40 protein-coding genes, 1 pseudogene and 1 other annotated feature (1 of these 42 running past the window's edge) are annotated in these 44,183 nt (G+C 37.7%); of the genes and pseudogenes, 36 read left to right on the top strand and 5 right to left on the bottom strand.

Annotated features, from left to right (window positions below; translation table 11 throughout):
• Nucleotides 1-93 precede the first annotated feature (93 nt).
• The 9 genes and pseudogenes from recJ to aspS all read left to right on the top strand — a co-directional run.
• Nucleotides 94-2,157, top strand: a pseudogene (recJ, locus tag ACIQ7L_RS08500) (single-stranded-DNA-specific exonuclease RecJ); the annotation flags it as partial.
• A gap of 47 nt (nucleotides 2,158-2,204) precedes the next feature.
• Nucleotides 2,205-2,717 (top strand): adenine phosphoribosyltransferase, encoded by a 513-nt coding sequence (locus ACIQ7L_RS08495; RefSeq protein ID WP_400568165.1) that lies wholly within the window; start codon nucleotides 2,205-2,207, stop codon nucleotides 2,715-2,717.
• 214 nt (nucleotides 2,718-2,931) lie between these two features.
• The gene (gene relA / locus ACIQ7L_RS08490) at nucleotides 2,932-5,118 is read left to right on the top strand and encodes a GTP diphosphokinase (protein ID WP_097897033.1); all 2,187 of its coding nucleotides are present in this window, start codon (nucleotides 2,932-2,934) and stop codon (nucleotides 5,116-5,118) included.
• Between the two features lie 17 nt (nucleotides 5,119-5,135).
• Nucleotides 5,136-5,576, top strand: a complete 441-nt coding sequence (gene dtd, locus ACIQ7L_RS08485; RefSeq protein ID WP_400568163.1) for a D-aminoacyl-tRNA deacylase — start codon at nucleotides 5,136-5,138, stop codon at nucleotides 5,574-5,576.
• A gap of 127 nt (nucleotides 5,577-5,703) precedes the next feature.
• Nucleotides 5,704-6,399, top strand: coding sequence for an alpha/beta fold hydrolase (locus tag ACIQ7L_RS08480; protein WP_400568161.1), 696 nt, complete (start codon nucleotides 5,704-5,706; stop codon nucleotides 6,397-6,399).
• A 56-nt stretch (nucleotides 6,400-6,455) separates the two neighbouring features.
• On the top strand, nucleotides 6,456-6,788 hold the full coding sequence (locus ACIQ7L_RS08475; RefSeq protein ID WP_400568159.1) for a YrdB family protein: 333 nt from the start codon (nucleotides 6,456-6,458) through the stop codon (nucleotides 6,786-6,788).
• An 89-nt stretch (nucleotides 6,789-6,877) separates the two neighbouring features.
• A complete protein-coding gene (locus ACIQ7L_RS08470) occupies nucleotides 6,878-7,054 on the top strand; it encodes a hypothetical protein (RefSeq protein ID WP_400568157.1) in 177 nt (58 codons plus the stop codon).
• Between the two features lie 54 nt (nucleotides 7,055-7,108).
• Nucleotides 7,109-7,341, top strand: a binding site (T-box leader).
• 69 nt (nucleotides 7,342-7,410) lie between these two features.
• Nucleotides 7,411-8,682, top strand: coding sequence for a histidine--tRNA ligase (hisS, locus tag ACIQ7L_RS08465; protein WP_400568155.1), 1,272 nt, complete (start codon nucleotides 7,411-7,413; stop codon nucleotides 8,680-8,682).
• Between the two features lie 12 nt (nucleotides 8,683-8,694).
• Nucleotides 8,695-10,470, top strand: a complete 1,776-nt coding sequence (gene aspS, locus ACIQ7L_RS08460) for an aspartate--tRNA ligase (protein ID WP_400568153.1) — start codon at nucleotides 8,695-8,697, stop codon at nucleotides 10,468-10,470.
• Between the two features lie 146 nt (nucleotides 10,471-10,616).
• Here aspS and ACIQ7L_RS08455 read toward each other — a convergent pair whose 3' ends face one another.
• Nucleotides 10,617-12,110 carry a peptide MFS transporter gene (locus tag ACIQ7L_RS08455; RefSeq protein WP_400568151.1) on the bottom strand — a complete coding sequence of 498 codons (1,494 nt, stop codon included), beginning with the start codon at nucleotides 12,108-12,110 and terminating at the stop codon, nucleotides 10,617-10,619.
• Between the two features lie 227 nt (nucleotides 12,111-12,337).
• Between ACIQ7L_RS08455 and ACIQ7L_RS08450 the strand changes: the two genes are divergently transcribed.
• Nucleotides 12,338-13,105: a tRNA threonylcarbamoyladenosine dehydratase gene (locus ACIQ7L_RS08450; RefSeq protein ID WP_400568149.1), complete on the top strand. Its 768-nt coding sequence runs from the start codon at nucleotides 12,338-12,340 to the stop codon at nucleotides 13,103-13,105.
• 192 nt (nucleotides 13,106-13,297) lie between these two features.
• Here ACIQ7L_RS08450 and ACIQ7L_RS08445 read toward each other — a convergent pair whose 3' ends face one another.
• Entirely contained in the window at nucleotides 13,298-13,948 is a 651-nt protein-coding gene (locus ACIQ7L_RS08445; RefSeq protein WP_400568147.1) for an RsfA family transcriptional regulator, read from the bottom strand.
• A gap of 37 nt (nucleotides 13,949-13,985) precedes the next feature.
• Entirely contained in the window at nucleotides 13,986-15,272 is a 1,287-nt protein-coding gene (locus ACIQ7L_RS08440) for a replication-associated recombination protein A (protein ID WP_400568146.1), read from the bottom strand.
• Between the two features lie 248 nt (nucleotides 15,273-15,520).
• On the opposite strand from ACIQ7L_RS08440, the gene ACIQ7L_RS08435 reads away from it, so the two are divergent.
• The 8 genes from ACIQ7L_RS08435 to ACIQ7L_RS08400 all read left to right on the top strand — a co-directional run bounded on the left by ACIQ7L_RS08435 (nucleotide 15,521) and on the right by ACIQ7L_RS08400 (nucleotide 24,037).
• Nucleotides 15,521-16,972, top strand: a complete 1,452-nt coding sequence (locus tag ACIQ7L_RS08435; protein WP_400568144.1) for an RNA-guided endonuclease InsQ/TnpB family protein — start codon at nucleotides 15,521-15,523, stop codon at nucleotides 16,970-16,972.
• 405 nt (nucleotides 16,973-17,377) lie between these two features.
• Entirely contained in the window at nucleotides 17,378-17,794 is a 417-nt protein-coding gene (cymR, locus tag ACIQ7L_RS08430) for a cysteine metabolism transcriptional regulator CymR (RefSeq protein WP_097897023.1), read from the top strand.
• 35 nt (nucleotides 17,795-17,829) lie between these two features.
• On the top strand, nucleotides 17,830-18,975 hold the full coding sequence (locus tag ACIQ7L_RS08425; RefSeq protein WP_400568141.1) for a cysteine desulfurase family protein: 1,146 nt from the start codon (nucleotides 17,830-17,832) through the stop codon (nucleotides 18,973-18,975).
• A gap of 16 nt (nucleotides 18,976-18,991) precedes the next feature.
• On the top strand, nucleotides 18,992-20,107 hold the full coding sequence (gene mnmA / locus ACIQ7L_RS08420) for a tRNA 2-thiouridine(34) synthase MnmA (protein ID WP_400568139.1): 1,116 nt from the start codon (nucleotides 18,992-18,994) through the stop codon (nucleotides 20,105-20,107).
• A gap of 353 nt (nucleotides 20,108-20,460) precedes the next feature.
• Nucleotides 20,461-21,120: a tetratricopeptide repeat protein gene (locus ACIQ7L_RS08415; RefSeq protein ID WP_400568137.1), complete on the top strand. Its 660-nt coding sequence runs from the start codon at nucleotides 20,461-20,463 to the stop codon at nucleotides 21,118-21,120.
• Between the two features lie 102 nt (nucleotides 21,121-21,222).
• Nucleotides 21,223-23,559: an SF1B family DNA helicase RecD2 gene (gene recD2 / locus ACIQ7L_RS08410; protein ID WP_400568135.1), complete on the top strand. Its 2,337-nt coding sequence runs from the start codon at nucleotides 21,223-21,225 to the stop codon at nucleotides 23,557-23,559.
• Nucleotides 23,560-23,701: 142 nt separating this feature from the next.
• Nucleotides 23,702-23,890, top strand: coding sequence for a hypothetical protein (locus tag ACIQ7L_RS08405; RefSeq protein WP_000490499.1), 189 nt, complete (start codon nucleotides 23,702-23,704; stop codon nucleotides 23,888-23,890).
• A gap of 18 nt (nucleotides 23,891-23,908) precedes the next feature.
• Nucleotides 23,909-24,037: a YrzQ family protein gene (locus tag ACIQ7L_RS08400; RefSeq protein WP_400568133.1), complete on the top strand. Its 129-nt coding sequence runs from the start codon at nucleotides 23,909-23,911 to the stop codon at nucleotides 24,035-24,037.
• A 41-nt stretch (nucleotides 24,038-24,078) separates the two neighbouring features.
• Here ACIQ7L_RS08400 and ACIQ7L_RS08395 read toward each other — a convergent pair whose 3' ends face one another.
• A complete protein-coding gene (locus tag ACIQ7L_RS08395; RefSeq protein ID WP_400568131.1) occupies nucleotides 24,079-24,291 on the bottom strand; it encodes a hypothetical protein in 213 nt (70 codons plus the stop codon).
• Nucleotides 24,292-24,465: 174 nt separating this feature from the next.
• Here ACIQ7L_RS08395 and ACIQ7L_RS08390 point away from each other — a divergent pair, with 174 nt between their 5' ends.
• From ACIQ7L_RS08390 to ACIQ7L_RS08330, 13 genes are all read left to right on the top strand, one after another.
• Complete coding sequence (locus ACIQ7L_RS08390; protein WP_400568129.1) at nucleotides 24,466-25,542, top strand: AI-2E family transporter; 1,077 nt, start codon at nucleotides 24,466-24,468, stop codon at nucleotides 25,540-25,542.
• Nucleotides 25,543-26,019: 477 nt separating this feature from the next.
• A complete protein-coding gene (gene alaS, locus ACIQ7L_RS08385) occupies nucleotides 26,020-28,662 on the top strand; it encodes an alanine--tRNA ligase (protein ID WP_400568127.1) in 2,643 nt (880 codons plus the stop codon).
• 78 nt (nucleotides 28,663-28,740) lie between these two features.
• A complete protein-coding gene (locus ACIQ7L_RS08380; RefSeq protein ID WP_097897014.1) occupies nucleotides 28,741-29,007 on the top strand; it encodes an IreB family regulatory phosphoprotein in 267 nt (88 codons plus the stop codon).
• A gap of 3 nt (nucleotides 29,008-29,010) precedes the next feature.
• On the top strand, nucleotides 29,011-29,424 hold the full coding sequence (ruvX, locus tag ACIQ7L_RS08375) for a Holliday junction resolvase RuvX (RefSeq protein WP_400568125.1): 414 nt from the start codon (nucleotides 29,011-29,013) through the stop codon (nucleotides 29,422-29,424).
• A gap of 12 nt (nucleotides 29,425-29,436) precedes the next feature.
• Nucleotides 29,437-29,721, top strand: coding sequence for a DUF1292 domain-containing protein (locus tag ACIQ7L_RS08370; protein ID WP_400568123.1), 285 nt, complete (start codon nucleotides 29,437-29,439; stop codon nucleotides 29,719-29,721).
• 212 nt (nucleotides 29,722-29,933) lie between these two features.
• Nucleotides 29,934-31,004, top strand: coding sequence for an endolytic transglycosylase MltG (gene mltG / locus ACIQ7L_RS08365; protein WP_400568121.1), 1,071 nt, complete (start codon nucleotides 29,934-29,936; stop codon nucleotides 31,002-31,004).
• Between the two features lie 215 nt (nucleotides 31,005-31,219).
• Nucleotides 31,220-31,861: an O-methyltransferase gene (locus tag ACIQ7L_RS08360; protein ID WP_400568119.1), complete on the top strand. Its 642-nt coding sequence runs from the start codon at nucleotides 31,220-31,222 to the stop codon at nucleotides 31,859-31,861.
• A 6-nt stretch (nucleotides 31,862-31,867) separates the two neighbouring features.
• Nucleotides 31,868-32,797 carry a peptidase U32 family protein gene (locus ACIQ7L_RS08355; RefSeq protein ID WP_400568117.1) on the top strand — a complete coding sequence of 310 codons (930 nt, stop codon included), beginning with the start codon at nucleotides 31,868-31,870 and terminating at the stop codon, nucleotides 32,795-32,797.
• 17 nt (nucleotides 32,798-32,814) lie between these two features.
• Nucleotides 32,815-34,095, top strand: coding sequence for a peptidase U32 family protein (locus ACIQ7L_RS08350; RefSeq protein WP_400568115.1), 1,281 nt, complete (start codon nucleotides 32,815-32,817; stop codon nucleotides 34,093-34,095).
• 17 nt (nucleotides 34,096-34,112) lie between these two features.
• Entirely contained in the window at nucleotides 34,113-34,751 is a 639-nt protein-coding gene (udk, locus tag ACIQ7L_RS08345) for a uridine kinase (RefSeq protein ID WP_097897007.1), read from the top strand.
• A 278-nt stretch (nucleotides 34,752-35,029) separates the two neighbouring features.
• On the top strand, nucleotides 35,030-35,506 hold the full coding sequence (greA, locus tag ACIQ7L_RS08340) for a transcription elongation factor GreA (protein ID WP_097897006.1): 477 nt from the start codon (nucleotides 35,030-35,032) through the stop codon (nucleotides 35,504-35,506).
• 241 nt (nucleotides 35,507-35,747) lie between these two features.
• Entirely contained in the window at nucleotides 35,748-37,496 is a 1,749-nt protein-coding gene (locus ACIQ7L_RS08335; protein WP_400568113.1) for a peptidoglycan D,D-transpeptidase FtsI family protein, read from the top strand.
• A 123-nt stretch (nucleotides 37,497-37,619) separates the two neighbouring features.
• A complete protein-coding gene (locus ACIQ7L_RS08330) occupies nucleotides 37,620-38,246 on the top strand; it encodes a YrrS family protein (RefSeq protein WP_097897004.1) in 627 nt (208 codons plus the stop codon).
• A 34-nt stretch (nucleotides 38,247-38,280) separates the two neighbouring features.
• Here ACIQ7L_RS08330 and ACIQ7L_RS08325 read toward each other — a convergent pair whose 3' ends face one another.
• Nucleotides 38,281-38,496, bottom strand: coding sequence for a YrzA family protein (locus ACIQ7L_RS08325; protein ID WP_400568110.1), 216 nt, complete (start codon nucleotides 38,494-38,496; stop codon nucleotides 38,281-38,283).
• Between the two features lie 136 nt (nucleotides 38,497-38,632).
• On the opposite strand from ACIQ7L_RS08325, the gene ACIQ7L_RS08320 reads away from it, so the two are divergent.
• From ACIQ7L_RS08320 to adhE, 5 genes are all read left to right on the top strand, one after another.
• The gene (locus ACIQ7L_RS08320; protein WP_400568108.1) at nucleotides 38,633-39,271 is read left to right on the top strand and encodes a class I SAM-dependent DNA methyltransferase; all 639 of its coding nucleotides are present in this window, start codon (nucleotides 38,633-38,635) and stop codon (nucleotides 39,269-39,271) included.
• Between the two features lie 14 nt (nucleotides 39,272-39,285).
• Nucleotides 39,286-39,981, top strand: a complete 696-nt coding sequence (mtnN, locus tag ACIQ7L_RS08315; RefSeq protein WP_400568107.1) for a 5'-methylthioadenosine/S-adenosylhomocysteine nucleosidase — start codon at nucleotides 39,286-39,288, stop codon at nucleotides 39,979-39,981.
• Between the two features lie 80 nt (nucleotides 39,982-40,061).
• Nucleotides 40,062-40,985 (top strand): O-acetylserine dependent cystathionine beta-synthase, encoded by a 924-nt coding sequence (locus tag ACIQ7L_RS08310; RefSeq protein WP_400568105.1) that lies wholly within the window; start codon nucleotides 40,062-40,064, stop codon nucleotides 40,983-40,985.
• 2 nt (nucleotides 40,986-40,987) lie between these two features.
• On the top strand, nucleotides 40,988-42,121 hold the full coding sequence (locus ACIQ7L_RS08305) for a bifunctional cystathionine gamma-lyase/homocysteine desulfhydrase (protein ID WP_400568103.1): 1,134 nt from the start codon (nucleotides 40,988-40,990) through the stop codon (nucleotides 42,119-42,121).
• A 258-nt stretch (nucleotides 42,122-42,379) separates the two neighbouring features.
• Nucleotides 42,380-44,183, top strand: the 5' portion of a protein-coding gene (adhE, locus tag ACIQ7L_RS08300) for a bifunctional acetaldehyde-CoA/alcohol dehydrogenase (RefSeq protein WP_400568101.1). It continues 800 nt past the right edge of the window; the window shows 1,804 of its 2,604 coding nt (coding positions 1-1,804); the start codon lies at nucleotides 42,380-42,382; the stop codon falls past the right edge of the window.

The following is a 44,183-nucleotide window of genomic DNA, read 5'->3' as shown; positions in this document are numbered from 1 at the left end:
CCGATGGAACGCCGTGTGAGGTGAAAATCTCACGCACGGTGTGAAGTGGGGGAAAAGCCAGAGATAACATCAAAAGCTTACCTATCACTATACGGAGTAAGTAGTACGACTGTGTTATTCCTTGCTCTTCAAGAATTAGGTGCAGATGTAGAGTTTTATATTCCAAACCGCTTTACGGAAGGATATGGACCAAATGAAGAGGCCTTTCGCTGGGCGCACCGCGCAGGTTTCTCGTTAATTATTACGGTCGATACAGGTATTGCAGCGGTGCATGAAGCACAGGTGGCAAAGGAACTTGGAATGGATCTTATTATTACAGATCACCATGAGCCACCACCAGAACTTCCAGAAGCACTTGCGATTATTCATCCGAAGTTAGAAGGCGGTGTTTATCCGTTTCATTATTTAGCGGGTGTTGGTGTTGCGTTTAAAGTAGCGCATGCACTACTTGGACGTGTACCAGAGCATTTATTAGAAATTGCAGTGATTGGTACGGTAGCTGATTTAGTATCACTTCATGGTGAGAATAGATTGCTTGTGCAACGTGGACTGAAACAAATGCGAATGACAAAAAATATTGGCTTAAAGGCGTTGTTTAAAGTAGCTAACGTTTCACAAAGTGAAATTACAGAAGAAAGCATTGGTTTCTCTATAGCACCCCGTATTAATGCGATTGGACGCTTAGAAGATGCAGCGCCGGCAGTTCATCTTTTATTATCGGAGGATCCAGAAGAAGCGAAAGAGCTTGCTGAAGAAATTGATGAACTTAATAAACTTCGAAAAGATATTGTAAAGCAAATTACAGAAGAGGCTATTGCTGAAGTAGAAAATAATTTCCCACCAGAGGAAAATAAAGTGTTAGTCCTTGCGAAAGAAGGATGGAATCCAGGAGTAATTGGTATTGTGGCCTCTAAATTAGTAGAGCGTTTTTACCGTCCAACAATCGTATTATGCATTGATCCTGAGAAGCAAACAGCAAAAGGATCTGCTCGTAGTATTGCGGGATTTGACTTGTTTGCAAATTTATCGGATTGTAGAGAATTGTTACCTCATTTTGGGGGGCATCCGATGGCGGCAGGGATGACGCTTCATATGAATGATGTGGATGAACTGCGCCGCCGTTTAAATGAACAGGCAGAGGCTATTTTAACGGCAGAAGACTTTATTCCGATTACAACGGTTGATGCGATTTGTAAGGTCGAAGATGTAACGCTTGCAGCAATTGAAGAAATGCAAAAGCTAGCGCCGTTTGGTGTTGGAAATCCTAAGCCGCGTATCGCAGTGAGAGATGCAGAGTTAGAAAGTATTCGTGCAATCGGATCTGATAGCTCTCATTTGAAAATGGCACTTCGTGACGGACAGGCAACGCTAGATACGATTGGATTTGGTTTCGGTGCCTATGCGAAAGAGATTTCTCCACTTGCTACCGTTTCTGTTGTAGGGGAAGCATCGATTAATGAATGGAATAATTTCAAAAAACCGCAATTGATGATTCAAGATATTGCAGTAGAGGCATGGCAATTATTTGATTGGCGCAGCATGCGTAATGTGGAAGCAAACCTAGCAGAGCTTCCAAAAGAGAAAGTAACAATGGTATATTTTTCTGAAGAGGTATTGAATAAATTTTCTTTAGAAGTGTATAAAGAACAATTGGTGCATGCATCAGAAGTAACGAATCTAGCTGATCAGTATATTGTTTTATTGGATTTACCAACGGGAACAGAGGAATTACGCGAGTTATTTAAGGCGGGATTCCCGGTACGAATTTATACGCTGTTTTACCAAGAAAATAATCATTTATTTAGTACGGTCCCAACAAGAGACCACTTTAAATGGTATTATTCCTTTTTACATCAAAAAGCGCCATTTTCTTTAAGACAATATGGAGAACAACTATGTCGTCATAAAGGTTGGTCAAAAGATACAGTAAATTTTATGACACAGGTGTTTTTTGAGTTAGAATTTGTTACAATAAAAGACGGTGTCATTTTTATGGCAGAGAAAATGCAAAAGCGTGATTTAATTGAATCGAACACATATCGTGAGAAAATGAACCACTTGCAAATAGAAAAAGAATTGGTTTATAGCACATATCAACAACTATATACATGGTTTGAAACGATTCGTAATCATAAAGAAGTAGAGCAGTTAAGGTAAAGGATTTGTATTTACAGACCTTTTATATCTGAGGAGGATTCAGAAATATGGATTTCAAGCAACATATCGCAATTGTACCAGATTATCCAAAAGAAGGTATTGTGTTTAAAGATATCACACCTTTAATGAACGATGGGAAAGCATACAAAGCAGCAACAGATGAAATCGTTGCTTATGCAAAAGAAAGAAACATCGACCTTGTAGTAGGACCAGAAGCACGTGGTTTTATTATTGGTTGCCCAGTTTCTTATGCGTTAGAAGTAGGATTTGCGCCAGTTCGTAAATTAGGTAAATTACCACGTGAAGTAATTAAGGTAGACTATGGTAAAGAGTATGGAAAAGACGTTTTAACAATCCATAAAGATGCAATTAAACCAGGTCAACGTGTACTAATTACAGATGATTTATTAGCTACAGGTGGAACAATTGAAGCGACAATTAAGCTAGTTGAAGAACTTGGCGGAGTTGTAGCAGGGATTGCATTCTTAGTGGAACTTACTTACTTAGACGGTCGTAAAGTGTTAGACAGTTACGATGTATTAGTACTAGAACAATATTAATTATTATATAGGTAAAACTACGGTGATAGAAAAAGTACCCGTGAATCTCTTAGAGAGGAGCGGGTACTTTTGTATAATTGTATGAAAAATCATGGTGAAATATCTGTAAAATCTTTTCCTTTTCACAATTCACAATCATTAGGTTATAATGATAGAATAAAAATTATTCTAATTAATAAGGAAACAGTATTAATTTTTAATAAAAGGTGATTCGATGGCAAATGAGCAAGTACTAACAGCTGAACAGGTACTCGAGAAAGCGGGACAATATTTAGCGGATGATGATATTGAGTTGGTGGCACGTGCTTATGAATATGCACGTGATGCACATAGTGAACAGTATAGAAAATCGGGCGAACCATATATTATTCATCCGATTCAAGTTGCAGGTATTTTAGTTGATTTACACATGGATCCATCTACAGTGTCAGCAGGTTTTTTGCATGATGTAGTAGAAGATACCGAAGTTACACTAGAAGATATTGAACGGGAATTTAATAAAGAAATTGCTATGCTTGTTGATGGGGTTACAAAGCTTGGGAAAATTAAATACAAGTCTCATGAACAGCAGCAAGCAGAAAACCATCGCAAAATGTTTATTGCAATGGCTCAGGATATTCGGGTTATTTTAATTAAACTAGCCGATCGTCTGCATAACATGCGTACGCTTAAGCATTTGCCTCAAGAAAAGCAGCGTCGTATTGCAAATGAAACGTTAGAGATTTTTGCGCCTTTAGCTCATAGACTCGGAATTAATACTATTAAATGGGAGCTAGAGGATACATCACTTCGTTATTTAAATCCGCAGCAATATTATCGCATTGTTAATTTAATGAAGCGAAAACGTGCGGAGCGTGAAGAATATTTAGACGAAGTAATGACGGGCATTCGTGAGAAATTAAAAGAAGTGTCCATTCAACCTGATATTTCAGGAAGACCGAAACATATTTATAGTATTTATCGTAAAATGGCGCTTCAAAATAAACAATTTAATGAAATTTATGATTTGTTAGCTGTGCGTGTTGTTGTGAATAGCATTAAAGATTGTTATGCGGTGTTAGGAATTATTCATACGTGCTGGAAACCAATGCCAGGTCGTTTTAAAGATTATATTGCGATGCCAAAAGCAAATCTATATCAATCGCTTCATACAACAGTAATTGGGCCAAAGGGCGATCCGCTTGAAGTACAAATTCGTACGAAAGAAATGCACGAAATCGCCGAATTCGGGATTGCAGCGCACTGGGCTTATAAAGAAGGAAAAGCAGCAGAAACAACAGGTACATTAGAGAAGAAGTTAACATGGTTCCGTCAAATATTAGAATGGCAAAATGAAGCTTCTAATGCGGAAGAATTTATGGAGTCATTAAAAATTGATTTATTCTCTGATATGGTATTTGTCTTTACGCCAAAAGGGGATGTCATGGAATTACCACTTGGTTCGGTACCGATTGATTTTGCATACCGCGTCCATTCGGAAATTGGAAACAAAACGATTGGTGCAAAAGTGAATGGCAAAATGGTGACGCTTGATTACAAATTAAAAACAGGTGATATCATTGAGATTTTAACATCTAAACATTCATACGGACCAAGTCAGGACTGGGTAAAACTTGCTCAAACCTCTCATGCAAAGAATAAAATTCGTCAATTTTTCAAAAAGCAACGCCGAGATGAGAATATTGAAAAAGGCCGTGAACTTGTTGAGAAAGAAGTGCGAAGTTTAGAATATGAGATGAAGGAAGTATTAGCAACTGATAATTTAAAACGAGTGGCTGAGAAATACAATTTTGCAAACGAAGAAGATATGTTTGCCGCAGTTGGATATAACGGTATTACGGCTGCACAAATTGTAACGCGTCTAACGGACAAGTTCCGCAAGCAGCGTGAAGAAGAACAAGATATTGTAGAAGTGAAAGAAGTTCGTAAACCAATGAAAATCCGGAAATGGGACTCTGGTGTAAAAGTGAGCGGTGCTGATAATTTGTTAATTCGCTTATCAAAATGCTGTAACCCAGTTCCAGGTGATGATATTATTGGATACATTACGAAAGGACGCGGTGTATCTATTCACCGTCGTGACTGCGTCAATGTGCATACAGAAGAAGCTAAGGAGCGTTTATTAGAAGTAGAGTGGGAAGGTAGCACAGAAAAAGAGATTGAATACAATGTTGATATTGAAATCTCTGGATACGATCGCCGTGGTTTATTGAATGAAGTTCTGCAAGCTGTTACAGAAACGAAAACGTATATTTCAGCTGTTTCAGGTAGAAGTGACCGCAATAAAATGGCGACGATTAATATGTCTATCTCCATTCGTAATTTACACCATTTGAAGAAAGTGGTAGAACGCATTAAGCGAGTTCCAGAAATTTATGCCGTACGCCGCATGATGCATTAATAGGGAGTGTATAAGATATGAGAGTTGTCTTGCAACGATCAAAGGAAGCGTCTGTTACAATAGATGGTGAGATTGTAGGGCAAATTCCGTTCGGTTTAACATTGCTAGTTGGCATTACGCATGAAGATACAGAAAAAGATGCAACGTACATTGCTGAAAAAGTTGCAAATTTACGTATTTTTGAAGATGAGAATGGAAAGATGAACCATTCTGTACTGGATATGAAGGGACAAGTTCTTTCTATTTCGCAATTTACATTATATGGAGATTGTCGTAAAGGGAGACGCCCGAACTTTATGGATGCTGCGAAACCAGACTATGCAGAGCGTTTGTATGATTTCTTCAATGAAGAACTTCGTAAACAAGGACTGCATGTAGAAACAGGACAATTCGGAGCGATGATGGATGTTTCTTTAATTAATGATGGTCCGGTGACCTTAATTTTAGAAAGTAAATAATAGTGGCGGAAGAGAGGATTATGTGATCCTCTCTTTTTTTATAAGTCTTATAAAAGGTATATTTTGTTAATTTGTAATATAATTGTACTGAAAATATAAAAAGGGAACTGAAGGGAAGGGACATGTTATGGCAACGTTTGTATTCGTTCACGGAGCATGGGAAGGTGGATATGTTTGGAAAGAAGTGGCCACACGTTTAAGAAAAGATGGACATGAAGTATACACACCTACATTAACAGGACTTGGAGAAAGAACACACCTTGCAAATTCTAGTGTAGGATTGAAAACATATATTCAAGATATTGTTAATGTCATTCAATATGAGCAGTTACAAGATGTAATTTTAGTAGGTCATAGTTATTCGGGCATGGTGATAACGGGTGTAGCGGAAATGATTCCTGAATCTATTAAAAATCTCGTGTATGTTGATGCGATGCTTCCAAATGACGGTGATTCTGTTATGGATATTTCTGGACCAGAAATGGCAGCTCATTTTATAGAAGAAGTGAAATTGCATGGAGAGGGATGGCGAGTTCTTCCTAGAGATACAGCAGATCAAAGAAAATCAGCTATGCCTTTATTAGCTTTTACGCAAGCAATTGAAATAAAGAACCCTAAAGTTAATGAGATACCTCATACATATGTAGAAGTACTAGACAATCCAGAGCATTGGCCGATGACGCATATTTTTCAAAAATCTGCTGAAAAAGCAAGAAAAAGAACATGGGATATTTTTTCTGTGCAAACAGGTGGGCATTGGGTAATGGAGACAAATCCAGAAGTATTAGTTCGTATATTAAGCCAGTGTGGTGAATTGGTTTAATATAAATTTAGCTGGCCATGGAAGAAGGGGGATCTGAAATAGGAGGCCGATTTATTATGTTTCAAGAATTAAATATAGCCCTGCGTTTCGTATTAGAGTTATGTATTCTTGCAATTATTGGTTACTGGGGATTTCGTGTAGGAAAAATACCGGCTATGAAGATTACACTTGCCATCACACTTCCAGTTATTATTGCTGTTATATGGGGGTTATTCGGAGCGCCTAATGCAGAATGGGAGGTACAAGGAACCTTACATGTATTGTTAGAAATTATCATTTTTGGATCAGGTGTTCTGGCGTTATACCATTTAAGACACTATGCTCTTGCAAGTGTATTAGCAGTTGTTATTATTATGAACCGTATTCTTATGTTCATTTGGAACCAGTAGTTTTCTAGCCTTGTATCTGTGTATAACTACCTTATCAGTATGGAACAATAGAAGTAAAAACATCCATATTGAATGTGAGGGATATACGTATGCGCATGAACGAAAAAGGGCACTCTGTTATGAACGGTGCCAATCAATTATTTAATGTGAATTTTCATGAGTTTATTGCAAAAGAACAAGACAATACTTCGATGGAGCTTGCTTCTGAATTTGGTATTTCATTACAAGATGTAAAACGCTTAAAGAAGCAGATTGAACGCTCCTAGGGCACTTGACAATCGCTGTGAACAAACGTATAGTAATTTTATATTTACATATGAAGAGAACCGATGATAGAGAAGAGTAAATGAGACACACATGGAAAGAGAAGAAATGTCTAAGGCTGAAAACATTTCTACATGATGACTGATTGAAGGACACTCTGTAGGTTTCAACTTGAAAGGCTTATATGCTTAGTAGAGATTGAACGCAAATTTAAGCGTTATTAAAAAAGTGGAAGCATACGTGCTTCAAATTAGGGTGGCACCACGGGTATAATACTCTCGTCCCTACTGGATAATCAGTAGAGGCGGGAGTTTTTTTATTTTTATTAAGATTAAAATAATTTGAGGAGGAACTGAATATGTCTATTCAAATTCCACGCGGAACGCAAGATATTCTTCCAGGTAGTGTTGAGTTATGGCAGTATATTGAGGGGCAAGCACGCGAAATTTGCCGTCGTTACAACTATAAAGAAATTCGTACACCAATTTTTGAACACACAGAGCTATTTTTACGCGGTGTTGGTGATACAACGGATATCGTTCAAAAAGAAATGTACTCATTCCAAGATCGTGGTGAGCGTAACTTAACACTGCGTCCAGAAGGTACAGCACCTGTTGTACGTTCTTATGTTGAAAATAAAATGTTCGGTGATGCAACGCAACCGACGAAACTATACTATATCGGTCAAATGTTCCGTTACGAAAGACCACAAGCAGGTCGTTATCGTCAGTTTGTGCAATTCGGTATTGAAGCGATCGGTAGTAATGATCCAGCAATTGATGCAGAAGTAATTGCACTTGCTGTAGAATTTTACCGTGGCATGGGCTTAAAAAATATTAAAGTTGTACTGAACAGCTTAGGTGATGCAGCGAGCCGTCAAGCGCATCGTGATGCACTAATCGCTCACTTTGAGCCTCGCATTGGCGAGTTCTGCTCTGACTGTCAATCTCGTTTAGAAAAGAACCCACTTCGTATTTTAGACTGTAAAAAAGATCGTGACCATGAATTAATGAGCACAGCACCATCTATTACAGGGTACTTAAACGAAGAATCAGCAGCATACTACGAAAAAGTACAAGAGTTACTAACGATGATGGGCGTTCCATTTGAAAAAGATCCAAATCTAGTACGTGGTTTAGACTACTACCAGCACACTGTTTTTGAAATTATGAGTGAAGCAGAAGGTTTCGGCGCAATCACAACATTAAGTGGTGGCGGTCGTTATAACGGACTTGTACAAGAAATCGGTGGTCCAGAAATGCCTGGTATCGGTTTTGCCATGAGTATCGAGCGTTTAATCATGGCGCTAAAAGCTGAAAATATTGAGTTACCAATTGAACATAGCATTGATTGCTATGTTGTAGCACTTGGTGACAAAGCGAAAGATCATGCTGCAAAAGTTGCGTTTGACCTTCGCAAAGCTGGATTATCAGTTGAAAAAGATTATTTAGATCGCAAAATGAAAGCACAATTTAAATCCGCAGATCGTCTAAAGGCAAAATATGTAGCTGTATTAGGTGAAGATGAGTTAGATAAAGGCATCATTAACTTAAAAGATATGGCAACAGGTGAGCAAGAGGAAGTAGCATTAGATGTATTTGCTTCATATGTAGCAGAGAAATTAATATAGGGGGAACTAACAATGGCTGAAAGAACACATGCGTGTGGAAAAGTAACAGTAGAAACAGCTGGACAAACAGTTCAATTAAAAGGTTGGGTACAAAAACGCCGTGACTTAGGTGGACTAATTTTCATCGATTTACGTGACCGTACAGGTATCGTGCAAGTTGTATTTAACCCAGAAACATCAAAAGAAGCACTAGAAGTAGCAGAAACAATTCGTAGTGAATATGTATTACACGTAGAAGGTACAGTTGTTGAACGTGCAGAAGGTGCGATTAACGATAATATGGCAACTGGCCGCATTGAAGTACAGGCAACGAAAGTAAATGTATTAAATGCAGCGAAAACAACGCCAATTATTATTGCTGATGATACAGATGCATCAGAAGATGTTCGTTTAAAATATCGTTATTTAGATTTACGTCGTCCTGTTATGTACAACACATTTAAAATGCGTCACGACGTAACAAAAACAATTCGTAACTTCTTAGATTCAGAAGAGTTCTTAGAGGTTGAAACACCAATTTTAACGAAGAGCACACCAGAAGGCGCACGTGACTATTTAGTACCAAGCCGTGTGCACGACGGTGAATTTTATGCATTGCCTCAATCCCCGCAGCTATTTAAACAGCTTCTTATGGTCGGTGGATTTGAGCGTTACTATCAAGTAGCACGTTGTTTCCGTGATGAAGATTTACGTGCAGACCGTCAACCAGAATTCACACAAATCGACATTGAGGCTTCATTCTTAACACAAGAAGAAATTTTAGATATGATGGAGCGCATGATGACGAAAGTTATGAAGGATGCGAAAGGTGTAGAAATTAACGCACCATTCCCCCGTATGACATACGCTGATGCAATGGCTCGCTACGGTTCTGATAAGCCAGATACGCGCTTTGCAATGGAACTTACAGATCTATCTGAATTCGCAGCAGGATGTGGATTCAAAGTATTTACAAGCGCTGTAGAGAGCGGTGGACAAGTAAAAGCAATTAATGCAAAAGGTGCGGCAGGTAAATATTCTCGTAAAGACATCGATGCATTAACTGAGTTCGTAAAAGTATACGGAGCAAAAGGTTTGGCTTGGTTAAAAGTTGAAGAAGATGGCTTAAAAGGACCGATTGCGAAATTCTTCGGCGAAGAAGATGCAAATGTACTAATGAATACATTAGAAGCGACTGCTGGAGACTTATTACTATTCGTTGCGGATAAAAAGAGTGTCGTTGCAGATAGCTTAGGTGCACTTCGTTTACGATTAGGGAAAGAGCTTGAATTAATTGATGAAAGCAAATTTAACTTCTTATGGGTAACTGACTGGCCACTTCTTGAGTACGATGAAGATGCTGATCGTTACTTCGCAGCGCACCATCCATTCACAATGCCGTTCCGTGAAGATGTTGAGTTATTAGAAACAGCACCAGAAAAAGCGCGTGCACAAGCATACGATCTTGTATTAAACGGTTATGAGCTTGGCGGTGGCTCACTTCGTATTTATGAGCGTGATGTACAAGAAAAAATGTTCAAAGCACTTGGGTTCTCACAAGAAGAAGCACAAGAGCAATTCGGATTCTTATTAGAAGCGTTCGAATATGGTACACCACCACACGGCGGAATTGCGTTAGGTTTAGACCGTCTTGTAATGTTACTTGCAGGTCGTACAAACCTTCGCGATACAATCGCATTTCCTAAAACGGCAAGTGCAAGCTGTTTATTAACAGATGCGCCAAGCCCAGTTGCAGGAGCGCAGCTTGAAGAGCTTAACTTGCAGTTAAACGTGAAAGAAGAGAAGTAAGAACGGAGCCTAGATGGTTATACTAAAGCCATCTAGGCTTCTTTTTTAGGGTAGTGTTTTTAAATCTCATGGTATATAGTAAGTTTACAAAGGTAAAAATAAAAAAGCTGGTGCAATACCAGCTTTTCGTTTTAATCAAATGAATATTAGTGAAGCCCTTTCATGAAGCTTTGAATTTTTGTTGATAGCATAAATAATATTATACTTAATACGATAGATATAGCTCCAATAACTCCAAAGTAAATAATTTCTGTTGCAGGGTTGTATAATTTTACAACCTGTGCATTTATAGCTTGTGCGGATGCAGTAGATAAAAACCATAAACTTATTGTTTGTGCTGAAAACGCAGCTGGAGCTAATTTTGTTGTTATTGATAATCCTGCAGGTGATAAACAAACTTCCCCAATTACTATTAACAAAAAGCTAAGAACTAACCAGATAGGACTTACTAGAGAATCTGTACCGTTAATATAAGCAGGAATAATCATAATCAAGAATGATAATCCAGCAAAAAGTAATCCGATAGCAAATTTATTTGTAGTAGAAGGTTGGCGTGTATTAAGTTTTACCCAAACCCATGCAAATAATGGTGCTAGTATTACTATAAATATAGGACTTAATGATTGAAACCATGCAGATTGTATTTTGAATCCAGCAAATTGTAACTGGGTCCGTTGATCAGCATAGGTAGCTAAAATAATTGCACCTTGCTCTTGTATAGCCCAAAACATTGTAGCTGCAATAAATAACGGTATATAAGCAAGAAGGCGAGAGCGTTCAACCTGTGTAGTTTTTGGACTACGGTACATATAAATGAAGTAGCAAGTAGGAATAATAATTCCTAAGATACTTATTAAAAAAGTAAAACGATTAATAGTTAATAACCCAGTGGGTATTGTAACAGCACATAAGAATACTATAACAAGTATGCTTATGCCAAATTGTTTAAGTGTTTTCTTTCGTTCAATACTTGTTAAAGGATTTGGTATTTGTGTACCAGCTAAACCAAGAGTCTTCTTTTTCGTAAACACAAATATTGATAAGCCTACCATCATACCAACTGCCGCAATTCCAAAACCAAGATGGAAATTATATTGTTGACCTAATGTACCAACAACAAGAGGAGCTACAAGAGCACCTAGATTAATGCCCATATAGAAAACACTAAACCCGGAGTCTCGACGTGTGTCTGATTCACTATATAAATTTCCAACAATACTAGAGATGTTTGGTTTTAATAATCCTGTTCCAAGTATTAAAAATACCATCGATATAAATAAAGTAGTAATACTACCTGGCAGTGATAGAATAAGGTGACCAACCATAATTAAAATGCCGCCCCAAAAAACAGTTTTACTTGAACCAAGTAGACGATCAGAGACCCAACCACCAATAATACTGGACATATATAATAGGGATCCATAAATCGCCATAATTGAGGTGGCAGTAGCTTGATCAATCCCTAATCCGCCTTTTGCAATGGAATAATACATATAGTAAAGTAATATAGCCCTCATTCCATAATAAGAAAATCTTTCCCAAAATTCCGTAAAGAATAAAGTAAATAAACCTTTAGGATGTCCAAAAAAACCTTTTTGTGGAATACTCTCAATAATTTCGTTTTTTTCTTTCCGATCCATAATGTTATCTCCTTAATATATTTAGATATTATTTCAGTATAACTTAAGGGTTTTGATTTTAAAACAAATTTTTAAGTTTACTTCATCTAGTCATAGAACGATTCGGATTCCTTTCTTATGCTTTTGGAATATTTATTTTTAGGAATTCTACAACTTTTTCTATACAAATAGTCGGAAAAACGCTAGAATACATGGTAGACCATTTTTGTAATAGGAGTGTAGAACGCATGTTACATCAATTTTCGCGTAATGAATTAGCCTTCGGAAAAGAAGGTCTTGAAATATTGAAAAATAGTACAGTTGGTATTTTAGGAATTGGCGGCGTAGGCTCATTTGCAGCAGAAGCATTAGCACGTTCTGGTGTAGGACGCCTTGTATTAGTTGATAAAGACGTTGTCGATATTACAAACGTGAACCGTCAAATCCATGCATTACTTTCTACTGTAGGTCGTTCAAAAGTAGAACTAATGAAAGAGCGTATTGCTGATATTAATCCAGACTGCGAAGTTATCGCATTAGAAATGTTTTATACAGATGAAACATACGAAGAGTTCTTTAAGTATGGTTTAGATTTCGTAGTGGATGCATCTGATACAATTACATTCAAAATTCATTTAATTAAACAATGTTTACGACGTAAAATCAAAATTATCTCAAGTATGGGTGCAGCAAATAAAATGGATCCAACTCGTTTCCGTATTGCGGATATTTCTAAAACGCACACAGACCCAATTGCGAAAGTGATTCGTACGAAGCTTCGTAAAGAAGGTATTAAAAAAGGTGTGAAAGTTGTTTTCTCTGATGAAAACCCAATCGTAATTCGTGAAGAGGTTCGTAAAGAAATCGTGCCAGACGAAAATGCAAAAATTCGTAAAGCGAAATTACCACCTTCCTCAAATGCATTCGTACCATCTGTGGCCGGCTTAATTATGGCAAGTCATGTTGTACGTGAACGTATAAAGAATGTAGAAGTGAAGCGTGTGGGGCAAGAATAAGGAAACAAAAAAGCGTATGTTCCGTGGGGATATACGCTTTTTAATTTGTATGAGTGATTTCTTTTTAAGTTTCTAATTGCAAAGAATCCTACAATTAATACGAGAACCCTGAGTGGGATTTTGAAAATTGTCAATGAAAGAAAAGATAATCTCTCCTTTCAGATCGTATCTTTTTGCTAAGTAGGGCGTATTTCAATTCTCAGCCGTATAAATAATATCTAAATTTCCGTTCTGATCTGTTTTGAAAATAGGTGCAATTTGTTCTTCTTGATGATTTACTAAAACAAGCTTCCGTGCACGGTCCATAATTCTAACAAGCATTGCATAATCTTCTTCGATTGTTTGCTGCTTTTTCGTTAACGTTGCTAATTTTGTTTCTAGTTCATCATTCGTCTTTTGTAATGAAGTGAGTTTAACTTGCAATGCTTTATTTTCAGTTTGTAAATTTGTTAGATGGGAACTATGCTGATTTAAGTTTTGTAAGAATGAGATGACATCTTGCATTGTAAGAGAGTGTTTACTAGAAATAAGTTCTTCGGAAAATTCAGCATCAATTACGATTTTCTCTTTTTGTTTCGACTTTAATAGTTGTTCTTTTTCTATATTTGCTTCAGAACGTTTTAACTCTTTTCTTTGCTTCTTAGCAAGCTGTACAGTATCCTCGTAATTTGGTCTTACTTCGGCATTCCAGCGGAACCCACAGGCGGCAGAAGTGCGGTTTAATTTGTCGCCAACTTCCTCAAATGCTTTCAGCTGAGTACTGCCGCTGCGAATATGCCGTAAAACGGTTTCTGCTAAAAGGAGATCGTCTTCTCTTGTCCATGCATCTTGGCGTGTTTTCATAAGCGAAACCTCCATTATCATGTCGTTTTCGCTTAGATTACCCTTTTGGTTTGCTTTTATGCGAACTTTGCAATCTTTCATATACAGTTGAGAGTGCCTGCTCGAATTTCCCGGTCGTTTTCGGTTTATAATATTGCTTGTTTTTTATTTTATCTGGTAAGTATTGTTGCTGTACCCAGCCATTTGGATAATCGTGTGGATATAAGTATTCGGTGCCTCTACCTAATGATTCAGCCCCTTTATAGTGACTATCTTTCAAATGACTTGGGACATCGCCTGTTTGTCCGTTCCGTAAGTCGTGAAGTGCTGCATCAAGCGCCTTGTACGCTGAATTTGATTTTGGAGAGAGACAAAGTTCGATAACTGCATTGGCAAGCGGAATGCGAGCTTCTGGGAATCCGACGCGTTCCGCTGATTCAATCGCAGCGAGTGTACGTGGTCCAGCTTGCGGACTAGCAAGCCCAATATCTTCATATGCCATAATAAGAAGTCGTCTCCCAATACTTTGTAAGTCACCAGCTTCAATAAGGCGGGCTAAATAATGAAGTGCAGCGTTTACATCGCTTCCGCGTACTGATTTTTGAAAGGCAGATAGTACGTCATAATGCGCATCACCGCCTTTATCGTGAACGAAGCTTTTTTTCTGCAAACATTCTTCTGCAATGTCTAATGTGATTTCCGCTTCCTGATCGTCTGTTGTAAAGCTAGATAAAACAGCAAGTTCAAGCGCGTTATAAGCAGAACGCATATCTCCGCCAGAGGCATTTGCAAAGTGGTGTAGTGCTTCATCTGTAACAGTTACATGATACTCTCCAAGACCTTTTTCTTTATCTAGAAGGGCTCGTTTTAAGCCAATTAAAATGTCATCTTCTGTTAGTGCATATAGTTCAAAGATTTGGCATCGACTACGAATGGCAGAGTTAATCGCATGGAATGGATTGCTCGTTGTTGCGCCAATTAAGGTAAGAAGGCCGCTTTCTAAATGTGGTAAGAGGAAGTCTTGCTTTGCTTTATCTAAGCGATGGACTTCATCTAAAATTAAAACAAGGTGGCGGTGCATCTTCGCTTCTTGCACGACCACTTCCATATCTTTTTTATTATGCGTAACGGCATTTAATAGGCGAAATGGCGTCCCTGTACTGCCAGCAATTGCACTAGCAATCGATGTTTTTCCTGTACCTGGGGGACCGTATAAAATCATCGATTGGAAATGGTTGGCTTGGACCATTCGCCATAAAATTTTCCCTTCACCAACTAAATGCTGTTGTCCAATGATTTCTTGAATAGTTGTTGGACGCATTCGATGTGCGAGTGGTTGTTTCATTTTGACCGTCTCCCTTAATATATAATCTCAGTCTATCGTATCATTTTTTTCATAGAAAATTGAAATATGATGCTGTTTTATCGAAAAATTGGCAAGAAGACTCCATCTTCAAAACGCGCAGGGCATAGCCTAGTTTAAGGTGGAGATGAATTGCCATCGAATTTGTAAAAATATTTTTGTAGCGCATCGAATATATGTTCCTTTTGGCTATTTTGTAGTATCATGAAGAAAAGAAGGTGGTGAATAGGATGACAAAAGAAAAAGAATATGCAACCTATCAAATTTGGATTAAGAAAGGGCATAAATTGTACGCCTACTTCATGGAAATGTGTCAAAACGCAAAAAATCTCTACAATACAACAAACTTTTACATTCGCCAAGTGTATACGGCTTTGCGTGCAGAAAAACCATTACAGCCACCTCAACAAGAAGTTCTCCATACATTACAAACGTATATTGAAATTATGAATGAAAATCAACTTCGTGCGTATCAAAAACGTGTACAAAAGCAGAAAGAAAAGCCGGCAGAAGAACGGAAAGAAATCAAGTGTAACCTGTTTACGTTACCGACAAAAAAGAAATCATTCCTCTCCTATAACTTCCTAGATTGTTTGTTTAAAACAATGAAGCAACAAGACTATATAACCCTACCATCACAAGTGAATCAAGCAGTTATGAAGAGATTATATCAAAATTGGAAATCATTCTTTGCTTCCATGAAAGCATATCAGAAACATCATTCCACTTTTACGGGCAGACCTCGCATTCCAAAATATATCAAATCATCTATGAAAGAAATTGTATTCACGAATCAAGTATGTAAACTCCAAGATAAGTACATTCGTTTTCCAAAAACAAGCATAAATTTAAATATAGGTAAATTGTTTGGACGGATTGGTAATCTCAAAGAGGTACGTGTTTCTCCTGCTTATGGGAAGTTTAAGATTGAAATTGTGACAGAACAATCTGAGCTAGCACTTAAGCATGTGGACAATAACCGTTATATGAGTATTGATTTAGGGATTCATAACATTGCAACTATCACAACGAATACAGGAACCATACCTGTGTTAGTAAAGGGCAATGTCATCAAAAGTATTAATCAGTACTACAACAAACAAAAGGCGCATTTACTGAGTGTTCTTCGACATGGAAAAGAACCTAAAGAAGGACCACATACATCAAAGCGTTTAGAGAGGCTTCATGAAAAACGGTTTCTCAAAATAAAAGACCTCTTTCACAAAATGAGTTACCATATTGTTCATTTCGCAGTTCAACATGAGATCTCTATGATTGTCATTGGGAAAAATACATCATGGAAACAAAACAGTAATATAGGAAAAAGGCAGAATCAATCCTTCTGCCATATCCCGCATAATCTACTCATTGAAATGATCACATATAAGGCGCATCGACAGGGTATTACTGTACAAGTGGTGGAAGAATCGTATACAAGCAAGGCATCCTTTCTAGACAATGATGCGATTCCTACTTACGGTGAGAAAGACATTCCTGTATTCAGTGGAAAACGTATCAAACGTGGCTTGTATCGTACGAAAGAGAACAGACTATTGAACGCTGATGTGAATGGTTCCTATAATATCTTAAAAAAAGCAGTTCCAAAGGCATTTGCCAATGGAATAGAGGGGTTGTGCCATGAGGCAGCTGTGTCAACTCCACTCGTATTAAGCATCTCTTGAAGATGATACACGAGAAACCCCCACTTCAAGATCCGAAGGAGATAAGTGGCGGGAGTTTTCATTTTTCTCTTAAGTGTAATAATTCCCGAGTGTTTCAATGTGATTTTACCCCGCATTAACGGGCAGTAATATTCCAACCTTAAACCTCAGGGAAAGCTAAGAAATTAGTTGGGAGATAAACTGCCCGTAAAAGCCCGATTGGTGAGGGCTAATAATCAGCGGGGGATAAAGCTCCCCGCTGATTAAAGTTTCACTTTATGTTATCATTTTGAATACATAAGTTGAAATTTCTTATAATACTATATTATGCTATAATTTCATAGGATTTTGATTTTTAAATTATGTTTTCTTACGAATAAAGATGAAACCAATAGAAGTGAAATTCTGAAAAGAGGTGCGAAATAGATGAAAATTTCAACGAAGGGCCGCTACGGTTTAACAATTATGATTGATCTTGCAAAAAAGTTTGGCGAAGGCCCAATTTCATTAAAATCAATTGCACAGGCGCACGACTTATCTGAGCATTATTTAGAACAATTAATTTCGCCACTTCGTAACGCTCGTCTTGTAAAAAGTACGCGCGGTGCATATGGTGGTTATGTATTATCTGACCAACCAGCTAATATTACGGCTGGTGACGTAATTCGTGTACTAGAAGGACCGATTAGTGTTGTGGAAATGCTAGAAGAGGAAGAGCCAGCACAACGCCAATTGTGGATGCGTGTTCGTGACGCAGTGCAAGAAGTATTAGATAGTACAACTTTAGAAGATTTAGTACGTTATGAGGAAGAAAATCATGGGGGTTACATGTTTTACATTTAATTCCTTGTGAAACGATTTGGAAAGAAGGAGATCTGATGGAACGCATTTACTTAGATCATGCTGCGACATCTAAGCTTCACCCAGAAGTAGTCGAAAAGATGATTCCGTATATGACAGAGACGTTTGGTAATCCGTCTAGTATTCATTTTTATGGACGTCAAGCGCGCCACGCTGTAGATGAGGCAAGACGCGTTTGTGCACGCAGCATCAATGCAAATCCAAATGAAATTATTTTTACAAGCGGCGGCACAGAGGCTGATAATTTAGCGCTTTTAGGTGTAGCTCGTGCAAATCGCCATAAAGGAAATCATATTATTACAACAAAGATCGAACATCATGCAATCTTGCATACATGTGAAGTGCTAGAACGCGAAGGATTTGAAGTGACGTATTTACCTGTGGATAAAACGGGGCGTGTTCAAATTTCTGATGTGCAAGAGGCAGTAACAGATCAAACGATTCTTGTATCGGTTATGTTTGGGAACAATGAAGTGGGAACAGTTCAACCGATTGCGGAAATTGGAGAACTGTTAAAAGAACATCAAGCTTATTTCCATACGGATGCTGTACAAGCCTATGGCCTAACAGCAATTGATGTGAAAAAATTAGGCATTGATTTATTATCCATTTCAGCTCATAAAATTAATGGTCCAAAAGGTGTAGGATTTTTATATGCTAGCACAGGGGTGAAATTTGAACCTTTATTAACAGGCGGTGAGCAAGAGCGAAAACGCCGTGCAGGTACGGAAAATGTACCTAGTATTGCTGGACTTCAGCATGCTATTCTTCTTGCGGAAGAAACACGTGAGCAAAAAAGTGCCCAATATGAAGAATTTAAAGATATAATGGTATCTGTCTTTAAAAAAGAAGACATTACTTTTGAGGTAAACGGAAACTTAGAGCATCACTTATCACATGTATTTAATGTAAGTTTCACAGGAATGGATATTGAACCGTTTCTTGTAAACTTAGACTTAGCAGGTATTGCAGTATCAAGTGGTTCTGCATGTACAGCTGGTTCTATTGATCCCTCACATGTGTTAGTAGCGATGTTTGGAAAAGAATCCGATCAAATACGTTCATCCGTACGTTTTAGCTTTGGTCTTGGCAATACGAAAGAACAAGTGGAAAAAGCGGCGTACGAAACAGTGAAAATCGTGAAGCGATTAACACAAAACTAGCATGGGAGGTGACGTGATGAACAAACTACCTCACGAAACACGCGTTGTCATTGGGATGTCCGGTGGCGTCGATTCATCTGTAGCAGCTCTTTTATTAAAAGAGCAAGGTTATGATGTAATCGGGATTTTTATGAAAAACTGGGATGATACAGACGAGAATGGTGTCTGTACAGCAACAGAAGATTACAACGATGTAATCGAAGTGTGCAATCAAATTGGCATTCCATATTATGCAGTAAATTTTGAAAAACAATACTGGGATAAAGTATTTACGTACTTTTTAGATGAGTACCGAGCTGGTCGTACACCAAACCCAGATGTAATGTGTAACAAAGAAATTAAATTTAAAGCCTTTTTAGAGCATGCGGTTGCGCTTGGTGCTGATTATGTAGCGACAGGTCATTATGCACGTGTTGCTTATATGGACGGCGAATGTAAAATGCTTCGCGGCGTTGATGATAATAAGGATCAAACCTACTTCTTAAATCAATTAAGCCAAGAGCAATTATCAAAAACGATGTTCCCGTTAGGTGAATTAAAGAAACCACAAATTCGTGAAATGGCGAAAGAAGCTGGTTTAGCGACAGCGACGAAAAAAGATAGTACAGGTATTTGCTTTATCGGTGAGCGTAACTTTAAAGATTTCTTAAGCAACTACTTGCCAGCTCAACCAGGTGTGATGCAAACATTATCTGGTGAAGTGAAAGGGAAACATGACGGTCTTATGTATTATACAATTGGACAACGCCATGGTCTTGGTATTGGTGGTAATGGTGATCCGTGGTTTGCTGTTGGGAAAAACTTGAAAGAAAACATTTTATATGTTGATCAAGGATTCCATAATGAGCTTCTATATGGTGATGAAGTCATTGCTACAAATGTAAGCTGGGTAAGCAACAGGGCTAAAGAAAAGGAATTTAAATGCACAGCGAAGTTCCGTTATCGTCAAGAGGATAACAAAGTAACGGTTCAAATCGTTGATGAGAATACGATTCGTATTCTTTGTGACGAACCAATTCGCGCAATTACGCCAGGACAAGCAGTTGTCTTCTATGATGGAGATGAATGCTTAGGCGGCGCTACAATTGATGAAGTATATCGTAGTGGTAAGAAATTAGACTATTTAGGATAAAAATGAGAAGCCTCTGCCGATTAGCGGTCAGAGGTTTCTTTTTTATCCCGCATGAACGGGCAGTAATACTCCCGCTTTAAAATTCGGTGAAAGCATTGTCCAGCTCTAGCGGCTAGAATCTCCGGTTGTTTCGCCCCCTCGGACGAGGTAAAAAGAGCCTCTTTGTAGGGGGCTCCAACGTCCTGCGATTCTGAGCGAGCCGCTTCCGCTTTTCTAAAGAAGTGAGGTGGGAGATAAACTACCCGTAAAAGCCCGATTGGTGAGGGCTGATTAAAATTTCACTTTATAAACGCGAATTTTTGTTCGCTCGGAAAATAGATTCTTTGTTATAATTTGTTGTAGAGGTGAAGATCATGTCAAATAAACTTGAAGCAGGCATTCAATATATGCAAGAAGGAAACTGGGAAGAAGCAGCTAAAAATTTTACAGAGGCAATTGAAGAGAATCCGAAAGATGCGCTTGGGTACATTAACTTTGCGAATTTATTAGATGTGTTAGGTGATAGTGAGCGTGCAATTTTATTTTATAAACGTGCATTAGAGCTAGATGAAAAATCAGCTACTGCCTATTATGGGCTAGGAAACATATATTATGGACAAGAGCAATTTGCAGAAGCAAAATTTGCGTTCGAGCAAGCAATACAAGCTGGATTACAATCAGCTGATGTGACATTTATGCTTGGTATTACACATGTGCAGCTTGGAAATGATCGTCTTGCGTTGCCGTTTTTACAAAGGGCGACTGAATTAGATGAGACGGATGTAGAAGCGGTATTTCAGTGCGGATTATGCTTTGCACGACTAGAACATATTCAAGAGGCAAAACCTTATTTTGAAAAGGTATTACAAATGGACGAAGAGTATGCGGATGCGTATTATAATCTAGGTGTTGCTTACGTGTTCGAAGAAAATAACGAGAAAGCACTTGCTTTATTTAAGAAGGCGACTGCAATTCAACCAGATCACTTTTTAGCAGGGAATGGAATTCGTTTATTGGAGCAAGAAGGAGAATAAAAATGATGCTTTAACGCGCAGTTACCCCTCATCTAATGGTAAGTCAAAAGGTGGGGGCTGTACTGCTCGTTAGAGTGAGAGAAACCGGAAAGGAGAGGACAAATGGGAAATCAACATGCAATGGATTTGTTTGAGGAAGAGCAAAAATTTATAAAAGCACAAGTTCTTCATACCATTTTCCACAACGAAGAAAACCTCTATTCCGTTGTCAGTATGAAAATCATTGAAACAAATGAAACATACGACGAAAAAAAAGTGATGATCAATGGTCACTTTCCCCGTATGCATGAAGATGAAGTGTTTACATTGACAGGTCACTTTAAAGACCATCCAAAGTATGGAAAGCAATATCAAGTTGAAACGTTTAAAAAGGAACTGCCCCAAACGAAAGCAGGTATGGTGCAATACTTAGCAAGTGATTTATTTAAAGGAATCGGGAAACGAACAGCAGAAAAGATTGTTGACCATCTTGGAGAACATGCGATTTCTAAAATTATGGATGACCCAGCTGCACTAGAAGGTGTTGTAAACAAGCAAAAAGCACAAGAAATATACGACACGATTATCGAACATCAAGGGCTTGAAAAGGTCATGAGCTTTTTAAATGGTTATGGTTTTGGAACGAAGCTCTCAATTAAGATTTATCAGCAGTATAAAGAAATGACACTTGAAGTAATTCGAAATAATCCGTATCAGCTTATTGAGGAAGTAGATGGAATAGGCTTTGGAAGAGCGGATGATATAGGACGAGCACTGGGGATATCAGGAAATCATAATGACCGCGTACGAGCGGGATGCTTTTATACACTAGAAAATGTTTCGCTGCAAGATGGGCATGTTTATATGGAAAAGGGACAACTTGTATGGGAAACCATTTCGCTTTTAAATAATCAAGAAGGTGCCGTAACGGAGGAAGATATTGTAGAGTGCGTGGAACTGATGCAAGGTGAAGGAAAAGTCATTATAGAAGAAGACCGCATTTATTTAGCTTCTTTATTCTATTCTGAAAAAGGCGTTGTAAAGTCAATCCGTCGTCTTATGAATCAAGAAGAGACACCATCATTTCCTGAAGCAGAAGTGTTATTGACGCTAGGGAAAATTGAAGAACAGCTAAAAGTACAGTATGCACCGCTTCAGCAAGAAGCAATTCAAACGGCGCTTCATAAGCCGATGATGTTATTAACTGGTGGACCAGGAACAGGGAAGACAACGGTTATTAAAGGAATTGTTGAAATGTATGCGTCACTACATGGGCTATCGTTAAACCCAAAAGATTATAGTGATGATAATCCGTTTCCGATTCTTTTAACAGCTCCGACGGGAAGAGCAGCAAAGCGAATGAGTGAGTCAACGGGGCTTCCGGCTTGCACAATTCATCGTTTACTTGGCTGGACGCCAGAAGGATCTTTCCAGCGTAACGAAACGGACCCTGTACAAGGAAAATTGCTTATTATTGATGAGTTTTCAATGGTGGATATTTGGCTTGCGAATCAATTGTTTAAATCATTACCAACAAATATGCAAGTCATTGTTGTAGGTGATGAAGATCAATTACCATCTGTAGGACCTGGACAAGTATTAAAGGATTTATTAGAGGCAGGTGCCATTCCAACAGTGAAATTAACGGAAATTTATCGTCAAGCAGAAGGTTCGTCTGTCATTCAGCTTGCCCATGCAATAAAGAATGGTACATTGCCGCCAGATTTAGCACAAAATAAAAAAGATCGCTCGTTTATTGGATGTACAGGAGCTCAAATTGTTGAAGTTGTAAAGCAAGTATGTGAAAACGCTAAAACGAAAGGATTCAGTGCTAGAGATGTACAAGTGTTAGCACCTATGTACCGTGGACCTGCGGGGATTAATGTGTTAAATGAGGTGCTTCAAGAAGTATTTAATCCTAAAAAAGAAAAGAGCAGAGAAATCGCTTATGGTGATGTTGTATACCGAGTAGGAGATAAAGTTCTTCAATTAGTCAATCAGCCGGAAAGTCAAGTTTTTAACGGTGATATCGGAGAAATTGTTTCTGTATTTTATGCGAAAGAGAATGTGGAGCAACAAGATATGGTTGTCGTTTCATTTGATGGGATTGAAGTAACGTATATAAAGCCAGATTTAAATCAAATTACGCATGCATATTGTTGCTCGATTCATAAATCACAAGGTAGTGAATTTCCAATTGTAATTATGCCGATTGTAAAGAGCTATTATCGTATGCTGCGCCGAAATTTAATCTATACAGGGATTACGAGAAGTAAAAAGTTTTTAATTATTTGCGGTGAAGAATCAGCCTTTCAATCCGGTGTGAATCGTCTCGATGATGCAATGCGTCAAACAACGCTAGCTGGTCGCCTGCAGGAGTCGCAAGGAGAAGTGCAAATGGTTACGATTGATGGTCAAGAGATGGATGTGGAAAACATTTCCCCGTATGATTTTATGTAGTAAGGTGAAATTATATAGTGAATCTTTCGATGCGTATAACGTTATTTTGAAAGTGTAAGAGCAGTTCTAATATGTATAAATGAATGCAGTTTGGACATAATGGCGAATAGAAACTGGGAGTTTGTAAGGAGATGAAAGCCATATGTTCAGTTGTCCAAATTGCAAAGGGAAAGACATTGGAAAAATAGGTGTCAACCAATTTTATTGCTGGAACTGTTATATTGAATTATCGGTTTCAAAGGGGAAAATCCATACGCATCAAGTAGAAGAAGATGGTTCGCTTAGTTCTCTTGATGATTTATTTGATGAGAATGAACGAACGATTGGATAATCAAAAGGGGGATTTACTTTGAATCTACGCAATTCATTAATCGCATTAGGTATTGGGGCTGCGGCATATCAATATGCACGTAAACAAGATATGTTTTCTAAACGCAATATGAGAAAAGCACGTAAAATGATTAAGTCTTATCTATAATCATTTTTATAAATGAAAAACTCCCTAATAGGGAGTTTTTTTCATGCGCTCGTATATAAATAAAAAAGTCCAATTTCCGAAAAAAGGTAAGAAAGTCCGTAGCATCCGATCCCGAGAACTCCGTAATACCACAGTTGTTTTGCTCGCTCCTTTCGCGGCGAACGCGTGAAGAGCCCCTTCCAAATACCAAATCCAATACAGACCCATTCAAGAACCATGCAAAGTGCCGATAAAATTAACATAAGCCAAACCATTGTATTCCTCCTGACCATATTTGTGATTTGCTGTAGTCTCAGAGTGGTTGTCCTTATTATGTTAAATATATGTAAGTCTTTTAGAAACAGTATGGGCTGTATGAAAATATTTTAGTACGCTTATTTTTTTTAAAGTTTTACACATAACCTTCTCTATTTCTTTTCAAAATAAGGATGGAGGAGGTTTTTCGTTTGAAGAATCTTAAAATCATTTGGATCTATCGATTAGGATTACTGTTATTGGTGTTTCTATGTTTGCTCGTTTTTTTAAAAATTAAACCGTTATGGGCGCCGATTATATTTGTGTTTAAGGTGGCAATTACACCGTTTTTTATTGCTTGTTTCATTGCATATTTACTGCATCCCTTAATTGAAAAATTACATAAAGAAGGAATGCCACGTACACTGGCTATTTTGCTTATTTATATTCTCTTTTTTGGTGGTCTTGGGTATGGGATTTATAAAGGAACACCGATTGTGATGGCACAGCTGCAAGAAATCAATAAGCAATTTCCACAGTTTATGAAAATGTATGATTCGTGGATGGATGGTGTGACAGAGCAGACAGACAATTTTCCATCGTTTATTCATGAGAAAGTAACGCAAGTTTTTATTGGAATTGAAATGAAGATACAGGCGTTATTAAATAAAATGATGAGTACAGCGCGTGGTATATTGGATTCATTGCTCATCATCTTTTTAATTCCATTCATTGTATTTTACATATTAAAAGATTATGGAGAATTTTATCGTACTTTTTGGAATATTATTCCACAAAAATGGCGTAGTACAGGACAAGAGTTGACAAAAGAAATTGATAAATCACTTGGAAGTTATATTCGAGGACAATTATTTGTTTGTTTAGTTTTAGGAGGAATGTCTGCTCTTTCCTTTTGGTTTATCGGTATGAAATATCCTTTACTACTTGGCATTATTGTTGGAGTTACCGATATTATTCCTTACTTTGGACCAATTTTAGGAGCAATTCCGACGTTGATGATTGCAGCAACAGTGTCTACAAATCTTTTTGTGAAAGCTAGTATTGCGCTTGCCATTTTACAATTTGTTGAAAGTAACATTTTATCCCCGTATATTGTTGGGAAATCACTACGTATGCACCCGGTTGTTATTATGCTTGCACTACTAGTCGGCGGAGAAGTTGGCGGAATTATAGGTCTTTTAATATCAGTTCCTATTTTAGCGGTGATTCGAACAGTAGTTGTTCATATAAAGCCACTCTGGAAACATTGACAAATGGAAACGGATTCGCTACAATTTTGGCATATAACATAAACTTATATAAGTTTATATAATAAAATGTATTATATATGTTGTGAAATTGATGACGGAATGAGTATGTTACAGTCCATTTTCAGAGAGAAGCTTCCAATGGCTGAAAGAAGCTTTAAATGAAGGGTGACAGAACGCTAATCCTGAGAGCAGTTAATCCCTGCCGTCTTGCCACGTTACGGCACCATGAGGTGATGGAATAAATGCATATTATGGTATGCAATCTAGCTTCAGCGTCTAAAAGCTCCGAAATTTCCCAATCTCACTGAAAGACAAAAAGCGTCTTTCGGTTCGACTGGTCCAATTTCTTCCGCTTTTAAGCGAGACGCTTCCGCTTTTTATTTCATAATTAGGGTGGTATCGCGAGTTAACTCTCGTCCCTTTTATAGGGACGGGAGTTTTTTGTTTTTATGGAATTTCTTAAAGGAGGAAATATAGATGAAACAATTAACAGGCGCACAAATTCGTCAAATGTTTTTAGACTTTTTTGAGGAGAAAGGGCATGCAATTGAACCAAGTGCATCATTAGTTCCACACGAGGATCCATCTCTTTTATGGATTAACAGTGGTGTAGCGACATTAAAGAAATACTTTGATGGCCGTGTAATCCCGCAAAACCCACGTATTACAAATGCACAAAAATCAATTCGTACAAACGATATTGAAAACGTTGGGAAAACAGCTCGTCACCATACATTCTTTGAAATGTTAGGGAACTTCTCAATTGGCGACTACTTTAAAGAAGAAGCAATCACATGGGCTTGGGAGTTTTTAACAAGCGACAAATGGATCGGATTCGATAAAGAATTACTATCAGTTACAATCCATCCAGAAGATGAAGAAGCATTCACAATTTGGAATGAGAAAATGGGTGTTCCAAAAGAGCGTATCATCCGTTTAGAAGAAAACTTCTGGGATATCGGTGAAGGACCAAGTGGACCGAATACAGAGATTTTCTATGACCGTGGAGAAGCTTACGGTAATGACTTTAGTGACCCAGAATTATATCCAGGCGGAGAAAACGAGCGTTACTTAGAAGTATGGAACCTTGTATTCTCTCAATTTAACCATAATCCAGACGGTTCATATACGCCGCTTCCTAAGAAAAACATCGATACAGGGATGGGTCTAGAGCGTATGACATCTATCGTTCAAGATGTGCCTACGAACTTTGATACAGATCTATTCATGCCGATGATTAGCGCAACAGAAACGATTTCTGGTGAGAAGTATCGTAATGGTGACTTAGAAAAAGATATGGCGTTTAAAGTAATTGCTGACCATATCCGCACAGTAACATTCGCTGTTGGTGACGGTGCTCTTCCATCTAACGAAGGCCGTGGTTATGTATTACGTCGTTTATTACGCCGTGCTGTTCGTTACTCGAAAAAATTAAACATCAACCGTCCATTTATGTTTGAATTAGTACCGGTTGTTGGAGAAGTAATGAAAGACTTCTATCCAGAAGTACTTGAAAAGAAAGATTTCATCGCAAAAGTTGTGAAAAATGAAGAAGAGCGTTTCCATGAAACACTTCATGATGGTGAAGCAATTTTAGCTGAAGTAATTGCAAAAGCGAAAGAAGAAAAAACAACTGCTATTTCTGGCGTAGATGCGTTCCGTCTATACGACACATACGGTTTCCCAATTGAATTAACAGAAGAATACGCAGAAGAAGCTGGTATGACGGTCGATCATGAAGGCTTTGAAGCTGAAATGGAAAAACAACGTGAGCGTGCACGTGCTGCTCGTCAAGACGTTGATTCTATGCAAGTTCAAGGCGGTGTCCTTGGAGAAGTTAAAGTAGCGAGCGAATTCGTTGGTTACGGTACAGTTGCAACAGAAAGTAACGTTGTTGCACTTGTGAAAAATGGTGAGTACACAGATAGCCTACAAGCAGGTGAAGAAGGACAATTAATGCTTGATGTAACGCCATTCTACGCTGAGAGCGGCGGACAAATTGCAGACCGTGGTTACCTTCTTGCTGACGGTGTGAAAGTTCTTGTAAAAGACGTACAAAAAGCACCAAATGGTCAAAACTTACACAAAGTTGTTGTAGAAGAAGGTACATTAACGAAAGAAGTAGCTGTAAAAGCTATTATCGATACGAAAAACCGTAGCAGTGTTGTGAAAAATCATACAGCAACGCATATTTTACACCAAGCACTGAAGGATGTACTTGGAACACATGTTAACCAAGCTGGTTCTCTTGTAACTTCAGAACGTTTACGCTTTGACTTCTCTCACTTCGGTCAAGTACAAGCTGACGAATTAGAAAAAATTGAGCGTATTGTAAACGAAAAAATTTGGGAAAGTATTGATGTTGAGATTTCTCAAAAAGCAATCGAAGAAGCAAAAGAAATGGGCGCAATGGCATTATTCGGTGAAAAATACGGAGATGTTGTACGCGTTGTCCAAGTAGGTGATTACAGCCTAGAGCTTTGTGGCGGTTGCCATGTTGATAACACAGCATCTATCGGTATTTTCAAAATTGTTGCTGAGTCTGGTATCGGAGCAGGAACGCGTCGTATTGAGGCAGTAACTGGAAAAGCAGCATACGAATTAATGAACGATCAAGTAGGTTTATTAAAAGAAGCTGCTAGTAAAATGAAAACAAATCCGAAAGATATTTTAACAAGAGTAGACGGCCTGTTTGCTGAAGTGAAACAACTTCAAAAAGAGAACGAATCTCTTGCTGCTAAATTAAGCAACATTGAAGCTGGAAATTTAACAGATTCAGTTCTTACAGTTGACGGGGTTAATGTATTAGCAACAAAAGTAAATGTTGCAGATATGAACAACTTACGTACAATGATGGATGACCTGAAAAACAAATTAGAGTCTGCAGTTGTTGTATTAGCAGCTGTAAATGATGATAAAGTGAATATCCTAGCAGGTGTAACGAAAGATTTAATCAACCAAGGCTACCATGCAGGTAAACTTGTGAAAGAAGTTGCTTCTCGCTGTGGCGGTGGCGGTGGAGGCCGTCCTGATATGGCTCAAGCAGGTGGTAAAAACCCAGCACAAGTGGATGAAGCTTTAGCATTTGTAGAAGAGTATGTTAAATCTGTTTCAAAATAAAGAGATAGTAGTGTACAATAGTAGGGAGAGGAGAAAGTCTTCTCCCTATACTTACTACTTATAAGTGAGGTGCTTAAAATGGACGGTTTTGATAAAACAATGAAGTTTAGCATTCAAGATGAAAAACAGAGTGTCCATGTAAACGATGTACTTTTAACTGTGTATGATGCACTTCAAGAAAAAGGCTATAATCCGATTAATCAAATTGTCGGTTATTTATTAAGTGGAGATCCAGCATACATACCCCGTCATAAAGATGCACGAAGCATTATTCGCAAGCTTGAACGTGATGAGTTAATTGAAGAGCTTGTGAAGTCTTATTTGAAACAACATCATGAGGAGTAGTTTATGCGGATATTAGGTTTAGATGTTGGTACAAAAACAGTCGGTGTTGCAATTAGCGATGAAATGGGCTGGACAGCACAGGGCTTAGAAACGATTAAAATCAATGAAGAACGAGGAATTTTTGGTTTTGATCGGGTATCTGAGTTAGTAAAACAGTACAATGTGGACAAGATAGTAGTAGGATTGCCAAAGAATATGAATGGTACGATTGGTCCGCGTGGCGAAGCATGTCAGCAATATGCTCAAAGTTTACGTGAACTGTTGCAATTGGAAGTTTTACTATGGGACGAGCGTTTGTCAACAATGGCGGCGGAGCGTCTTCTTATTTCGGCTGATGTTAGCCGAAAAAAACGGAAGCAAGTCATTGATAAGATGGCTGCAGTCGTGATTTTACAAGGATATTTAGATAGTAAATAAGAGGTGACCAGAATGGAAGAAAATCAAATTACAATTGTAGACGAAAAAGGAAACGAGCATTTATGTGAAATTATTTTCACTTTCGATGCTGAAAAATTTGGGAATAAATCATATGTAATCTTCTCCCCAATTGGTGAAGTTGACGAAGATGGAGACCCAATTTACGATGCAATGGCATATGAGCAAAGCGAAGATGAATCTGGTGGAACATTGCTTCCAATCGAATCTGAAGAAGAGTGGGAAATGGTACAAGAAATGTTTAACACTCTTGCTGCAGAAGAAGACGGCGAAGAATAATTTATGAAGAGATGGGCTGTATGACAGCCCATCTTTTTTTGTATTCATTTGTAAAATGACAGATATTTTTGTCGAAACTACATAATTATTTATAGTATAATAAGACGGATTGTATCAAATAAATTTGCAAATGCATGAGCTTTGCTTTGGTTTTGTAGAGCATTGTATAGAGGAAGTACATATGGTCTACAATGGAATAAGGAGGAAGAACTTTGATAGAGAATCAAGTGAAGAAGAAGCGTAGACGCGCCCTTTTCATAACAGTTATTGCACTAATTGTAGTCTGTGGCTCAGTCTATGCGTATATTTTATCTGCATTAAAACCAGTTGATAGCGGAAATAAAAAAGAAATTGAAGTCGAGATTCCAAAGGGTTCATCTACAAGTCAAATCGGAGAAATTTTAGAGGAAAAAGGCGCTATTAAAAATGCTACAGTATTTAGTTTTTATGCAAAAGCAAAATCTAAAAAATTACAGGCGGGTACATATTTATTAAATTCGTCAATGAATGTAGATGATGTAATGGAACAAATGTCATCGGGTAATGTGCATCGTCCAGTTGCCTATAAACTGACGGTTAAAGAGGGTGCACAAGTTGTTGAAATTGCAGATATGATTGCGAAGGAATTGAAGTGGAATAAAGATGATGTTGTGCGTCAATTAAACGATAAGGCGTTTGTTCAAAAGATGCAACAAAAGTATCCGGTATTATTGACGAACAAGATTTTTGATAGCAACATTAAATATCCGTTAGAGGGCTATTTATATCCAGCGACATATTCTTTCTATAAAAAAGATACAACCTTGGAAGAAATTGTGACGCCGATGCTTGAGAAAACAAATGCGCTCATTGTTCAAAATGAGGCGAAAATGAAAGAAAAGCAGTTGGACGTTCATCAGCTCTTAACACTATCTTCTTTAATTGAGGAAGAGGCGACTGGGTATACAGACCGTCAAAAGATCTCTAGTGTCTTTTATAATCGCTTAGCTAAGGGAATGCCACTGCAAACAGATCCGACGGTATTATATGCGCTTGGAAAGCATAAAGAACGTGTATTATATGAGGATTTAAAAGTAAATTCACCGTATAATACGTATGTTGTAAAAGGATTACCTGTTGGACCCATTGCGAATTCTAGTAAGCGTTCTATAGAAGCAGCGTTAGAGCCTGCACAAACTGATTATTATTATTTCTTAGCAGCACCAAATGGTGAAGTGTATTATGCGAAAACGTTAGAAGAGCACAATGCATTAAAACAAAAATATATTACACAAAAGAAATGAAAATAGGAGGGAGAGCGAAAAGGGTCGCATATCCCTCTTTTTTGTGGTAAAATATATCGGGTTAAAAACTGGCAGAAGAATCGTTTTTAATATCAAAACGGGACGTACAAGCTAAGGGTGAAGCTGGCTTGTATTTTTATTGCATTCTATGTGTGAAAAGACAAAGACTGACACGTCATAGAGGCACTTCTCCATGTAAATAAGGAGGACCATTTATGGAGGATGCAGTTAACGAGTACCTATTATCATTTATTGATCCAAAAGATGAACTGATTCTTGAAATGGAAGAGTATGCAAGTGAACATCATGTGCCGATTATGGATCGTCTTGGAATGGAATTTATGTTGCAATTTTTACGTTTAATTGGACCGACAAGCATATTAGAGCTTGGGACAGCAATCGGTTATTCCAGTATTCGTATGATGCAATCTATTCCAAATTCGCGTATTGTAACAGTAGAACGCAATAGCGATCGATATGAAAAAGCACTTGAATATATAGAGCGTTCTTCTGTAAACGAGCGTATTTCCGTTATTTATGGTGACGCATTAGAAACAGGTGAACAAGTAAAAGAACATGGAACATTTGATGTTATTTTTATTGATGCTGCAAAAGGGCAATATCGTCGCTTTTTTGACTTGTATGAACCGTTATTAAATCCTGGTGGTGTCATTATTTCAGATAATGTACTATATCACGGTCTTGTGACGACAAAGGAACACATTGAAAATAGACGTACACGCGGTTTAATTAGACGAATTAAAACGTATAACGAGTGGCTCATGAATCATGAAGGATATGATACAACCATTTTCCCAATTGGTGACGGAGTGGCAGTGAGTAAAAAGAAAGGGTGACATGCAATGAAAAAACCTGAGTTGTTAGTAACGCCAAGAAATGTGGCGGATATCGAACCACTTGCAAAAGCAGGTGCAGATGCAGTGATGATTGGTGAACAAAAGTTTGGCTTACGTTTAGCAGGGGAGTTCTCACGTGAGGATGTGAAACAAGCTGTAAAGATTGCACATGAAAATGGTATGAAAGTATACGTAGCGATGAACGCTATGTTCCATAACGACAAAGTAGAAGAATTAAAAGCTTACGTTTCATTTTTACAAGAAGTAAACGTAGATGCAGTTGTATTTGGAGATCCAGCTGTATTAATGACGGTGCGTGAGGTTGCACCAAATATGAAAATGCATTGGAATACGGAAACAACAGCAACGAACTGGTTTACATGTAACTACTGGGGACGCAAAGGTGCAAAACGTGCTGTGCTCGCACGTGAATTAAGCTTAGATGAAATTGTTGAATTAAAAGAGAACGCTGAAGTGGAGCTGGAAGTACAAATTCACGGTATGACATGTATGTTCCAATCGAAACGTTCATTAGTAGGAAACTATTTTGAGTATCAAGATCGTAATCTGGAAATTGAAAAGAAAAAATATGAAGAAAATATGTTCTTACATGATCCAGAACGTAATAATAAATATCCAATTTATGAAGATGAAAATGGTACTCATATTATGAGTCCAAATGATATTTGTTTCATTGATGAGTTAGATGAACTGATTGATGCTGAAATTGATAGCTTGAAAATTGATGGTGTGCTAAAAAACTCTGAGTACATTATTGAAGTGACAAAGAAATATCGTAAGGCAATTGATTTATGTGTAGAAGATCGTGATGCGTATTATGATGTGAAAGACGATTTATATAAAGAAATTGAAGAAATCCAACCGGTGAATCGTCGGTTAGATACTGGATTCTTCTTTAAAGAAACGGTTTACTAAAGAGGAGGGTGTAGGATATGACTGTACAAGAAATTTCACGTGTAATCGATGGAAAACGCGTTATTGTGAAAAAACCTGAACTGTTAATCCCTGCAGGTAATTTAGAAAAATTAAAAGTAGCTATTCATTACGGTGCAGATGCTGTATATTTAGGTGGACAAGAATTTGGTCTTCGTTCAAATGCAGGTAACTTTACGCTAGAAGAAATGGCGGAAGGCGTAGAATTTGCAAAGAAATATGGCGCAAAAATATACGTAACAACAAATATCTTTGCTCATAACGAAAATATGGATGGGCTAGAAGAATATTTAAGAGGGATTGAAAAGGCTGGTGTAACGGGTATTATCGTTGCAGATCCTCTTATTATTGAGACGTGTAAACGTGTAGCACCTTCTGTTGAAGTGCATTTAAGTACACAGCAATCATTGTCTAACTGGAAAGCGGCTCAGTACTGGAAGGAAGAAGGATTACACCGTCTTGTATTAGCTCGTGAAGTCGGCTATGAAGAAATGAAGGAAATTAAAGAGCATGTTGATATTGAAATTGAGGCATTCGTCCACGGTGCAATGTGTATTGCATACTCTGGAAGATGTACATTAAGTAACCATATGACAGCACGTGACTCTAACCGTGGTGGTTGTTGCCAGTCTTGTCGCTGGGATTATGACTTAGTTCAAACAGTATCACAATATAAAGAAGCAGAAGAACTTCCTTTATTCCAAGAAGGCGATGCTCATTTTGCAATGAGTCCAAAAGATTTAAATCTAATTCTTTCGATTCCGAAAATGATCGAAATTGGAATTGACAGCTTGAAAGTAGAAGGGCGCATGAAATCTATTCATTACGTAGCAACAGTAGCAACTGTATATCGTAAAGTAATTGATACGTATTGCGCGGATCCTGATAATTTTGAATTTAAACAGGAATGGTTAGATGAACTTGATAAATGTGCAAATCGTGATACAGCTCCTGCATTCTTTGAAGGGGTTCCTGGGCACTTAGAACAAATGTATGGAAATCATAGTAAAAAAACAACGTATGATTTTGCTGGTTTAGTGTTAGATTATAATGAAGAAACAGGCATTGTGACGTTGGAGCAGCGTAATTACTTCAAACCTGGCCATGAAGTTGAGTTCTTTGGACCAGAAATAGAAAACTTTACACAAACGGTGGAGAAAATTTGGGATGAGGATGGAAACGAATTAGATGCAGCGAGACATCCGCTGCAAATCGTGAAATTCAAAGTGGATCAACCAGTGTATGTGAACAACATGATGCGCAAAAGCATACATCAATAAGAAAGAGTGGTATTTGAATGGGGACGAATAAGCCGGTTGTAATTGGAATTGCTGGTGGTTCAGGATCAGGTAAAACAAGTGTAACAAAAGCAATTTTTGATCAATTTCAAGGTCATTCCATTTTAATTTTGGAGCAAGATTATTATTACAAAGATCAAAGCCATTTGCCAATGGAAGAGCGTTTAAAAACAAATTACGATCATCCATTAGCATTTGATAATGACTTACTAATTGAGCACTTACAGCAGTTGCTTTCATATAAGCCGGTTGCGAAGCCCGTATATGATTATACATTGCATACACGCTCAGAAGAAATTATTCCAGTAGAACCGAAAGATGTAGTTATTTTAGAAGGGATTCTAATCTTAGAAGACCCACGTCTTTGTGAGCTAATGGATATTAAAGTGTTTGTTGATACGGACGCTGACCTTCGTATTTTACGTCGTATGCAACGCGATATTAAAGAGCGCGGTCGTACAATGGATTCTGTCATTGAACAATATGTGAATGTTGTACGCCCAATGCATAATCAATTTATTGAGCCTTCTAAGAAATTTGCGGATATTATTATCCCAGAAGGTGGACAAAATCATGTTGCAATTGATATTATGGTTACAAAAATCGCAACAATTCTTGAAGAAAAAGTGAATTTGTAATAGCATAGTAAAAGATATACGATAGGAAGGGATTTTTTCCCTTTCTATCGAATACAATGAAACATGCCAACCTCATCTATCTATAGGTGAGGGCATATTTATATGAACTTTCCATACATATCTTCTTTATATGAGGAAGAATTGGAAAATACGGGGTTGTATGTGACAACTCCGCTAGTGCATGTGTACTAGGAACCTCCGCTATAGGATAAAGCGGAGGAGTTTTCATATTGAACTCCTCTTTTTTGGGGGATTGGTATATAAAAGGAGTGGAAAACATGGCAACAGAAAAAACATACCCTATGACGCAAGAGGGTAAACAAAAATTAGAAAACGAGCTTGAGCAATTAAAAACAGTAAAACGTAAAGAAGTTGTAGAACGTATTAAAATCGCACGTAGCTTCGGCGATCTTTCTGAGAACTCTGAGTATGATGCAGCGAAAGATGAGCAAGCATTCGTAGAAGGACGTATTACACAACTAGAAAATATGATCCGTAATGCAGTTATCATTGAAGACAATGGTGAAGAGTCTACAGTTGTAGCATTAGGGAAAACAGTAACGTTTAAAGAATTACCAGATGGTGATGAAGAAGCTTACACAATTGTTGGTAGCGCAGAAGCAGATCCATTTGAAGGAAGAATTTCTAACGATTCTCCAATCGCAAAAAGCTTATTAGGTAAGCAAATTGGTGAAAAGGTAGCAATCCAAACACCAGGTGGAGAAATGCAAGTAGAAATTATCTCTGTAAAATAATAAAAAAGGTTCACCCACATGGGTGAACCTTTTTTATTATTTTAGTCTTTCTTATTTCGTACATGTACTCAAGACTTTGGGGTAATTGCCTTTTTAAATAGGGAAGAAAAACAATATTTAACCCGCTATTTGTGACACTGACTTGTAGTATCATGGTAGCAAAAAAGATACAAACGCTCATTATGTTTTGTATAAAAGGAACAACACCTCGTCTAAACTGAAATAGACGAGGTGTTGTTTTATGAAAATCAAGCGGAGAATTATGATCACCTTACTCTGTTTTACATGTATGATGCTTGCATTACTTGGTAGGCTAGCACAAATACAACTGATAGCTACTGAGTCATTTACGGATAAGCATATCAATTTAATTGAAAAAAGTGTCGCTCAGCGTACACAAGCAGTTACAGTGGATAACGGTAGGGGGCATTTTGTTGATCGAAATGGAACGGAACTTGGTGAAGTAAAATATCCAGTGTTAGTTATTTTTCCATTTCTACAAATAAAAAATGACATGTTAGAGAAAATTACGCATATTATTGGTGTGCCAGGGCAAGACGTAAAGGCACAAATGAAAGATAAACAGAAACCATTTATATTTCAAAGAGGTGATAGACCATTCCGATTAACGAAAGAACAGATGGAGAAGATTAATCGTGCTGATATGTTAGGTATGGTAGCAACTGAAGTCAGGATGAAACAAATATCAGAAGCAGAACATTTAATCGGTGCAGTAGGAGAAAACGAGAAGGAATTTCAAAAACGATATGGAGAGATGAAAAAGTTACCTAGCCAAACACCGATTGGTATTTCCGGATTGCAACAATCATTTGATGAATTTCTAATGACTGATGGAGAAACAAAAGTATTATATCAAGTAGACAGGCAGGGAGAACCGATTTTTGGAAAACAAGCAAAATATACATCCCCTGGAAATCCATTTTATCCCGTTACGATTCAAACAACGATAGAAAAATCATTGCAACAAAAAGCAGAAGAGCTTATACAAATGTATGGAATAAAAAAAGGTGGATTAGTACTACTTGATGTGAAAAAGAGTGAAATTTTAGCAATGGTGAGTAAACCATCTTTACAGACGAATGATGAGCGTACATATCAGCAAGCGGTGGAAAACCAAATGTTAACGCCTCATTTTCCTGGTTCTGTTTTTAAGACAGTAATAGCTGCTGCGGCAATTGATCAAAATCTTGTTCAGCGTAACCGTACGTTTAACTGTGATACGGATCCATATGGTGAAAAACTTCCGCAAGTTAGGATGGGCCAATTAAACTTTAAAGACAGCTTTGCTAGAAGCTGTAACCGCACATTTGCTGTGCTTGGTAACGAATTGATGCAAAAGGATAAAAAGGTGATAGAAGCATATTTAGAGGCGTTAGGAGCAAGCGGAGAAGTTGGATGGAAGGGTTCCGTGTTCCATGCAGCGGAGTTTAAACAATTGCCAGAAGAAAAGGATGCGATTGTTTGGAATGGGGAAGAAAATAAAGGCAGTCATAAAGCGATTGCTCAAACGGCAATTGGGCAAAAGGATGTACGAATATCCCCTTTAGCTATTGCAAATATGATGGCAACGATTGCCCGCGGTGGAGAGAAGCGGGAAGTAAAGGCTGTAAAAGAAGTACGATATAAAAACGGAACGAGTTTTTTTCAATTCGAAGATCATAAGTTGGAAGGAAGACAACTTCCTTATGAAACGGTAAGAAAAGTACAAGAATTATTAAGAAATGTAGTAACGATGGAGAAAGGAACTGGTTCGGTCTTTCAACCATCACCCTTATCTATTGCTGGAAAATCTGGGACTGCACAAACAGGAAAAGGAAATCGGGTAAATCGTTGGTTTGCGGGTTATTTTCCCTATGAAAATCCAAGGTATGCTTTAGTTGTAGTCGACATAGAAACCGCTAATGACCAAAATCGTGTAACACCGATTTTTGAAGAATTTGTGGAAGAAATTGCGCATTTGGAAGACTAGAAGTAATCTTGCAATAGTTTACTAAATGTTTTCATTTCATGAAAATATCATTGTAATTGTTCAACCTTTCTAGATTTAATGTTACAATAGCAAGTAGGAAAAACTGCATGGAGGTTTGAAAGAATGGCAGGAGGATCTAGATTCCAAGAGAAACAACAAAAACGTCGTCAAAACGGTGTTTTAAATATTGCGATTGCTATCGTATTGCTAGCAGTCATTGTTGTAGCGTACCAAATATTCTTTACTTCTGATACGACAGAACAAGCATCTTCGAAAGAGAATAAAGCATCTCAGCAAACAACAAAGGATAATAAAACTGAGAAAACGAAAGAGAAAGAAGAAGCGAAGAAACAGGAGCAAGCAGAAGCAAAGAAAAAAGCTGAAGAAGAGAAACAAAAGGCTGAAGAAGCAGCAAAAGCAAACGAAAAGGTACCAGCTGAAAAAACACAGCCAAAGGCAACGGATGCTTATACAAAACCTTCTTGGAAACCAGTAGGTACAACGCAAGGTACAACACCGGCAATGACATTCCAAAAAGGATCAGCAGATTGGAATGAAATGAATCAAGCAATTGCCTCTGCAATTGAAGTGCCAGTAGATCAATTGATTATTCATCGTATTGGAAATAATGGTAAGAATAAAGCATACGGTAATGTTCAAGATAAGCAAACTGGGAAGAAATACTATGTAAATATTGACTGGGTAGATAATGAGGGTTGGAAACCAACGCTTGTTCAAACTCTAAACTAAAAGAGAGAGGTTCTTATAACCTCTCTCTTTTTTGTTAGCGTAACTTTTTTAATTTAAAATGAACAACAGCACTATAATAAGGTCTTTTGCTTTCAGGATCCATAATCATTTGATGAGAAATGTGATGAACTTCTAGCATAAGTGCTTTGTTATTATCAATTTGTTCGTTAATTTTCTTTTCTAAAGAAACTAAGTCTGCTGCCTCAAAAAATTCTACTTTATCTTCTAACATCTCAAAGGTAAATGACATGAAGATCGCCCCTCTCTACATAATCAAGTCTAGTGTAACAAAGAAAAGAAGGAAATACCATGTACATTTCGATTGACATTTTCACAAGGAAGGCATATTATACTGATAAAACCGATAAGAAAAAGGGGAATTATTTATGGGTACAGAGTTTAATGGTTTATTTGATGAATGGGCTCATACGTATGATTCATTCGTACAAGGCGAAGATATACAATATAAAGAAGTTTTCGCCCATTATGAGGACATTTTAGAGGATGTAGTAAACAAATCGTTTGGAAATGTATTAGAATTTGGTGTTGGTACTGGCAATTTAACAAATAAATTATTACTTGCCGGCCATACTGTTTACGGTATAGAGCCGTCACGTGAAATGCGTGCTATTGCAAAAGAAAAATTGCCGAAAGAATTTTCAGTTACAGAGGGAGATTTTCTTGAATTTGATGTCCCAAATGCTATTGATACCATTGTAAGCACCTATGCATTTCATCATTTAACAGATGCTGAAAAAGATGTGGCAATTGCGAAATATAGTCAATTGTTGAACAAAGGTGGTAAAATAGTCTTTGCTGATACGATATTTGCAGATCAAGAAGCGTATGATAAAACTGTTGAAGCCGCAAAACAAAGGGGTTTTCATCAGTTAGCGAATGATTTGCAAACAGAATACTATACACGTATTCCGATCATGCAATCTATTTTTGAAAACAATGGCTTCCATGTAACGTTTACGAGATTAAATCATTTCGTTTGGGTAATGGAGGCAACTAAGCAATAGAAAGAGGGATTAGATTGAGAATTGCTGTAATTGGAGCAATGGAAGAAGAAGTACGTATTTTACGTGACAAATTAGAACAGGCAGAAACAGAAATCGTTGCAGGTTGTGAATTCACGAAAGGGACATTAGCGGGACATGAAGTAATCTTGTTAAAGTCTGGTATTGGTAAAGTGAACGCAGCGATGTCAACGACAATTTTATTAGAGAGATACCAGCCTGAAAAAGTAATTAATACAGGTTCAGCTGGTGGATTCCACCAATCTTTAAATGTTGGGGATGTTGTGATCTCAACTGAAGTTCGCCATCATGACGTAGATGTAACTGCATTTGATTATGAATATGGTCAAGTGCCAGGAATGCCGCCAGGATTTAAAGCTGATGAGGCATTAGTTGCATTAGCAGAGAAATGTATGAAAGCGGAAGAAAATATTCAAGTTGTGAAAGGGATGATTGCAACAGGTGATTCATTTATGAGTGATCCAAGCCGAGTTGCAGCAATCCGTGATAAATTCGAAAACCTTTACGCAGTAGAAATGGAAGCAGCAGCGGTTGCACAAGTATGCCATCAATATGAAGTTCCATTTGTGATTATTCGTGCACTTTCTGATATTGCTGGTAAAGAATCAAACGTTTCATTTGATCAATTTTTAGATCAAGCAGCTCTTCATTCTACAAACTTTATTGTAAAAGTACTAGAAGAGTTAAAATAATGTAACAAAAAGGCAACTGTCTCATATAAAGAAAATACAAACAGTTGCCTTTTTTTATTGGCAAATAAGGAGGAAACACGATGAAGGTGTATCGCGGGGTTCACGAATTAATCGGTCATACACCGATTGTAGAAATTACTCGTTTTTCACTTCCAGAGGGCGTTCGTTTATTTGCAAAGCTTGAATTTTATAATCCAGGTGGAAGCGTGAAAGATCGCTTAGGAAGAGAATTGATTGAAGATGCACTAGCAAAAGGGCTCGTGACACAAGGTGGAACGCTTATTGAGCCAACGGCGGGGAATACTGGTATTGGACTGGCACTTGCTGCACTAGAGTATAATTTACGTGTTATTGTTTGTGTGCCTGAGAAGTTTAGCGTTGAAAAACAAGAGCTAATGAAAGCACTCGGTGCAATGGTTGTGCATACACCAACTGAACAAGGGATGACCGGTGCAATTGCAAAGGCAAAAGAATTAGTAAGAGAAATTCCAAATTCATACTCTCCAAGTCAATTTGCAAATGATGCAAATCCACGAGCTTATTTCAAAACATTAGGCCCTGAGCTGTGGGAAGCATTGGATGGAGAAATTAACATATTTGTGGCAGGTGCAGGTACTGGTGGTACATTTATGGGGACTGCGTCTTATTTAAAAGAACAAAATCGTGAAATTAAAACAGTAATTGTAGAACCAGAAGGATCTATTTTAAATGGTGGTGAGGCTGGTTCACATGAAACAGAAGGAATTGGTCTTGAATTCATTCCACCATTTTTAAAACCATCTTATTTTGATGAAATTTATACCATTTCTGATCGAAATGCATTTAGACGTGTGAAAGAGTTAGCACAGAAAGAAGGCCTTCTTGTTGGTAGTTCTTCAGGTGCGGCATTTCATGCAAGCCTATTAGAAGCTGAAAAAGCAAAACCAGGTACAAATATTGTCACGATTTTTCCAGATAGCAGTGAGCGTTATTTAAGTAAAGACATATACAAGGGATGGGAATAAAAATGAGAGCAAAAACAAAGTTAATTCATGGTATTCGCATAGGAGAACTATCAACTGGATCTGTAAACGTACCAATTTATCAAACAAGTACGTATAGACAAGAAGCAGTTGGTAAACATCAAGGGTACGAATATTCACGTACAGGTAATCCAACGCGTGCAGCATTAGAAGAAATGATTGCTGTATTAGAAAACGGTCATGCAGGCTTTGCGTTTGGTTCAGGAATGGCTGCTATTACAGCAACGATTATGTTGTTTTCAAAAGGGGATCATGTCATTTTAACAGATGACGTTTATGGCGGGACATATCGCGTCATTACAAAAGTATTAAATCGCTTCGGTATTGAACATACATTTGTAGATACAACAAATGTAAATGAAGTAGCAGAGGCAGTTCGTCCGAATACGAAGGCAATCTATGTAGAAACACCAACAAACCCGTTATTAAAAATTACGGATATTAAGCAAATTTCTACATTTGCAAAAGAAAAAGGTTTACTAACAATTATTGATAACACATTCATGACACCATACTGGCAGTCACCAATTTCTCTAGGGGCAGATATTGTACTTCATAGTGCAACGAAATATTTAGGTGGACATAGTGATGTTGTTGCTGGTTTAGTTGTTGTAAATAGCCCACAATTAGCAGAAGATCTTCATTTTGTACAAAACTCAACAGGTGGTATTCTTGGACCACAAGACAGCTTCTTATTACTTCGTGGTTTAAAAACATTAGGAATCCGTATGGAAGAGCATGAAACAAACTCACGTGCGATTGCTGAGTTTTTAAACAATCACCCAAAAATAAATAAAGTGTATTACCCAGGTCTTAAATCACATTCGAATCATGAATTAGCAAAAGAACAAGCAAATGGATATGGTGCGATTATCTCATTTGATGTGGACAGTGAAGAAACGTTAAATAAAGTGCTTGAGAAAGTACAGTACTTTACACTTGCTGAAAGTTTAGGCGCGGTCGAAAGTTTAATTTCTATTCCAGCGCAAATGACACACGCATCTATTCCAGCGGATCGCCGCAAAGAGTTAGGAATTACAGATACATTAATTCGCATTTCTGTTGGCATTGAAGATGGCGAGGATTTAATTGAAGATTTAGCACAAGCGTTAGCATAATGAACAAGCACTGCTATATAGGGCGGTGCTTGTTTTTAGTTCTATTTGTGAAATGTTTCACAAATTAGACACACACAAATAAAAATATTTCGTGTATATTAGATTCATGAAACGATACTCACACATAAACTTGTGAAAAGTTTCACAAACAATGGGATTCATGTAGGAAAAGTAACTCTATTTTTTTTAGGCCAATATGGACTTATTAAGACCCGTAGGGACTGTTTAAGTCCATATAGCAGAATAGGAGGAAATTACATGGTAGTCAAAGAGAAAGTTGTAAATGAAACACAAGAAGTAACAGAAATGATTGAGACGTTAGTAAAGAATGGTAAAAAAGCTTTACAAGCATTAGAAGGTTTTACACAAGAACAAGTTGATAAAATTGTACATGAAATGGCACTTGCGGGTGTGGATCAACATATGCCGCTTGCGAAAATGGCAGTTGAAGAAACAGGACGCGGTGTATATGAGGATAAATGTATTAAAAATATTTTTGCAACTGAATATATTTGGAATAGCATAAAAAATGACAAAACAGTGGGGATCATTCGTGAGGATCCGCATGAGGAAGTAATAGAAATTGCAGAGCCGGTCGGTGTGGTTGCTGGGGTAACGCCAGTAACAAATCCAACTTCAACAACGATGTTTAAAGCGATCATTGCGATGAAAACGAGAAATCCAATTATTTTTGCATTCCACCCTTCAGCGCAGCAATGTTCTATCGCTGCTGCAAAAACAGTGCGCGATGCTGCAGTGAAAGCTGGTGCACCAGAGAACTGTATTCAATGGATTGAAAAGCCTTCTGTTGAGGCAACAAAACAATTAATGAATCATGAAGGTGTAGCGCTTGTTTTAGCAACTGGAGGAGCAGGAATGGTGAAATCAGCATATTCTACTGGTAAACCAGCTCTAGGAGTAGGACCAGGTAACGTTCCATGCTACATGGAAAAATCAGCGAACGTAAAACGCGCTGTAAATGATGTGATTTTATCAAAAACGTTTGATAACGGTATGATTTGTGCTTCTGAACAAGCAATTATTGTAGATAAAGAAATCTATAATGATGTGAAACAAGAAATGATAGCGAACAATTGTTACTTTGTAACAGAAGATGAACGAAAAAAATTAGAGAAACTTGTTATTAATGAGAATACATGTGCAGTAAATAGTGATATTGTTGGGAAATCGCCTTATTATATTGCGGCATTAGTAGGAATTACTGTACCAGAAGACACAAAGATGCTTGTAGCTGAAATTAAAGGAGTCGGCGCAGCTTATCCGTTATCTCGTGAAAAATTAAGTCCAGTATTAGCTTGTATAAAAGCAAATTCATTAGAAGAAGGATTGCAGCATTGTGAAAACATGTTAGAGCTTGGCGGTTTAGGACATTCTGCGGTTATTCACTCTACAAATCCGGAAGTACAAAAACAGTTTGGCTTACGTATGAAAGCATGTCGTCTTATTGTAAATGCTCCGTCATCACAAGGCGGAATTGGTGATGTATATAATGCCTTCATTCCATCACTTACACTTGGATGCGGATCATACGGAAAAAATTCTGTATCTCAAAACGTAACGGCAACACATTTAATGAACGTAAAGAGACTTGCAAATAGAAAAAAGAATATGCAGTGGTTCAAGCTGCCACCAAAAATTTATTTTGAAAAACACGCTACACAGTATTTAGCAAGTATGCCGAACATTTCACGTGCATTCATTGTAACAGATGCTGGAATGGTGCAGCATGGATATGTTGATGTGGTAACGCATTATTTAGCTCAACATAGAAATGATGTAAAAGTAGAAATATTCTCTGAAGTAGAACCAGATCCGTCAGATGAAACTGTATTTAAAGGTGCAGAAATGATGAGAAGCTTCAAACCAGACGTTATTATTGCTCTTGGCGGCGGATCAGCGATGGATGCAGCAAAAGGAATGTGGCTATTTTATGAGCACCCAGAAACAGAATTCTTTGGTATAAAACAAAAGTTTTTAGATATTAGAAAACGTACATGTAAATATCCAAAACTAGGAACTAAAGCGCAGTTTGTTGCGATTC

Source organism: Bacillus sp. NPDC094106 (assembly GCF_044764345.1).
Classification (GTDB): domain Bacteria; phylum Bacillota; class Bacilli; order Bacillales; family Bacillaceae_G; genus Bacillus_A.
The sequence above is the reverse complement of the archived record's forward strand: the minus strand, read 5'-3'. Positions and strand labels throughout refer to the sequence as shown.

Bases quoted from the DNA above. Each gene is read 5' to 3' on its own strand.
- ACIQ7L_RS08495 (WP_400568165.1), top strand. From the start codon at position 2,205: ATGGATTTCAAGCAACATATCGCAATTGTACCAGATTATCCAAAAGAA.
- relA (WP_097897033.1), top strand. From the start codon at position 2,932: ATGGCAAATGAGCAAGTACTAACAGCTGAACAGGTACTCGAGAAAGCG.
- dtd (WP_400568163.1), top strand. From the start codon at position 5,136: ATGAGAGTTGTCTTGCAACGATCAAAGGAAGCGTCTGTTACAATAGAT.
- ACIQ7L_RS08480 (WP_400568161.1), top strand. From the start codon at position 5,704: ATGGCAACGTTTGTATTCGTTCACGGAGCATGGGAAGGTGGATATGTT.
- ACIQ7L_RS08475 (WP_400568159.1), top strand. From the start codon at position 6,456: ATGTTTCAAGAATTAAATATAGCCCTGCGTTTCGTATTAGAGTTATGT.
- ACIQ7L_RS08470 (WP_400568157.1), top strand. From the start codon at position 6,878: ATGCGCATGAACGAAAAAGGGCACTCTGTTATGAACGGTGCCAATCAA.
- hisS (WP_400568155.1), top strand. From the start codon at position 7,411: ATGTCTATTCAAATTCCACGCGGAACGCAAGATATTCTTCCAGGTAGT.
- aspS (WP_400568153.1), top strand. From the start codon at position 8,695: ATGGCTGAAAGAACACATGCGTGTGGAAAAGTAACAGTAGAAACAGCT.
- ACIQ7L_RS08455 (WP_400568151.1), bottom strand. From the start codon at position 12,110: ATGGATCGGAAAGAAAAAAACGAAATTATTGAGAGTATTCCACAAAAA.
- ACIQ7L_RS08450 (WP_400568149.1), top strand. From the start codon at position 12,338: ATGTTACATCAATTTTCGCGTAATGAATTAGCCTTCGGAAAAGAAGGT.
- ACIQ7L_RS08445 (WP_400568147.1), bottom strand. From the start codon at position 13,948: ATGAAAACACGCCAAGATGCATGGACAAGAGAAGACGATCTCCTTTTA.
- ACIQ7L_RS08440 (WP_400568146.1), bottom strand. From the start codon at position 15,272: ATGAAACAACCACTCGCACATCGAATGCGTCCAACAACTATTCAAGAA.
- ACIQ7L_RS08435 (WP_400568144.1), top strand. From the start codon at position 15,521: ATGACAAAAGAAAAAGAATATGCAACCTATCAAATTTGGATTAAGAAA.
- cymR (WP_097897023.1), top strand. From the start codon at position 17,378: ATGAAAATTTCAACGAAGGGCCGCTACGGTTTAACAATTATGATTGAT.
- ACIQ7L_RS08425 (WP_400568141.1), top strand. From the start codon at position 17,830: ATGGAACGCATTTACTTAGATCATGCTGCGACATCTAAGCTTCACCCA.
- mnmA (WP_400568139.1), top strand. From the start codon at position 18,992: ATGAACAAACTACCTCACGAAACACGCGTTGTCATTGGGATGTCCGGT.
- ACIQ7L_RS08415 (WP_400568137.1), top strand. From the start codon at position 20,461: ATGTCAAATAAACTTGAAGCAGGCATTCAATATATGCAAGAAGGAAAC.
- recD2 (WP_400568135.1), top strand. From the start codon at position 21,223: ATGGGAAATCAACATGCAATGGATTTGTTTGAGGAAGAGCAAAAATTT.
- ACIQ7L_RS08405 (WP_000490499.1), top strand. From the start codon at position 23,702: ATGTTCAGTTGTCCAAATTGCAAAGGGAAAGACATTGGAAAAATAGGT.
- ACIQ7L_RS08395 (WP_400568131.1), bottom strand. From the start codon at position 24,291: ATGGTTTGGCTTATGTTAATTTTATCGGCACTTTGCATGGTTCTTGAA.
- ACIQ7L_RS08390 (WP_400568129.1), top strand. From the start codon at position 24,466: ATGGAGGAGGTTTTTCGTTTGAAGAATCTTAAAATCATTTGGATCTAT.
- alaS (WP_400568127.1), top strand. From the start codon at position 26,020: ATGAAACAATTAACAGGCGCACAAATTCGTCAAATGTTTTTAGACTTT.
- ACIQ7L_RS08380 (WP_097897014.1), top strand. From the start codon at position 28,741: ATGGACGGTTTTGATAAAACAATGAAGTTTAGCATTCAAGATGAAAAA.
- ruvX (WP_400568125.1), top strand. From the start codon at position 29,011: ATGCGGATATTAGGTTTAGATGTTGGTACAAAAACAGTCGGTGTTGCA.
- ACIQ7L_RS08370 (WP_400568123.1), top strand. From the start codon at position 29,437: ATGGAAGAAAATCAAATTACAATTGTAGACGAAAAAGGAAACGAGCAT.
- ACIQ7L_RS08360 (WP_400568119.1), top strand. From the start codon at position 31,220: ATGGAGGATGCAGTTAACGAGTACCTATTATCATTTATTGATCCAAAA.
- ACIQ7L_RS08355 (WP_400568117.1), top strand. From the start codon at position 31,868: ATGAAAAAACCTGAGTTGTTAGTAACGCCAAGAAATGTGGCGGATATC.
- ACIQ7L_RS08350 (WP_400568115.1), top strand. From the start codon at position 32,815: ATGACTGTACAAGAAATTTCACGTGTAATCGATGGAAAACGCGTTATT.
- udk (WP_097897007.1), top strand. From the start codon at position 34,113: ATGGGGACGAATAAGCCGGTTGTAATTGGAATTGCTGGTGGTTCAGGA.
- greA (WP_097897006.1), top strand. From the start codon at position 35,030: ATGGCAACAGAAAAAACATACCCTATGACGCAAGAGGGTAAACAAAAA.
- ACIQ7L_RS08335 (WP_400568113.1), top strand. From the start codon at position 35,748: ATGAAAATCAAGCGGAGAATTATGATCACCTTACTCTGTTTTACATGT.
- ACIQ7L_RS08330 (WP_097897004.1), top strand. From the start codon at position 37,620: ATGGCAGGAGGATCTAGATTCCAAGAGAAACAACAAAAACGTCGTCAA.
- ACIQ7L_RS08325 (WP_400568110.1), bottom strand. From the start codon at position 38,496: ATGTCATTTACCTTTGAGATGTTAGAAGATAAAGTAGAATTTTTTGAG.
- ACIQ7L_RS08320 (WP_400568108.1), top strand. From the start codon at position 38,633: ATGGGTACAGAGTTTAATGGTTTATTTGATGAATGGGCTCATACGTAT.
- ACIQ7L_RS08310 (WP_400568105.1), top strand. From the start codon at position 40,062: ATGAAGGTGTATCGCGGGGTTCACGAATTAATCGGTCATACACCGATT.
- ACIQ7L_RS08305 (WP_400568103.1), top strand. From the start codon at position 40,988: ATGAGAGCAAAAACAAAGTTAATTCATGGTATTCGCATAGGAGAACTA.